This is a genomic window from Mesorhizobium sp. AR07 (genome assembly GCF_024746815.1).
Lineage (GTDB): Bacteria > Pseudomonadota > Alphaproteobacteria > Rhizobiales > Rhizobiaceae > Mesorhizobium.
The window spans coordinates 3,156,168-3,213,094 of the sequence record NZ_CP080525.1; the positions used below are offsets into that span (position 1 = coordinate 3,156,168).

Here is a 56,927-nt window from a genome sequence, read left to right on the forward strand (position 1 = left end):
GATCTGGCAAAAGGCATTGCCGGCAAAAGACTGGGAGCGCGCCGACGCCATCTTCACCGGCGACACCGACGAGGAGGGCATCGGTCGCTGGCGCTTTCCGAAGACGCCGCTCGGCGAGACCTGGCCGATGAAACATGACGGCATCGACTATCTCGGCCGTTTCACCTCGTTTCGCCATGTCGGCGTCTTTCCCGAACAAACCTCGCACTGGGACCACATGGCGGGGCTGATCGCGGCGGCCAAACGGCCGGTCAAGGTGCTGAATCTGTTCGGCTACACTGGCCTCGCTTCGCTGGTGGCGGCCCGCGCCGGCGCCGAGGTCACCCATGTCGATGCGTCGAAGAAAGCCATCGGCTGGGCTCGCGAAAACCAGGAAATGGCCGGGCTTGGCGGCAAACCGATCCGCTGGATCGTCGACGACGCGGTGAAATTTGCTGAGCGCGAGGAGCGTCGCGGCAGCCGCTACGACATCGTCCTGTTCGACCCGCCGGCCTATGGCCGCGGCCCCAAGGGTGAAGTATGGCAATTGTTCGAGGACCTCCCGGCGCTGACCGATCTCTGCCGCTCGATCCTGACGCCGAAACCGCTCGCCGTGGTGCTGACCGCCTATTCGATCCGCGCCTCGTTCTTCGCCATCCATGCCCTGATGCGCGACACCTTTGCCGGCATGGGCGGCAAGGTCGAATCCGGTGAGCTCATCATTCGTGAGAAGTCCGCCGGCCGGGCGCTTTCGACCTCCTTGTTTTCGCGTTGGGTGGCCTGAATGAACGAGCGGCACGCAGGCGCACCTGGGCAGGTGAAGGAAGTCACCAGCCTTGCCAATCCGCTGGTCAAGGACATCAAGGCGCTCGCCCAGAAGAAATTCCGCGACCAGCAGAATGCCTTCATGGCCGAGGGGTTGAAACTGGTCATCGATGCGCTCGACCTCGGCTGGCAGATCAAGACATTGGTTTTCGCCAAGGCCGGGCGCGGCAACGCGGCGGTGGAGAAGGTCGCGGCGCGCACGGTTGCCGCCGGCGGCACCGTGCTCGAAGTGTCGGAAAAGGTGCTTGTCGCCATCACCCGCCGCGACAATCCGCAAATGGTGGTCGGCGTCTTTTCGCAGAAATTCCTGGCCCTGAGGGATCTCCGCGCTGACAATGGCGATGTCTGGGTGGCGCTCGACCGGGTGCGCGATCCCGGCAATCTCGGCACCGTCATCCGCACCGTCGATGCCGTCGGCGCCAAGGGCGTGATCCTGGTCGGCGACACCACCGATCCTTTTTCCGTGGAAACGGTGCGCGCCACCATGGGCTCGATCTTTGCCGTGCCGGTGGCGAGGGCGACGACCGAGGCCTTCCTTGCCTGGCGCGGCGGGTTTTCGGGCCTCGTCGCCGGCACCCACCTGAAGGGCGCCGTCGACTACCGCTCGGTCGATTTTTCCCGCGGCCCGGTGCTGCTGATGATGGGCAACGAGCAGCAGGGACTGCCCGAAAGCCTGGCGGCGAGTTGCGACAGGCTGCTCAGAATTCCGCAAGCCGGCCGTGCCGATTCGCTCAATCTTGCCGTTGCCACCGGCATCATGCTGTTCGAGATCCGGCGCGCCGCGCTGAAGCTCGAACCAATCGTGGATCAGCAATGAAGGTTGCCCGCCCGTGAGATCATGGTCCCCCTACGCGCTGCTCGTCGTTGCGGCCATAGCACTCGACCAGTGGATAAAACATCTGGTCGAGACCGGTCTCGCCTTTCAGGAAAAGCTCGATCTCGTGCCTTTCCTGGCGCTGTTTCGCACCTACAACACCGGTATCGCCTTCTCGATGTTCTCGTCCTTCGGCGACACCGGGCTGATCGTCATCTCGCTGGCGGTCGTCGCCTTCGTCCTGTTCCTGGCGACGCGGATCGCACCATCGCAAATCCTTGCTCGCACCGGCTTTGCGCTGATCGTCGGCGGCGCGCTCGGCAATCTCATCGACCGCGCCGTCTACGGCCACGTCATCGATTATATCCTGTTCCACACGCCGGTCTGGTCTTTCGCCGTCTTCAACCTTGCCGACGCCTTCATCTCGGTGGGCGCGGCACTGGTCGTCTTCGACGAGCTGTTCGGCTGGCGGCGCGAGCCCAAGTCTTCAAACGCCAAACCCTCAAACGCCAAGCCTTCAAAAGATTGACCGCGTGCGGCCATCGCCGCACAGTCCATGTCGCCAAACAAGCTCGCGGAGAAAGAGATGTCCGAAACCTTCAAAGCCATCCTCGTTTCGCGTGACGCCGAGAAAAAGCAGTCGGTAACCGTCACCGACCTGACCGAAGCCGACCTGATGGAAGGCGACGTCACCGTCGCCGTCGAGGCCACGACGGTGAACTACAAGGATGGCCTTGCGATATCAGGCAAGGCGCCGGTGATCCGCCGCTGGCCGCTGGTGCCGGGCATTGACTTCGCCGGCACCGTCATCTCGTCTTCCCATCCCGACTGGCGCAACGGTGACAAGGTCATCTTGAACGGCTGGGGTGTCGGCGAAACCCATTTCGGCGCGTTTGCCGGGCGTGCCCGCGTCAAGGGCGACTGGCTGGTGCCGCTGCCGCAAGGCATCAGCCCGCATGACGCGATGGCGGTCGGCACCGCCGGCTACACGGCCATGCTCTGCGTCATGGCGTTGGAGCGGCACGGCATTCTGCCCGATCGCGGCCCGGTGGTGGTGACGGGGGCTGCCGGCGGTGTCGGCTCGGTCGCGGTCTCGATCCTGTCCAGCCTCGGCTACCATGTCATCGCTTCCACCGGCCGCAATGCAGAAAGCCCCTATTTGATCAATCTTGGCGCCGCCGAGGTGATATCGCGCGACGAGCTTGCCCAGCCGGCCAAGCCGCTGGCCAAGGAGCGTTGGGCCGGCGGCGTCGACGCGGTCGGCAGCCACACGCTGGCCAATGTCCTGTCGATGACCTCCTATGGCGGCGCGGTTGCCGCCTGTGGCCTTGCCGGCGGCATGGACCTGCCGACCAGCGTTGCCCCCTTCATCCTGCGCGGCGTATCGCTGCTCGGCATCGATTCGGTGATGGCGCCGAAGGCGGTTCGCCTCGAGGCGTGGCGGCGCATCGGCACCGACCTCGATCTGCAGAAGCTCGCCAGCCTGTCGACGACCATCCGTTTCGACGGCATCATCGATGCCGCCCGCGACATCGTCGAAGGCAAGATTCGCGGCCGCGTCGTCGTCGATATGTGAACTCGTACGGCGACGAAGCGGGCGGATGGAAATGCCAAGCCCGCCGGCAAATCCGCCGCCACCGGGCGGAAAACGCTCATCCGCTAAAATTCGAACGATCCGCCGCAATCTTCCATAATCTCTGTCTGGCAAGGGTTTCGCATGATCGCGGAATCCGGCAGCCAACAGGCGGACACTGGCGACGACGTCGATGCGGCGACCCCGCCGGCGTCGACGCGGCGCTTTGTCGCCGCGCCGCCGCTGGTGCCCGAGCCGCGGTTCTCCAGGCGCGAAGGCCTGCTCTCCGTGACGTTTGTCGCCATCGTCGTGCTGGCCGGCCTGGCGCATCTGACCGGGGCGCCGATCTTCATCAGTGTGGGATTGCTGGTAATCGGCCTCGCCGGCCTCGTCATGCACGTGCGCACCAGCCGGACCGACCACCGTACCGCGGCACTTCTCGACGAAACCACTGCCCGCAGCCGCGCCGAGATCGAGACGCTGGCCGATCGCATGTGGGAAATGCAGGAGAGCGAGGAACGCTTTCGCGGCCTGATCGACGCGCTTGGCGATCTGGTCATCCATCGCGACCGCGACGGCTACATCGTTTATGCCAACAAGATCTTCGCGGACCTCGTCGAAAGCGATCAACGCGACCTTGCCGGCAAGACCCTGGCGGAACTCGGCATCGATGTCGGCATCGTTCCCGATGCGGCCTTTTCCGACCATGAGTGCCTGAGTTCCACCGATGTCGCCATCCGCACCCCGAATGGTCCGCGCTGGTTCTCATGGATCGAACTGTCGGTGCGCGACAAGGACAGCGGCGCCGTTTCGCATCGTGCCATCGCCCGCGACATCACCGCCCGCAAACGGGCCGAATCCTCGCTGATCACCGCTCGCGAGCGGGCCGAATACGCCAGCCAGGCAAAATCGCGCTTCTTGGCCACCGTCAGCCATGAAATTCGCACCCCGATGAACGGCATCATGGGCATGGCCAGGTTGCTGGCCGACACCAGCCTGTCGCCGGAACAGCAGACCTATGTCGGCGCCGTCTCGACCTCGGCCAGCGCATTGCTTGCCCTGATCGAGGATCTGCTCGATTACTCCAAGATCGAGGCCGGGCGCTTCGATCCGGAGCCGCAGCCGATGTCGGTGCGCGAGATCGCCGACAACATCATCGAATTGCTCGCCGCGCGCGCCTTCGCCAAGGACATCGGGCTGGGCTGCCATGTCGAACCAGACGTGCCGCAACTGATCACCGCCGATCCGGGCAAGGTCAGGCAGGTGCTGCTCAACCTCATCGGCAACGCCATCAAGTTCACCGACAGCGGCGGCGTGCTGGTGAGCATTGCGCGCGCGCGCACCGAAACCACCGACCGCATATGTTTCACCATAGCCGATACCGGTCCGGGTCTGCATGATGAGGACCTGGAGCGCATTTTCGAGGAGTTCGAGCAGGCTGACGGCACGTCGACGCGCGCGCATGGCGGAGCCGGCCTCGGCCTTGCCATCTCCAAGCGCCTGGTGGCCGCCATGGGCGGCACGATTTCAGTATCCAGCCGGCTCGGCCAAGGATCCGAATTCGTCTTCGAAATCCCGTCAATATCGGCCACCGAAGCGCCGCAGGCCCGGCAGAGCGCGCTCTTGGGCAGGCGCGCGGTGATCCTCTCGAAAAACGCCGTCGAGGCCGATGCCATCGCCCGCACCATCCGCGCCAATGGCGGCGCGGTCGATGTCGCCACCACCGTCGCCCAGGCCGCGCCCTTCGCCGCCGGCTGCGATGTGCTCCTGGTCGATGCCGCCATGGAAGAGAGCGACGGCAGGCTGCTCAAGCGCTTGCGCCAGAGCGGCTTCGCCGACTGCGAGGCCGTCACGCTGATCGCGCCGACCGACCGCGGCATGCTTGGCGAGTTCCGCGCCAGTGGCTACGCGACGTTCCTCGCCAGGCCGGTGCGTGGCGGAACACTTCTGCGTGTGCTGTTGAGCAGCCAACCTCCCGCTCTCGCCGAGCCGCAGCCGGAAAAGCGCCGCGCGCCCTCACTTCGTGCCGTCGGCAGCCGCCAGCAGGGCCTGTCCGTGCTGATCGCCGAAGACAATGACATCAACGCCATGCTTGCCCGCGCCACGCTGCTGAAGGCCGGACACCGCGTCAAGGTGGTCGGCAACGGCAAGGCCGCCGTCGAGGCTGTCATCGGCGCCGGGCACAAGCAGCGCTTCGACGTGGTGCTGATGGATCTGCACATGCCGGTCATGGACGGGCTGGACGCGATCGCCGCCATCCGCCGCCATGAAGAGGAAACCGCCGTAGCGCCGGTGCCGATCATGGTGCTGTCGGCCGACAGCCAGGAAAAGACCCGCCATGCGGTGCTGGCCCATGGCGCCAGCGGCTTCGTCACCAAACCGCTCGACCCCGAGGCGCTGGTCAATGCCGTCGAGGGACAGGTCGCGGCTTGAGCTTAGACCCCAATCGACTCCGCCCGCTCACGTAACGTAGCCGGTTGACCGTATTCGCCAGCCGACGAAGTATTGCCCATGACGTCGTATCACGGTACTGTCACAATCCTGTTGCACCTACACCGTATCCCCGTGCCAAGAGGGATGGCTCGAAGGAGAATCACTCGTGCATACAGTTATGCCGGAATGTGACACTCGGCCGAACGCCAGCAGCGCCTTGCTTGCCGGACGTAACGTCGATTCCGTCATAAAGGGGGCAGCACTCGGCCGAATCGGCAACCTCGAAGTGCGGCTCGCCCGCAACGAGGCCGAGATCGCGGCCGCGCAGGAAGTCCGCTACCGGGTGTTTTACGACGAGCTTGGCGCCAGGAAGGATCTGTTCCAGGCACAGGATCGCCGTGACGCCGACCGGTTCGATCCGCTCTGCGACCATCTGCTCGTCTTCGATACGTCGCTATCCGGCCCCGAACATCGCCGCATCGTCGGCACCTATCGCCTGCTGCGGCAAGAAATCGCGGCCGCGGCCGGAGGGTTCTATTCCGAAGGCGAATTCGAGCTGACCAAGCTCATCGCCCGCCACCCCGGCCAGCGTTTTCTGGAACTCGGACGCTCCTGCGTTTTGCCGGAATACCGCTCGAAGCGCACCATCGAGGCGCTGTGGCAAGGCATCTGGGCCTACATCAACCACTACGAAATCGGTGTGATGACCGGCTGCGCGTCCTTCCACGGCACCGTGCCGGCGGCGCATGCCGAGGCACTCACCTATCTCGCCCACCACTGCCGGACGAATTCGGCCTGGGACGTGCGCGCTGTGTCCGGGCGCTACTGTTCGATGGATCTGATGCCGATCGAAGCGGTCAACGCCAAGGCGGCGATCGCGGCGATGCCGCCGCTGGTCAAGGGCTATCTGCGCGTCGGCGCCCGCATCGGCGATGGCTGCGTCATCGACCGCGAATTCTCGACGGTCGACGTGTTCGTCGTCATGCCGGTCAAGGAAATCGGCGCCCGCTACGTCAATTATTATGGCGGGGAAGCCCAGCGCTTCGCTGCGTGAAACGGTGAGCGACGAGCTTTCCAAGGCTTTCGAAGCACTGCGGCGTGCAGCAGGCGGATTGCCGGACATCATCGAAACGACATCTTATGGGACGCCGGCGCTGAAGGTTGGCAAGAAATTGCTCGCCCGCGTCAAGGACGCCGACACGGTCGTCCTGATGTGCCCGCTCGACGAGAAAGAGATGCTGCTGGAAGCGGCGCCCGCAATCTATTTCGAGACGGATCACTACAAGGGCTGGCCGGCGATCCTTGTCAGGTTGAGTCAAATTCCGCCCGACGAATTGCGCCATCGGCTCGAACAGACATGGATCCGGCAAGCGCCCAAAAAGCTGATGAACGCTTGGCAGGCAGCGAAGGCCTGATTCACGGAATATCTTCCGGTCGCCGGCCGGGCCGGCTCTTGTAGGACGGAAACGCCCAGCCGAAGCGGAGCGCGCCGCCACGCACGGCGAACGCCGCGGCGAAGCCGGCCAATCCTGAAACAATCTGCGGCAATCCGGCGACATCGCCTGCTGTAAAGATGGCGGCGCCGACGAGCGCGGCCGTGACATAGATTTCCGGCTTCAGCAGCACCGAAGGCTCCCCTGCCAGAAGATCACGCAGGATACCGCCGAATGTGGCCGTCAGCATGCCGGTGATCACCGAGACCGCCGGCGAGCCGGTGACGGCAAGACCCTTGGCAGCGCCCATCACGGAAAACGCGGCAAGGCCGATGGCGTCGAGCCAAAGCAGCAGCTTGTAGCGGGATTCGACACGGTGCGCGGTGAAGAACACCACCACCGCCACCACCGCGCAGATCAGCACATAGTCGCGGTTTTCCACCCAGAACACCGGCACACTGAGGATGAGATCGCGAAACGTGCCGCCGCCGATGCCGGTAACGCTGGCCAGGAACAGGAAGCCGATAATGTCGAGCTGCTTGCGCGAAGCAGCAAGCGCGCCGGTCGCGGCAAAGACCGCGACACCGGCATAGTCGAGAAGCGCGATGGGATGCATGAGTGAGCGAATAGCAAGTAGTGAGTAGCGAAAATAGCACGAAGCCAGTTGGCCGCTATCAACTATTTCGCTACTCGCTACTCTCTATTCGCTACTCACTATCCCTTACGCATCCTTCTCAGCCTGCTCATTGACAGGCCCCGGCTCGACCGGCGCTTCGCCTGCGGCATGCTTGGGGCCGCCCTTGGCGACGCCGACCATGGCCGGGCGCAGCACCCGCTCGCCGATCGAATAGCCAGGCTGCACGACCTGAACTACAGTGTTGGCCGGGACATCCGGATTGGGCACCTCGAACATCGCCTGGTGGAAATTGGGATCGAACTTCTCGCCTTCCGGTGCGAGCTTCTTGACCCCGTGCCGTTCCAGCGCCGACAGCATGGCACGCTCGGTGAGGTCGACGCCTTCGATCAGCGCCTTGAATCCGGCATCGCCGGCCGCTTTGGCCTCGGCAGGGATGGCGTCGAGCGCGCGGCGCAGATTGTCCGACACCGACAGCATGTCGCGGGCGAAATTCGCCACCGCGTAAGTGCGCGCGTCGTGCACGTCGCGCGCGGTGCGGCGGCGCAGGTTTTCCATCTCGGCCGCCACGCGTAGCGCGCGGTCCTTCAATTCTTCATTTTCCTTCAGCAGCCGCACAAGCGCTTCATAGTCGCCGTCGATGCTGCCTTCCGCGCGTTCGGCATTGGCCTCGGTCGCCTCGACTTCATCGGGCGCGCGTTCGTCTTTTGCCTGGTCGCTCATCGCCGTTTCCCGTCATCTCGAATGGTGTGGATTTTGTGCCCGATATCGAGGTTTGGCAGCCAAAAATCAAGGGGTAAGCAACAGTGGGCCTATTGACCGAGGGCTGGACGAGAAACGCGATCATTTCAATTTTAATTCAATTTTTACCGTAACTGTCGGCTTCGCTTGCCTGGATGGCGTCGTAAGGGAACCATTCCCTTGCTGGAGGAGTTTCGAAACCGACAAAGGATTTTGAGATGACGACCAACAACAACGCCAAAAAGGGAGAACGGCTCGCCACAGAGGTCAGGCGCCAGTTCGGTGCCGAGGCGATGACGCGCTTTCTGCGCACCTTGCCGGCCTTCCGCACCGAAGCCGACATTCCCGATCGCTTCAGGGAGCTGCTCGACCGCCTCGACGGGGCCGAGGATGGTGACATCGGCTTGCGCCGGCAGTAACGCAACGACATTCTTGGTTGCAAATCTCTATCGGCAATAGCCTGCGAGTGCCGAACCATTTAACGATAGAAGCGATTTGATTCACATGGAGGGCATAATGCGCAAGGTTTCAATCACCTCATTTTTGTCGGCGCTTGTCGGCCTCGGCGCCGTTACATTGGTGGCCTTTCCGGCACAGGCAGACGATCTGCAACTGGAATTGGGCAAACACGGCCCGCGGCTGAAGCTCATGCAAGATTGCGATCCCAACGACGACAATTGCGACGGCGCCCGACGCGACGACCGGCGCGACCGTCGTCAATCACGAGGCTGCACGGAGGACCGGGCTCTCGACAAGGCGGACCGCATGGGCATCCGTCGGGCACGGATAGAGTCCGTTGGCCGCAGGGAGATCACGGTCCTCGGCAGACAGGATGGCGACCGCGTGCGCGTGACTTTCGGAACCGAGCGCGGCTGTCCCGTCCTCGATCGCGAGTAGAATATCGGTCCCCAGAACGTGGAAAACCCGATGCTCAAACAAAGGAGAGAGCATCGGGTCCTGAACGGTTTGGGCTTGAAAGCCGCCGCTCCAGGAGTGGACCATCCAGCCAGTCAAGCGCCGATTGACTGGCTCGGCGGCCATGCCACGCGACAATTACGCACAGTAATTTTGCGTGATCCTCGTCTTGCGGTGGCCGAACGCCCCGACTATGCTTCCTGATGAACATGATTTCCCCTGAAGCGGCCGCCAACAGCAAGCGCGCCTGGCTGAAGATTCTGGCGCGTTACAAAAAGCCTGACAGGCGGCGCAGCACGCTCGAACTCGCCATCACTCTCATTCCGTTCGTCACGCTCTGGGCGCTGTCTTCGGCTGCCTATTCCTACGGTCATTGGTGGGGTTTGGTCCTCATTCTTCCCGCCGCCGGGTTTCTGGTGCGGATCTTCATGATCCAGCACGATTGCGGCCACGGTTCCTTCTTCGCCAATCGCTATGCGGACGACTGGATCGGCCGCGCGCTCGGCGTCCTGACGTTGACGCCCTACGATTGCTGGCGGCGCGCCCACGCGACGCATCATGCCAGCGCCGGCAATCTTGACGAACGCGGCATGGGCGACATCAGGACGCTGACCGTTGCCGAATACCGGCAGATGTCATGGCGAGGCCGCCTTGCCTATCGTCTCTATCGCCACCCGCTGGTGATGTTCGGGCTCGGGCCGATCTGGCTGTTCATCTTCGAGCAAAGGTTACCCATCGGCATGATGCGGGGCGGCCTGACGCCCTGGGTGTCGTCAATGACCACCAATCTCGCCATCGCGGTTGCGGCAGCCGTCCTCATCTGGTTCGTCGGCCCTGGTGCGTTCCTGATCGTCCATCTGCCGATCGTCATCCTCGCCGGTTCGGCCGGCATCTGGCTGTTCTACGTCCAGCACCAGTTCGAAGAAACGGAATGGGCAAAGGATGCCGACTGGGAATTCCAGCATGCCGCCTTGCACGGCTCGTCCTACTACGACCTGCCGCCGGTGCTGAACTGGTTCACCGGCAACATCGGCGTCCATCACGTCCACCACCTCTCCGCCAAGGTGCCGGGCTACCGGTTGCAGGAAGTGCTGCGGGATTATCCGGAACTGCGCGGCATCGGTCGCATCACGCTGCTCGACAGCCTGCGCTGCGTCAAACTGGCGTTGTGGGACGAAAACCGCCGCAAGCTGGTGTCGTTCCGCGAGGCGAGGTCAGCCGCATAACGAACCGCCGCACCATATGGCGCGGCGGCATTGGCAACTCCCTAGAACGTTTCACGGAAACGCAGAACCGCTCAGGCCGCCTGGCGCTCGTCGCGCATCAGGATCTCGCCATGGCGGATTTCGGTGCCCAGCACCTTCAGGCATTCGCGGATGAAGTTGGACAGGCCTGGCCAGCCCTTGGCTGACACGAGATTGCCGTCGACATGGGCGCCGGTCGGCGCGACATCGATATAGATGCCGCCGGCGAGCGTCACTTCCGGCTCGCAATAATGCAGTGCGGCGACTTCCCGGCCCCGCACCACACCGTCGACCGCGATCAGGATCTGCACGCCATGGCAGATGGTGAAGATCGGCTTGCCGGCTTCGTGGAAATGCCGCACCAGCGCCTGCACCCGTTTGTCGATGCGGATGTATTCCGGCCCGCGCCCGCCCGCCGCATAGACGGCATCATAGTCGTCTGGCTTCACCTCGGCGAAGGTCTTGTTGAGGATGTAGTCGTGGCCTGGCTTTTCCGTATAGGTCTGGTGGCCTTCGAAATCGTGCAGCGACGTCTTCAGGATGTCGCCGGCCTTCTTGTCGGGGCAGACGACATGAACCGTATGGCCGACGGCATGCATGGCCTGTTCAAAGACGAAAATCTCGTACTCCTCGCTGAACTCGCCAACGAGCATCAGTATTTTCTTGCCAGCCATTTCCGGTTCCTCCCTTGTGGTCCTATTTATTTCGGATTGCGAAATAATGGACCTATCCTAAGGGCAGGATGGCGGGAGGGAAAGCGTAAATCGCACAATTGGTAAGACCAATTGTGGGTCGATTACGCCTGGAATCGCTGCCAGTCGTTTCACGACGGACGAAAATGGCGCTGCTGGTTCGACCAGAATTTCGGTCAGGCAACCGCCTTGATCATATCAGCCGCTTTTTCGGCGATCATGATGGTCGGCGCATTGGTGTTGCCGCCGATCAGCGTCGGCATCACCGAGGCGTCGACGACCCGCAAACCTTGCATGCCGCGCACGCGGAGTTCGGGATCGACCACCGCCAGATCATCGATGCCCATCTTGCAGGTACCCGCCGGGTGATAGATCGTATCGGCGCGGGCTCGGATATGGGTCATCAGCTCCGCATCGCTCGAAACGCCGGCGGTATAGATTTCCTTGGCGCGGTATTTGGCCAGCGCCGGCGCCTCCAGTATGCCGCGCATCATTCTGACCCCCTTGAGCAACAGCTCGGCGTCGCGTTCGTCGGACAGAAAACGCGGATCGATGCGCGGTGGCGCCAGTGGGTTCGGCGTCGACAGCCCGACCTCGCCGCGCGAATACGGCCGTAGCACGCAGACGTGGCAGGAAAAGCCATAACCCATATGCAACTTGCGGCCATGATCGTCGACGATGGCGATGCAGAAGTGCAGTTGCAGGTCGGGCCGGTCGATCGCCGGGTCGGATTTGAGGAAGGCGCCGCCTTCCGCATAAGGCGTGGCGATCATACCGCCGCCATCCCTGCGCCAGCGCTGCATATGCCGCAGCAGGCCAGGCAGACCGCGCAGGCCGATGCCCATCATGTCGGCATCCTTAGATGTCCAACCCATGATGAAATCGACATGATCCTGCAGGTTCTTGCCGACGCCGGGCAGTTCATGGACGACCGGAATTCCGTGCGCTGCAAGCTCGACAGCCGGGCCGATCCCGGACAGCAACAAGAGCTGCGGCGAGCCGAAGGCACCACCGCAGACGATGACCTCGCGCCTGGCTTTGGCAACGGCTTCGCCCTTGCCCGCGCGGTAGCGCACCCCGGTGGCCCGCTTGCCGTCAAGGACGATACCCGTGGCCTGCGCTCCGGTGATAACGGTAAGGTTTGGCCGGCTCAACGCCGGATGCAGATAGGCGGCAGCGGCCGAGCATCGCTCGCCATTGCGGCGTTCGCCCCAGAATTGCGTGACCTGATAAAGTCCGGCTCCTTCCTGTTCAGCCCCGTTGAAATCATCATTGCGCCGGATCTGGTTTTCGCCACAGGCCTCGATAAAGGCCTTGGAGAGCGCACGCGGCTCCTGCTGCTCGGCGACCCGAAGCGGTCCGTCACCGCCGTGCAAGGCATCACCGCCACGCTGATTGCCTTCCGCGCGCCGGAAATAAGGCAGCACCTCGTCCCATGACCACCCGTCGCAGCCGAGATCGGCCCATTCGTCATAATCGCCGCGGTGCCCGCGTGTGTAGAGCATGGCATTGATGGCGCTCGAGCCCCCTAGCGCCTTGCCGCGCGGCTGGTACCCCTTGCGGCCGCCAAGGCCATCCTGCGGCACCGTCTCGAAGGCCCAGTTGCTGATCTTCGGCCGGCCCGGCAACAGCGCGATGATGCCGGCCGGCGCACGGATGAGCAGGTTTCTGCCTTCGCCGCCGGCTTCGATCAGGCAAACCGTTTTCGATGGATCTTCGGAGAGCCGCGCGGCAAGCGTGCAGCCGGCGGACCCGCCACCGGCAATGACATAGTCGAAATCCATCATCTCCTCCCGGCACGCGCCCGGCGGATGTTTCCGTCCGGACGACCAAGAGAAGGCCTATCAGAGGCGTTGTAAAGACGCGCGGAATTACCGCTGCGTCAACGCGGCACCAGTCTAGCAGATGAATCGCTGGTGGCCCTCTTGGGTTGGGCTAGAACTCGACCACAACCTTTTATCCCAACCGCACCCAATCCATGGCTTCGAGCACATAGGGAGCAAACAAGAAATCTCGGATCTCGATGATCCGGCTTTCCGACCAGTCGATCAGGACAAAATGCGCAGGTCTGTCCATCGAGCCGGTGCTGTCGAAGACCAGCATGGCCGGCTGTCCTTCAACCGCGCCGAGGGCGAACCGCCATTTCGTCTCTTCCGCATAGCGCGTGAAATAGAGGCCAATCTTGTCGCGCCCTTCCAGTTGGAGCCGGTTCACCAGATCGAGCTTCACGTCATCGGCGAGCATGGCGCGGATTGCGTCGAAATCGCCGCTCCGGAACAGATGGACATAAGCGGCGATCTTGCGCCGGTCCGAATCGGACATCAGCGGCAGCCTTGTGTCTTCGGGCGCCTGCGCGAGAAGCCGCAGTGCAGCGCGCCCGCGCTGAAGCGCCGATTTGGCGGCTGCCGGAGAGCACTCGGCGATGCTTGCGATCTCGTCGACCGAATGACCCAGAACATCCTTGAGGATCACCGCGCAGCGCTGAAGTTCAGGCAGCCGCAGAAACGTCTGAAAGCTGATCGCGACGATGTCCGCCTCGGGTATGGGCGCCGCTTCGACGTCTTCGGTGAGCGCAACGACCGTGTTCCGGAACCTGTCGCGCAGGAAATCGAGGCTCGCATTGTGGGCGATGCGAAACAGCCAGCCCTCAAGATTGTCCACCGCGGCGCCCTGGGCGCGCGCGTCAAGGGCCTTGACGAGGGTATCCTGCAATACATCCTCGCCATTGACCGCCGATCCCGTCATGCGCGCGCAGTAGCGATGAAGGCGTGGCCGCAGCGCCTTCAGACGATCCTCGAATTCGTCAGTGTTCATGTATCGAGACCTACAGTGCTTCCGCTCTCTGTTCCGCCAAGGATTGGGCAGCAATGCCAATGAGAATCCTCGACAGGTTGGCCGAATGGTTGTCAAACGTCCCTGTCGTCGAAAAGGAACATTTGAACGCCCGAGTCATCAGGCGCGAAAAGTCGGCGATCCGCCCCAGCCGCTTGTCCCTCCGCGCTTGCAAACGCCTTTTCGATCGCCGCGAGGTCGTCGAAATGCAGCGTTCCGATCCGATGAACATTGGAGGTTCCTATCGGCGTTGCGATGGGACCGTCGCTGACCTCGTATTTCCTGAGACCCGGAATCTTCTTGGCGAGAGGCACGTGGATTTCGAAGTAATGTCGGTCAAATGCCTCGACGTTCTTCGGTGTCTGGTAAATCACGACCATCCGAGCCATTGCGGTTCTCCCTTGTTACCTGCGTGTTCACCCTCACCGGATTTCGCTCAATACCGCCGAGCCCATGATCGAGTCCAAGCTCGCCAGTTCAATGATCTTCGGGAAATAGGCTTTCATGCGCGGATCGCTGCGCATCGCCTCGACGGCCGCGGGGGTCTCCCACTCGGAGTAGATGACGACGCCGGCGCCGTCCTTTGCCGCGATCAGCCGGGTCGTCTTCCAGCCGGGGAGCGTGCGGACCACCATGTCGGTGTTCTGCTTCAAGAGCGCGATCAGCGCATCCTGCTTGCCGGGTTTGACCTTCAGCAGATTGACCAAAATAACGGACTCGTCGGACATGGCATGTCTCCTTCTGTTGCGGACACACCAAGGACGACCAGAAGGGTGGAAACGGATCGCGACCTGGAAGATTCTTTGGAAAATATCTCGAGGAGTGTGCGTTGCCGAGTTTTGCAACGCCAGTTGCAATGACCTGACGCAGCGAGCTAGTTGGCGCGAACGCGCCGCCAAGAATAGCCAGGCCCCTTGGGCTCAGGCACGGCGGCCGGCTGATAGTAGAGCCCCAACCCGCCGACGCGTCCCTCGTCCAGCCGCTTCAACAGCACCGGGTTCGAAATCTCGAACTCGTCGAAACCGAGCCGCAGCATATGCGGCAGCTGATCGACCAGCACCTGGCCTGTGGCGCGGACCGCACCCTCGAAATGATAACGGCTGCGCAGCAGTTCGCCCTTCGAGAAAGAGCGGCCGTCGTTGAAGGCCGGGAAGACCAGCGCCACCAGCGACAGCTGATCGAGCAGGTCGGCGATCTTTTCGAGCTGGTCGCCGGGCTGAAGCGCGACACCGAGCCGCTCCTTGGCAGACCGCCGCACCTCGGGACCGAGGTCGAGGAACGCCTGCAGCGGCAGGATGAAGCGGCCATTGCCGGACAGTGCGTCCGCGCTTTCGGCATGAGTCCACTCGTCCTCGCGAAAACCCGTCGGGGTCCAGAGGCGGGTCTCCGGTGTCGTCGGTTCGGTCATCAAAAATTCCTAAGTCCAAATCCTGGGGTGTGTTGAGATTCAGGTCAGGTCGCGTCGAAAACGATGCGTTCCGAGAACCGGAGCGGAGCGTACTTAAGTACGTGAGCACCGGAAGCGCAGGAACCCAGCGTTTGCAGGCCGGCATCACCTGAATATCAGCATACCCTATAGTGATGCGTCGGTCAGCGACTTCTCCAACCCCGACAGATGAATGCCGCACTCGGTCTTGGCATGGCCGGCCCAGCGGCCACTGCGCGCGTCCTCGCCCGGCTGCACCGGCTGCGTGCAGGGGAAGCAGCCGATCGACAGATAGCCATAGGCGACCAGCGGATTTTCGCGCAGCGCATGCGCGCGCATGTAGTCCGCCTGGTCCGACGTCGTCCAGTGCGCCAGCGGATTGATGCGGATGCGCGGGCCGACCGCCTCGAACACCGGCAGTGCCGCCCGCGTCGAGGCCTGGAAGCGCTTGCGGCCGGTGAACCAGGCGCGGAAGGGTGCAACACCACGCGCCAGCGGCTCGACCTTGCGCACGTCGCAGCAGGCATCGGTATTGCTCTGGTGCAGATTGCCCGTCGGATCGATCCGTTCGAGTGCTGCTTCTTCAGGTTTGATCACCCGGATGTTGGTCAGCCCGAAATCGGCGGCAAGCGCGTCGCGATAGCCGAGCGTCTCCTCGAAATGCTTGCCGGTATCGAGGAAGATGACCGGCAGCGTGCGGTCGATCTCGGAGATCATGTGCAGCAGCACAGCCGAATCCGCGCCGAAGGACGACACCGCCGCGATCTCGTCGGGGAACAATTCGCGGGCCGAGCGTTCGATGATCTCGAGCGGCTTCAGATGCCCATAGAGCGCATCGAGCCCCGCCGCTTTGGCGGCGATGCCGTCATCGACGTCGACGATACGGTCAAGCGGCCTTGGCTTCGCCAGCATAGAGCGCCTCCTTGAACGGCGCGGGACCGACACGGCGGTAGGCGTCGATGAATTTTTCTTGGGCATTGAACCGAAGGCCGAGATAGGTCTCGACGATCTGCTCGATGGCGTCGGTGATCTCTTCCGAGCTGAAGCCGCGGCCGATGATCTCGCCGACCGACGTGTTCTCGTCGGCCGAGCCGCCGAGCGTCACCTGATAGAGCTCGGAGCCCTTCTTCTCGACGCCGAGGATGCCGATATGGCCGACATGGTGGTGGCCGCAGGCGTTGATGCAGCCGGAGATCTTCAACTTCAGTTCACCGATCTCGCGCTGCCGCTCCAGCGAGGCGAAGCGGCGCGAGATTTCCTGGGCGATCGGGATCGAGCGCGCCGTGGCCAGCGCGCAATAGTCGAGGCCCGGGCAAGCGATGATGTCCGATATCAGGTTGGAATTGGCCGTCGCCAGCCCGATGTCGACCAGTGCGTCATAGACCGCCTTGAGGTCGGCGCGCGCCACATGCGGCAGGATCAGGTTCTGCTCATGGCTGACGCGAAGCTCATCGAAGGCGTACTTCTCGGCGATGTCGGCGACCGCTTCCATCTGGCTGTCGGAGGCGTCGCCCGGCACCTCGCCGATGCCCTTGAGCGAGATCGTCACCGCCGCGTAGTCGGGATGGCGGTGCGTCACCACGTTCTGGTCGAGCCAATCGGAAAAACTCTTCGAATCGAGGCGCGAAAGCTTCACCGCTGCATCGCCTTCGGGCCGCTCAGTGAGCGCCGGCGGCGCGAAATAGGCCTCGATGGCGCGGATATCGGCGTCCGGCAGCTTCAGCTCGGCGTCCTTCAGCTCCTGCCATTCGGCCTCGACCTGACGGGTGATTTCCTCGACGCCGGTCTCGTGGACGAGGATCTTGATGCGCGCCTTGTATTTGTTGTCGCGACGTCCGTAGAGGTTGTAAACGCGCAGGATCGCCGTGCAGTAGGACAAAAGGTCCGCTTCCGGCAGGAAGTCGCGGATTTTTTTGGCCACCATTGGCGTGCGGCCCTGGCCGCCGCCGATATAGACGGCGAAGCCGAGTTCGCCGGCGGCGTTCTTCTTCAGGTGCAGGCCGATGTCGTGCGTCTGGATGGCGGCGCGGTCGCGCTCGGCACCCGTCACCGCGATCTTGAACTTGCGCGGCAGGAACGAGAATTCCGGATGCACCGACGACCATTGGCGCAGGATTTCCGCATAGGGGCGCGGATCGGCGGCCTCGTCGGCGGCAGCACCCGCAAAATGGTCGGCGGTGACATTGCGGATGCAATTGCCGCTGGTCTGGATGGCGTGCATCTCGACGCTTGCCAGATCCGCCAGGATCGCCGGAATGTCCGACAGCGCCGGCCAGTTGAACTGGATGTTCTGGCGCGTGGTGAAATGGCCGTAGCCCTTGTCGTATTTGCGGGCGATGTGGCCGAGCATGCGCAACTGCTTGCCGCTCAGCGTGCCATAGGGCACCGCGATGCGCAGCATGTAGGCGTGCAGCTGAAGATAGACGCCGTTCATCAGCCGCAGCGGCCTGAACTGGTCCTCGGTGATCTCGCCGGCGAGCCGGCGCTGGACCTGGTCGCTGAACTCGGCGACGCGGGCCTGGACAAAATCGTGATCGAACTCATCGTAACGGTACATGCTTCGTCTTTCAGGGCGCGTCCGCCCATGCCTGGTGTCTTGTTAAGCTGCCCAAGTCGCCTGCTTGGCAGCCTGCTTGCCGAGATCGTTGCGGATGGTCGGGCCGGCGGCGCGGATCTTCTCGCGCAGCCGCACCGGCTCGACGACGCCGTTGACGACATCGGCATCGATCAAATTGACGTCGACCACTTCATTGGCGGCATAGGCCTTGGCGCCGATCGCCTCCAGCCGATCCTCGGCCGCCTTGTCATGCGCAAGGTCGGCATGGTCCACCGTCTCGGCCCAGCCGCCATCTGCGTACCAGACGGCAATGCCGTCGGTGAGACGGTTGGCGGTCAGTATCTTCATGGCTGAACTCCTACGGCGACCACTGTGGACGCGTCTTCATATCTGTGTGCCGCGAGCGGCTCGGAGCGTTCAAAATTGGCGCCGGCGACCGCATCGCCGATGATGGTCATGACCGGGCCGGAAAGATCGGCGCGCGCTTCCAGCGACGGCAGGTCGGCAAGCGTGCCGTGGAAGCGGCGGCGGTTGGCAAGGCTGGCATTCTCAACCACGGCCACCGCCGTGTCGGGCGACAGGCCGGCCTCGATCAACCGGCCGGCAACCTCGGCCGCCACCGAGCGGCCCATATAGACCGCGACCGTGGCGCCGGAAATGGCAAGCCTGGCCCAGTCGGGCAGCGAGTTGCCCTTGAGGTCGTGGCCGGTGGTGAACACCATTGACGACGACACGCCGCGCAAGGTCAGCGGCAGCTCGAAATCGGCGGCGGCGGCGAAGGCAGCGGTGACGCCTGGAACAACCTCGTAGGAGATGCCGGCATCGCGCAGTGCCGCCATCTCTTCGCCGGCCCGGCCGAACACCAGCGGATCGCCCGACTTCAGCCGAACGACACGCTTGCCTTCGCGGCCGAGTTCGACCAGCAGCGCATTGATTTCGGCCTGACTCTTGGTATGGCAGCCCTTGCGTTTTCCCACCGGCAGGCGCTCGGCATCGCGGCGGCCCATGGCAACCACCGCCTCCGGCACCAGTGCATCATGGACAATGACATCGGCTTCCATCAGCAGGCGGTGGGCGCGCAGGGTCAAAAGATCCTCGGCGCCAGGACCGGCACCGACGAGCGCGATATGGCCCGAGACCGGTGTGTTCGAAAGCAACAGATCGACAGCGGCGTCGTGGGCCTGCGACAGGTCGCCGGCTTCAGCCGCGCGGGCGGGAGCACCAGCGAAGAAATCGCTCCAGAAGCGACGACGGGCATTGCCCTTGGGCAGCAGCTTCTCGGCGGCGCCACGCAGCGAACCGGCGAGCGTTGCCAGCGATCCCAGCGACGGCGGCAACATCTGGTCGATGCGGCTGCGCAGCATCTGGGCAAGCACCGGGCCTGCCCCTTCGGTGCCGATGGCAATCGCGACCGGCGCGCGGTTGACCAGCGCCGGGGTGAAGAAATCGCAGAGTTCCGGCCGGTCGACGGCATTGACCGGAATGCCCAGCCGGCGCGCATCCGTGGCCACGCGGCGGTCGAGCGTCTCGTCACCGCTGGCGGCAAACACCATGACCGCGCCATCGAGTTGCGTCGCGTCGTAGGCGGCGGCAACATGGCTGGCATCGGTCTGCGTGATGAAGGCCAGCAGGTCCGGCTCGGCGTGTTCCGCGATAATGCGTAGGGCAGCGCTCGATTGCCCGATCAGCCGCGCCTTGGCCAGCGCCTCATCGCCGCCGCCGACGATGGCCACGGTCTGCCCCTCGACCCGCATGAAGACGGGGAAGGCATTGAGCTTGGGAGTTGTGTGCGACATGGACGCGAGCGGAATCCTGAACAGGGTGCCTGTTCTACGCGCGGGCGCAGAAAACCAGAAGGAACGCACTCGCGCTAGGCATGACAGGATGCAATCGCTTTTCCGAAAGCGCCAGAGCCGAGAGAAAAATATTCCCCATTCGCCCGCAGGCCGGATTCAAGCCGCTGTTATGGGCCTTGAATTGCCGCGGTTTTAACGGCAAACGGGAAACGCCGCAAAACAGTTTTTTCTAAATTCTACCAATTTAGTAGATTAAAGCCGCCTGCACCAAACCCAAGCAGGACAGCGAAATCACCGCCCTTTTCGGTCAGGCGGTGACATGATCTGCGTGAATTCTGGCAGCCATTCGTTTTTTCGCCTGTCGCCGTCGATTTCGCGCCCTTGCGGGTTGCATCGCCGACACCCCGTCCACCATATTGCAAACAGGCGGCGGCTTCGGGCGGCGCACATCCGATATCACCGGTTTGAAAGGCGCTCCATAGACAATGCCGCATGACACGCCCCTTATCGCCACCATCGTCGCCGGTCTGGGGCTGGCTTTCGTCTTCGGCGCTCTCGCCAACCGCTTCCGCATTCCGCCACTGGTCGGCTATCTCGTAGCCGGCGTGCTGGTCGGCCCGAACACGCCCGGCTTCGTCGCCGATGCCGGGCTTGCCAATGAACTGGCCGAGATCGGCGTCATCCTCTTGATGTTCGGCGTCGGCCTGCACTTCTCGCTGAAGGATCTTCTGTCGGTGCGCGCCATCGCCGTGCCCGGCGCCATCGTCCAGATCGGCTTTGCCACGGCACTCGGCGCCGGGCTGTCCTGGATGCTCGGCTGGTCGATGGGCGCTGGGCTGGTCTTTGGCCTGGCGCTCTCGGTCGCCTCGACAGTGGTGCTGCTGCGCGCCTTGCAGGAACGCCGCATGATCGAGACGGAACGCGGCCGCATCGCCGTCGGCTGGCTGATCGTCGAAGACCTGGCCATGGTGCTGGCGCTGGTGCTGCTGCCGGCCCTTGCCGGTGTGCTCGGCGGCCAAGAGCAGGCCGGCGCCCACGCCAGCGGCTTGCTGTCGCTGCCGGCCAGCTATGGCATCTGGGGTGTTGTCGGCATCACGCTGGCCAAGGTCGCTGCCTTCGTCGTCGTCATGCTGGTGGTCGGCCGCCGGGTCATTCCCTGGATCCTGCACTATGTCGCCCACACCGGCTCGCGCGAATTGTTCCGGCTCGCCGTGCTGGCGATAGCACTCGGCGTCGCCTTCGGGGCGGCCAAGCTATTCGGCGTCTCGCTGGCGCTGGGCGCCTTCTTCGCAGGCATGATCATGAGCGAGTCCGAGCTCAGCCATCGCGCTGCGGAAGAATCGCTGCCGCTGCGCGATGCCTTCTCCGTGCTGTTCTTCGTCTCGGTCGGCATGCTGTTCGACCCGTTCAGCCTGATCAGCAATGGCTGGCCGATCCTCGCCACACTCGCCATCATCATCATCGGCAAGTCGCTGGCGGCGTTCGTCATCGTCATTGCCTTTGGTTATCCGCTGGCCACGGCGCTGATGATTTCGGCAAGCCTGGCCCAGATCGGCGAGTTCTCCTTCATCCTGGCCGAACTCGGCGTCGGGCTGAAACTTCTGCCGGAACAGGGTCGCGACCTGATCCTGGCCGGCGCCATCCTGTCGATCGTCCTCAACCCGCTGATGTTCCTGGCCATCGACTGGATGAAACCGTGGCTGGAGCGGCGCGCCGCCAGGACGGCAGCGCCGGTCGAGGCAAAGCCGGTCGGTCCGGCGACGGAACCGGGCCAGGTGGCCTCGGTCGCGGTATCGGCCAAAGGGGAAGACGGGCCGCCGAGGACAAGCCTCACCAACCACGCCATCCTGATCGGCTATGGCCGTGTCGGCAGCCTCGTCGGCGCGGCGCTGAAAGAGGCCGCCCTGCCCTTCCTCGTCATCGAGGATGCCGACAAGACACTGGCCAGGCTGAAGGCCGACGGCATCGAGACCGTATCCGGCAATGCGGCCAACGCCGAAGTGTTCGCCGCCGCCAACCCCGAGGGCGCCAAGCGGCTGATCCTGGCCATTCCCAACGCCTTCGAAGCGGGGCAAATCGTGCTGCGGGCGCGGGCCGCCAATCCCGGCATCAACGTCATTGCGCGTGCCCATTCCGACGCCGAGGTCGAGCATCTCAAGGGGCTCGGCGCCGACACGGTGATCATGGGCGAGCGCGAGATCGCTCGCGGTATCGTCGAAGAGGTGATGGGCCACAAGCCAGCGTTGCGGCCGGAGGCCGCCGAGCCGTCCGTAGCCTAAGTCCTGGCCTGCAGGCTCACAGATGCTGGTAATGAGATCGTCTGGAAGCGGGTTGATCAAGCGACGAATGCTGAACCACCGTTTTGCGCGAGATTGCTGAGATACTTTGCCGGCGGCTTGCCAAGCGCCTTCTTGAACATGGTGATGAAGGCGGTGACGGATTCATAACCGAGATCGCCTGAAACTTGCTGCACGCTCGCGCCGGCGGCCAACTCCCGTATCGCAACGATCAACTGCAGTTGCTGACGCCAGCGCCCGAAGGTCAGTCCCGTCTCCTTCACCGCGAGACGTGCGAGACTACTCTCGCTGAGCGCGACGCGATTGGCCCATTCTGCCAGGGTGCTGCGGTCCGCAGGATCTTCCGCCAACGCTTCGGCGATCCGCCTCAAGCGCGGCTCGGATGAAATCGGCAGATGCAGTTGCTGGATAGGCATGCGAGGCAGTTCGGCGAGCAGGACCCTGGTCAAGAGTTCGTCCCGTGCGTCGTCCTGCACGCTATCGGACAGCTCGAGGATCAGTTCGCACAGCAGCGGCGAGATCGAGAACGTGCAGCACCGGTCCGGCAAATCGGCGGCTCCCGGCTCGATATATACGAAAAAAATCCGGGCATTGGCGGTCGCGGCATTGCTGTGCACGATGTCACTGGGAATCCACACTCCGCAATGAGGCGGCACCATCCACAGGCCATTGGGAACGCGACATATGACGCCGCCTCCCAGCGCGAAGACGAGTTGCCCTTTGCGATGCCGATGGTCGGGCACCTCCGCCTTGGTCTCGGCAACGTCAACGCGCACGGCGATTACCGGCGCGAGGACGCCATCGACGTCGAAATTGACCCATGGGTAGCGAAGAGGCTGTCTCATGATTGACGGTTTTTAGCGATCAGTTGCCATGATATCTAAATTATTCGGCCGGGACAGTCGATAGGCTCCGGTTTGCATATAGCGGATACCAAGCTGATCGCATCGACGCTCCGCCCTCGCCGCTATCAGTCCACAAGCAAGAAGGTACGACCCCATGCTCGCCTTGGTCATATCTCCCGACAGCGCCACCAGGCTGAGGCTCGCCGAGTTGGAGGAGCCGCGGCCCTTGGCGAATGAGGCGCTTGTCTCGGTCCGCGCAACCTCGTTGAACCGCGGTGAACTGCGCCTGCTCGCCCTGCGTCCGAACGGCTGGATACCCGGCCAGGACATCGTTGGGGTTGTCGAACGCGCAGCAGCCGATGGCTCCGGGCCTGCTGTAGGCACCCGGGTTGTGGCTTTGGTCGACCAGGCCGGCTGGGCCGAACGTGTCGCCGTTTCAACTGACCGTCTCGCCGTCCTGCCGGATGACGTCGGCTTCATCTCCGCCGCCACAGTTCCGGTCGCGGGCACGACCGCCCTGCGGACCCTGCGCCTCGGCGGTGACCTGGCCGGCCAGCGGGTCCTGATCACCGGCGCAAGCGGTGCGGTCGGCCAGTTCCAGGTCCAGATCGCCCGCCAGCAAGGCGCGTCGGTGACCGCGATCGCCGCCGCCCAGCATGCCGAGGATCTCCGCGGCCTGGGAGCCGAGCAGGTTGTCGAGTCGATCGAACTGGCTGAGGGGCCGTTCTCGCTGATCACCGAGTCGGTCGGAGGCGAAAGCCTCGCACACGCGATCGAACGGGTCGCGCCTGGAGGCACTATTGTCATGTTCGGCTCGAGCAGCGGCGAACTCACGCCCATCGGATTCCGCCAGTTCGTTCCGGGTCACGAGGGGGCAAAGCTTCAGACTTTCGCATACTACACTTCCGGTTCAGGCATTGGCGCCGACATCGCCTCGCTGCTCGCTCTGGTCGCGGCTGGCAGGCTCGAAACGCGCGTGGCTCTGACCATGCCGTGGACGGACATCGCCCAAGCCCTGGACGCACTGCGACAGCGCAGCTTCAGCGGCAAGGCCGTTCTCACCATCGCCGGATGAGCAGTTTCCAGCCTGAAGTCAGCCGCTCACACGTGCTGGCCGCCATTGATGTGGATTTCCGAGCCGGTCACATAGGACGCCTGCTGCGAGCACAGGAAGAAGATGATGTCGGCGACTTCCGCCGTGGTGCCGAGGCGCCGCAGCGGGATCGTCTCGACGATCTTGTCCGTGCCTGGCGACAGGATCGCGGTGTCGATCTCGCCCGGCGCAATGGCGTTGACACGGATGCCATGCGGGCCGAAATCATGCGCCATCTCGCGCGTCAGCGAGCCGAGTGCGGCCTTCGATGTCGCATAGGCGGTGCCGGCGAAGGGATGCACCCGGGTGCCTGCGATCGAGGTGACGTTGACGATCGAGCCCTTGGCCGCCGCCAATTCCTTGAACAGGCCGCGCGCCAGCATGATCGGCGCGAAGAAATTGACCTGGAACACGTCGCGCCAGACATGCATCGGCGTGTCGATCGAGTCCATCCGGCTGTTGCCGTCCTTGAGCTTCGGCGAGATGCCGGCATTGTTGACCAGCGCGTGCAACTGGCCGCCATGCGCTTCCAGCCGGTGGCGGATTTCCGAAACGGCGATGCCGACATCTTCCTGGTCGGCGAGATCGACCTTGATGTGGTCTTCCGGGCCGGCCGGCCACGGGCAGTCCTCGGCAAAGGCCTGGCGCGAACAGGTGATGACACGCCAGCCCTCACGCGAAAAACGCTTGACCGTGGCGTGGCCTATGCCCCGGCTGGCGCCGGTCAGCACGATGGTCTTTCTGGTGTCGAGTTCAGCCATTTTGGGAGGTGTAGCCGAACCGCGTCGCGGAGGCGAGAGGCGAGTTGCCGCTCACCCCCCGCCAAGGATATCGAGGATCGAGGTCTGCTTCTTCTTCAGGGGACCGCCAACATTGCCCGGCGGCACCGGATGCTTGATCGACGCGGTGGCAGCGTCGTCCTCCGGCATTGCAAGGCCGTCGGCATCGACCGTCTGGGCTGGACGCGCCGCACGGACCGGCGCAGGCGCCTGGGCGACTGGCGGAGCCGCCTGCGCGGCCGGCGCCTGCTGGCCAACGGACATGGACGGAACCGGCGGCGTGTTGTTTGCCGAAGGTATCTCGTCAGGCACGATTGTGTCGGCCGGTGTCGATTTCCAGGTGCCGGGCAGCGGCCGCACCGGCACGCCCTCATGCGCGGCGACCATGAATTCGTGCCAGGCCTGCGCCGGCAGCGCGCCGCCGGTGACCTTCTTCATCGGGCTGCCGTCGTCATTACCGAACCAGACACCGGTGGTGAGATTGGCGGTGTAGCCGACGAACCAGGCATCGCGCGAATTCTGGCTGGTGCCGGTCTTGCCAGCCGCAGGCCAGGCGAAAGCTGCTTTCCTGGCGGTGCCGGTCTCGACCGTACCGGTCATCATCGAGTTCATCATGCCGACGATCTCAGGCTTCACGACACGCGGCGCACTGCCGCCGCCGCTGTCGTAAAGCACTTTGCCGTCGACGGTGGTCACGCGGCGGATGAAATGGATGTCCGGCTTGTAGCCGCCATTGGCGAAGGGAACATAGGCCGAGGTCAGCTCCAGCGGCGTCACTTCCGAGGTGCCGAGCGCGATCGACGTGTTGGACTGCAGCTCGGACTGGATGCCCATGCGGTGTGCCGCTTCGACGACCGCGTTCGGCCCGACCTCCATGGTCAGCTGGGCCGCGACCGAATTCAGCGACTTCGCCAGTGCGGTGGCCAGCGTCACCTTGCCGAAATATTTGCCGCCGTAATTGTCGGGGGTCCAGTTGCCGATCTTGATCGGCGCATCGTTGCGCGTGCTGTCGGGCGTGCGGCCGGCTTCCAGCGCGGCCATATAGACGAACGGCTTGAACGCCGAGCCTGGCTGGCGGCGTGCTTCCGAAGCACGGTCGAACTGGCTGGTCGCATAGTCATAGCCGCCGACCATGGCGCGCACCGCACCGGAATCGTCGATCGACACCAGGGCGCCCTGGGTGACGTTGAGTTTCTTGCCGCTGTCGTCGATCAGCCGGCGGATCGATTGCTCGGCGAGCTTCTGCAGCGTCAGGTCGACAGTGCTGTCGACGATGATGTCGCCGCGCATGTCGCCGATCAGGTCAGGCAGTTCTTCCATGATGGTGTCGGCGACGTAGTTCTCCGAGCCGGTCCAGTAGGATGGCGCGCGCGTTGCCGGCGCGCTCATTGCGGTCTTCAGTTCCTTCTCGCTGATCTTGCCTTCGTCGCGCATGGCGGCAAGCACCAGCTGCGAACGTTCCTCGGCGGCCTTCGGATCGCGCGCCGGCGACAGCCGCGACGGCGCCTTCAACAGGCCGGCAAGCAGTGCGGCTTCCGACAGGGTGACGTCGCGCGCGCTTTTGCCGAAATAGCGGCGCGAAGCCGCTTCGACACCATAGGCGCCGGAGCCAAAATAGACCCGGTTGAGGTACATTTCGAGGATCTGGTCCTTGGTGTGCTTGTGCTCAAGCCACAGCGCCAGCAGCACCTCCTGCACCTTGCGTTCCAGCGTGCGGTCGGGCGTCAGGAACAGGTTCTTCGCCAATTGCTGGGTCAGCGTCGAACCGCCTTGCGAGAAATGCCCGCCAAGCAGATTGGTCACCATCGCGCGCGACAGGCCGATCGGGTCGACGCCGAAATGCGAGTAGAAGCGGCGGTCCTCGATGGCGATGACGGCCTCGGGGATATAGGGCGACATTTCGTGCAGGCCGACGGCTTCGCCGCCGCTCATGCCGCGATTGGCGAGCAACTGGCCATCGGCGGAGACGATCTTGATGTTGGGGGCGCGGTCGGGGATCGACCAGGTCGTCGCCGCCGGCATCTTGGCGCCGTAATAGACGACGATGCCGGCCACCGCGATGCCGCCCCAGATGGCGAGCACGAAGCACCAGTAGAACAGCCGGCCGAGCACGCCGAACAGGCCGCGCCGGCTTCTGCCGCGGCCGCCGCGCGACGATTTAGCCTTGGCTGGCTTGCGTTTGGCGGAGGCTTTGCGGTTGCTCGGCACGACGCGATCCTCTTCGTTCGCCGAAAGACCCGCCGAGGATCTCGCCTGCGGCGGCCCCTCGAAACTGGGTTCGATGCGGCTGTCTCTGCGGTTCGCCATGCGCTGTGCTTGATATCCCCGATGCCTATGGCGTTCGGGTTGAAGAGTAGATGCGGCGGTTTAAAGGCGGGTTAAGTCGGGAAAAATCAAAGCAATGTGGATTCAATTGCTCGCGGAACGGCCCGAACGGCGCATCTGCGCCGCCACGTGCCACGACAAGGCGACGAGGGTCGGCAGCTGTCAGATGCCGTCAGTTCTGCTGGATCGAGATGCCCTTGTCGTCGATCTTGAGCTCGACGCCCTGTGGTTTGGTCTGTTCGCGATAGACGTAGACACCGAGCGCGATGACCACGACGACGAGCGCGCCAATCAGGAGATAGAGTGTGTTCTGCTTCATGGCGCGCTCTTTCGGTTGTCGAGCGTCAAGCTCGCTTCAGGACCTTGACCAGCACCAAAAGGATGATGGCGCCGATCGTGGCGTGGATGATTGCGGCGAGAATGCCGCCGCCGATGGAGAAACCGATCCGCGGGAACAACCAGCCGGCGATGAACGCACCGACGATGCCCACGATGATGTTGCCGACCAGGCCGAAGCCGAAGCCGGACACGATGAGACCGGCGAGCCAGCCGGCGATGGCACCAATGATGATGAAGACGAGCAGGCTTTCGACACCCATAGCGATTTCCTCCGAGCAAGAGGGCGACGGCGGAGCGGAAAGCTCCGAATCGGCCTCGATATCAACGGCTTCAGGCTATTCGAAAGCAGCTGGCGTCGCCAGCGGCGCCCTCATTGGTCATCGTCGTCGCTTGCGGCGGGCCGCCAGCTGGTCGGCTCGACTTTCTTTTGCGTGTGGCTGTCGGTGTAGACCCACCAGCCGCCGTCGCGATATTGCGCGATGGATTCGTTGATGACGCCGTCGCTGTCCTTCCAGGTAACCGAGACCTTGGAACCGTCGGTCGGCGCGGTCGCTATCGGCTTTCTGTCCGCCATGTCATCCCCCTTTGAGCCGACAGAACGCTGCGGCCCGCATCTGGTTCCAAACTGGCCGACAGCAGATCGTCGCCGGGGCCGTCAGCTGTGGGCGAAGATATCCTCTTCGTCCCAGCCCATCAGGTCGAGTTTGGCACGCGTCGGCAGGAAGCGGAAGCAGGCATCGGCCTCCTTCATCCGCCCATCTCGCGCCAGCCGCCCAGTCAGCACATCGCGCAACCGGTGCAGATAGAGCACGTCGGAAGCGGCGTATTCGAGCTGTTCGGGCGACAACGTCTCGGCCGCCCAGTCCGACGATTGCTGGACCTTGGACAGGCCGACGCCGAGAAGCTCGAAGCAGATGTCCTTCAGCCCGTGCCGGTCGGTGTAGGTGCGGGTCAGCCGCGAGGCGATCTTGGTGCAGAACACCGGCTCGGGCATCACTCCGAATGCGTTGTAAAGCACGGCAAGGTCGAAGCGACCGTAGTGGAACAGCTTGGTCACGCCGCGATTCCTCAGCAGGCTGACGAGGTTCGGCGCCTTCTTCTGGCCGGGCGCGATCTGGATGACGTCGGCCGTCCCGTCGCCAGGCGAAATCTGCACCACGCACAGCCGGTCGCGATGCGGGTTCAGTCCCAGCGTTTCGGTGTCGATGGCCACCGCCCCGACATCGTAGTGCGAAAGGTCGGGCAGGTCATTTCTGTGGAAACGGATGTCGGCCATTGTCTTCTCCGGTCGAACCTTGGGCGCCCCTTGACTGGCAAGGGGCGCCGCCGCGCTTTGATTTCGTGGCCCGTCCTCGCCGTGATCCGCTGAAAAATCAACAGGAAAACGAGGGTCCCGCCGCTTCAGCGCGTCAGCGCCTCCAGAATCCGTGCCCACGAGCGCTGGCCCTTGTGGAAGGAAGAGAGCTCGTATTTCTCGTTGGGCGAGTGGATGCGGTCATCGTCGAGGCCGAAGCCGACCAGCAGCGATTCCATGCCGAGATAGGTCTGGAAGTCGCCAACCACCGGTATCGAGCCGCCGCTTCCCGTCGTCACCGCCGGCTTCGGCCATTCGTCGGACAGCGCATTCTTGGCCTTGGCCAGGAACGGCGAGTCGTAGGAAAGCTGGATTGCCGGCGAGCCGCCATGCGGGTGGAATTCGACCGAACAGTCGGCCGGAATGCGCTCCTTGACGAATTTCTGGAAGGCGGCGCGGATTTTTTTCGGGTCCTGCTTGTGGACCAGGCGGAAAGACACTTTCGCCGAGGCTTCCGCCGCGATCACCGTCTTGAAGCCCTTCCCGGTATAGCCGCCGATGATGCCGTTGAACTCGGCCGTCGGCCGCGCCCAGGTCAATTCAAGCACCGAGCGGCCCTTTTCGCCGGACGGGATCGACAGGCCGACTGGCTCGAGGAACGTCTCGGCCGTCTCGCCGAGCGTCTCCCACGATTTCAGGATCTGCGACGGCGTTTCCTCGACGCCGTCATAGAAGCCGGGGATGGTGATATGGCCGTCCTTGTCGTGGATGTCGGCCAGGACCTTGGCCAGGATGCGGATCGGGTTGGCGGCGGCACCGCCATAAAGGCCGGAATGCAGGTCGCGGTCGGCGGCCTTCACCGTGATCTCCTCACCGACCAGGCCGCGCAATCCGACGCAGATCGAAGGCGTGTCGCGGTCCCACATGCCGGTATCGCAGACCAGCGCGAAATCGGCCTTGAGTTCGTCCGCATTGGCCTCGAGGAACGGCTTCAGCGACGGCGAGCCGGATTCCTCCTCGCCCTCGAACAGGATGGTGATGCGGCACGGCAGATTGCCGTGCACCTGCTTCCAGGCGCGGCACGCCTCGACGAAGGTCATCAACTGGCCCTTGTCGTCGGCCGAGCCGCGCCCGGTGATCACCTTGTGGCCGGGCTCGACCTCCTTGAGCGCGGGCGCGAACGGGTCGCTTTCCCACAATTCGATCGGATCGACCGGCTGCACGTCGTAATGGCCGTAAAACAGCACATGCGGCGAGCCTGCCGGCCCGTCATGATGCGCAACCACCATCGGGTGTCCGGGCGTGTCACGCACGCTGGCATCGAAGCCGATCAGCTTGAGCTCGGCCACCAGCCATTCCGCCGCCTTGCGGCAGTCGGCGGCATAGGCCGGATCGGTGGAGATCGACTTGATCCTGAGCAGGCCGAACAGGCGTTCGAGGCTCTGGTCGAGATTCTTGTCGAGACGGTCGAGGACGGGGGAAACTGCGGACATTGTTGCAAGCCTTTCGATTCAGAACCGGAACCGTAAAGGCAGGACAGGAAAACAAAAAGCCAGAGACGATTGGACCACGGGCTGCGAATGCCTATCCGAGGCAAAAAAAGACCGCCGTGGTGGAGGGGGAACCACGGCGGCCTTCTACTCGAAACGATGCGGCAGCCCGGAGAGGGGGGATAGGCTGCCGCAGGTGTCCGGGATAGGCGGGGGACGGGCCTTGCTCCGGACTCGGCGAAAACTGCCGATGGCCTTTATCTGTGTCTTTGAACGTGGCGATTCAAGGGCACGAAAATTACACTTTTGTAACATGGGCGTGAGCAGGCCGGCCTGTCCCCAGTCTGTCAGGGTGTTGCCGGAACCAGTGGTCAACACCGCCTTTGGGCAGCCTTTGGCATGGACCAAGCCGTCGCGCCGCGCTATCCCTGCCGACATGAAAAAAGGCGATCATCTCTTCCTTGTCGACGGCTCCGGCTACATCTTCCGTGCCTATCACGCGCTGCCACCGCTGACCCGCAAGTCCGACGGCCTGCCGGTCGGCGCCGTTTCCGGCTTCTGCAACATGCTGTGGAAGCTGATGCTGGATGCCCGCAATACCGATGTAGGCATTGTGCCGACGCATTTCGCCGTCATTTTTGACTATTCGTCGAAAACCTTCCGCAACGATCTCTATCCCGAATACAAGGCCAACCGCTCGGCGCCGCCGGAAGACCTGATCCCGCAATTCGGCCTGATCCGCCAAGCGACCAGGGCGTTCAACCTGCCTTGCGTCGAGATCGAGGGTTATGAGGCCGACGATCTCATCGCCACCTATGCGAGGCTCGCCCGCGAAGCGGGTGGCGACACCACGGTCATCTCCTCCGACAAGGACCTGATGCAGTTGGTCGGCGCCACGGTCGGCATGTACGACCCGATGAAGGACCGCCAGATCGGCATCCCCGAGGTCATCGAGAAATGGGGCGTGCCGCCGGAAAAGATGGTCGACTTGCAGGCGCTGACCGGCGATTCCGTCGACAACGTGCCCGGCGTGCCCGGCATCGGGCCGAAGACGGCGGCGCAGCTGCTCGAACAGTTCGGCGACCTCGACACGCTGCTGGCCCGCGCCGGAGAGATCAAGCAGGACAAAAGACGTGAATCGATTATCGCCAACGCCGACAAGGCACGCATTTCGCGCCAGTTGGTGACGCTGAAGGACGACGTGCCGGTGGCCGAAGGACTGGACGACTTCGTCCTGCACGCGCCGGACGGGCCGAAGCTGATCGGCTTCCTCAAGACCATGGAGTTCACCTCGCTGACCCGGCGCGTCGCGGAAGCGACGGGAACCGAGGCCGGTGACGTCCAGGCTGTGGCGGTGACGGTCGAGCGCGCCGATCATGCGCATGGGCCTGATGTCGGCGCCGGCGCTGCTGTCGAGGCGCGATCCGCAAGGGCCGGCGAAAACGGCGCGGCAAGCCAGGCACCGGCCGCGGAGAAGCCCAGCAGCGGCGATACGCCGTCCCTGCTCGCGGCGTTGCGGCTGGAGAGCGCGGCCACCCGCAAGATCGATACGTCAACCTATCACTGCATCCGCGATGTCGCGACTTTGAAAGCCTGGGTCGCGGAGGCAAAGGAGACCGGCCTTGTCGCTTTCGACGTCAGGGCGACGTCGGCCGATCCGATGCAGGCCGAATTGATCGGCATGTCCATCGCTACGGCGCCCGGACGCGCCGCCTACATTCCTTTTGCCCACAAGAGCGGCAACGGTGATCTGCTCGGCGGCGGCATGCTCGAAAACCAGATCGAGCTTCGCGAGGCGCTGGCGATGCTCAAACCGCTGCTTGAGGACAAGTCGGTTCTCAAGATCGCGCAGAACCTGAAATACGATCTCGTCATCATGAGCCGTTACGGCATCGATGTCGCGCCGTTCGACGACACCATGCTGATCTCCTATGTGCTCGATGCTGGCACCCCCCATGGTCACGGCATGGACGCGCTCGCCGAAAAATGGCTTGGCCACACCCCACTCCAGCTCAAGGACGTGACCGGTTCCGGCAAAAGCTCTGTCGGTTTCGATCAGGTCGACATCGACAAGGCGACCGCTCACGCCGCCGAAGACGCCGATGTGGCACTGCGGCTGTGGCTGGTGCTGAAGCCGAGACTTGCCGCCAAGGGCCTGGTTTCGGTCTATGAACGGCTAGAGCGGCCGCTGGTGCCAGTGCTGGCGCGCATGGAACAGCGCGGCATCTCGGTCGACCGGCAGATCCTGTCGCGGCTCTCGGGCGAACTGGCGCAGGGCGCCGCGCGCCTGGAAGAGGAAATCTACCTGCTCATCGGCGAGCGCATCAACATCGGCTCGCCCAAGCAGCTTGGCGACATATTGTTTGGCCGCATGGGGCTGCCCGGAGGATCGAAGACCAAGACCGGCCAGTGGTCGACCTCGGCCCAGCTTCTCGAGGATCTCGCCGCCGAAGGCCATGAACTGCCGCGCAAGATCGTCGACTGGCGCCAGCTGACCAAGCTGAAATCGACCTATACCGATGCGCTGCCCGGCTTCATCCATCTCGATACCAGGCGCGTCCACACCTCCTACGCGCTGGCGGCGACAACCACGGGCCGGCTATCGTCCTCCGATCCGAACCTGCAGAACATTCCGGTGCGCACCGCCGAAGGCCGCAAGATCAGGACCGCCTTCATCGCCGACAAGGGCAACCGGCTGGTGTCGGCCGACTACAGCCAGATCGAGTTGCGGGTGCTCGCCCATGTCGCCGAAATCCCGCAACTGCGGCAGGCCTTTGCCGACGGCGCCGACATCCATGCCATCACCGCCTCGGAAATGTTCAACGTGCCCGTGGAAGGCATGCCTTCGGAAGTCCGCCGCCGCGCCAAGGCGATCAATTTCGGCATCATCTACGGCATTTCCGCCTTCGGCCTCGCCAACCAGCTGTCGATCCCGCGCGAGGAAGCGAGCAATTACATCAAGAAATACTTCGAGCGCTTCCCCGGCATCCGCGACTATATCGAAGAGACCAAGGCCTATGCCCGCGAGCACGGCTTCGTCGAAACGATCTTCGGCCGCCGCATCCACTATCCGGATATCCGCTCGTCGAACCCGTCGCTCCGCGCCTTCAACGAGCGCGCCTCGATCAATGCCCGCCTGCAAGGCACCGCCGCCGACATCATCCGCCGCGCCATGGTGCGCATGGACGAGGCGCTGGAAAAGGCGAAGCTTTCGGCCCGCATGCTGCTGCAGGTACACGATGAACTGGTCTTCGAGACGGTGGAAGCTGAAGTGGACGCGACGATCCCGGTCGTGCGCCATGTCATGGAAAACGCGGCGATGCCGGCTGTATCGATGTCGGTGCCGCTGCATGTCGACGTCCGCGCCGCCAACAACTGGGACGAGGCGCACTAGCCTTGGTTCGTCATCCTCGGGCTTGACCCTAGGATGACGACGGGAGGCCTTCAGGCGGCCTGCGCCAGGCACTTCGCACACGTCCCGCGAAACTCGATCACCGCTTTCTTGGCGGCGAAGCCTGTCGAGCGCACCCATTCGTCCAGCCGGTGGTCGACATCGTGATCGGACATTTCGGTCACTTGCCCGCATGTGTCGCAGATGGCGAAAGCGGTCATCGAATGGCTGTGGTCGTGCGGCTCGGCGCAGGCGACGAAGGAATTGATGCTTTCCAGCCGGTGCACGAAGCCGGATTTCACCAGCGTGTCGAGCGCGCGATAGACCTGTAACGGCGCGCGAAAACCTCGCTCGCGCAGTTGGTCGAGCAAGGTGTAGGCGCTGAGCGGCCCGCTGGCGGTCTCGAGTTTCTCGAGCACGCACAGCTGGTTCTTCGTCAGCACATCCCTTGCCGCCATGGTCCTGATCCAACTCATCTTGCGTCGATTGCGCATCGTTTCCGAGCGCAAACGATCCCTGTCCCATCCAGATAGCGACGAACAGGGATTTTTGCTACTGTTTCCAACATCTCTGCCCGCAAGGCTGGCGAGGACCGCCTATCGTCGGACCGGAGCGGGCAACAGGCGGGTTGCTCGCCAATGCAACATTCAAAATACGGACAAAATCTTCGGCAAGAGTTGCCGTGCTTGGAAATTCGATCGGGCTTGGGGAAGCGATCATGATCAAATTGACACGGCGGACGTTGCTTGTCGGCACGTCCGCGCTGACGATGGCCGGCATGGTGTCGTTCCGGACCATGGCCGCCTCGCGCACCTACCATGCGCTGCTGGTCGCCTGCACCGAATATCCGAACCTGCCGCAGAGAAACTGGCTGGTCGGACCGAAGAACGATGCCGGCCTTGTGCGCGACTATCTTCTGAAAAACGTACCCGAACCGGTGAAATTCACACCCGAAAACGTCAGGCTTCTCGCAGACGGGATAGAGGGCGCGGCGGGGTCACCAACCCTTGGGGCGATCAAGGCTGCACTCGCCGATCTCGCCGCCAAGGTGCAGCGCGACGATTTCGTCTATTTGCATTTCTCCGGCCATGGAGCGCAGCAACCGGAGAGCGTACTTGGCCACAAGCTGGACGGTCTCGACGAGATCTTCTTGCCCAACGACATCAACAAATGGATCGATCGCGACAAGGGTGTGCCGAACGCATTGGTCGACTACGACATCGGCGCCGCACTCGACGCGATCCGCGACAAGGGAGCTTTCGTCTGGGCGGTCTTCGACTGCTGCCACTCCGCAACGATAACACGCGCCGTCGAGGTTAACGACGAAATGGAACGCAAGGTCGATGCGGCTGACCTTGGCATTCCGGAAGCCGAGATGGTGGCGGCCGAAGCCGGCTCGCGTAGCATCGACGAGGATGGCCGGCGCATTCCTCCGTTCAAACTGACCGGGTCGACGGCCGCCGAGCCGATCAGCAAGGGCAAGCTGGTCGCCTTCTATGCGGCACAGACCATCGAAACGACCCCGGAGATGCCACTTCCGAAGGGCAACCCCGATGCCGTCCGTTTCGGACTGTTCACCTTCACCATCTTTTCCAAGCTCGCCGAGAACCCCAACGCCACCTACCGCCAGCTTGGCCAGGCCGTGTTGCAGCAATATTCGGCGGACGGGCGCACGCGGCCGACGCCGCTGTTCGAGGGCGAACTTGACGCGCGAGTGTTCGGCACGGACAAAACCGACACGGCCATGGCGTGGCCGATCATTGTCAAGGACAACGACGCCACAATCGGCGCCGGGATGCTGCACCGCCTTTCGCCTGGAACCAAGCTTGCCGTGCTGCCATCGCCACTGTCGGAGCTGTCTGCGGCCCTGGGCTATGTCGAAGTGCAGTCGGCCGGGAATCTGGAGAGTCGGGTGCGGCCCGTCGAGTATGGCGGCAAGCCGGCGCTGAAGATTGCTGACATTCCGGCCAATGCCTATGCGCGGATTGCCGAACTTGCCGTCGACTTCAAGCTCGCGGTGGCACGCCCCGCCGCAACCGGCGGGCTAGATGCGGAAGTGGCGCTGGCCAACTCGGTACTCGACGAATTGATCGCCAGCAAGGACAGGCGGTTCAACATTGGTCTTGTGGAGCCTGGGCAGAGCGCTGACATGCGCCTCGCCGTGCTGCGCGAGAACGCGATTGCCGGCGCTGCCGCCGACGCCAGCGATCAGCCGGCGCTGTGGTTCCTACCGGCTTCGGGTGATGTTTCGCTCAAGGATGGCAGCCGGCCGCCGCTGGTCATCATCCACCTGGACAATCGCGCCAAGCTTGCGGATGCGACGGCGAACAATCTGACGACGATCTTCCGCGCAACCAGCCTTTCCAGGCTTGCCGCCGCTTCGGACTACCAGCCGCCAGGGGTGAGTGTCGAGTTCACGATCAAACGCAAGAACAATGATGCCATGGAACCGTTGCAGGCGTCAGCGGTACCGCGCGTGCTCCCAGGCGACGAAGTGCATGTGCTGGCCAAGAACCAGTCGACCGAGATCGTCGACATCAACGTGCTCTACGTCGGCAGCGACTATTCGATCACGCCGATCGTCGCCGAGCGGATGGTTCCCGGCGCGAAGCTGGAGGAAGGCCTGCTCGCCTTCACTGATACCAGCTTCGGCATGGAACGGATGATCGCGGTGCTCACCGAGGCACCGCCGCAAAGCGAGATGGAGGATTTGAGCTTCCTTGGCCAAGGCGGCGTGCCGCAGCGCACGCGCAACGCCGGCGACGGCCAGCCTGGCTTCTCCGACATGCTGCGTGACGTCGGGCTCGCCCCGTCGACCCGCTCAGCCATGAAGCTCGGCGACAAGGGCGGATCGAGAGGCGCGGTCATGATCTTCCCCATGGAGACCGTGCCGCGCAGTTGAGCATTCGTTGTCGGCCCTTGCGCGATCGGCGCGATATGAGAACATTTCCGGCCGCAGCCATGGCGTATGACGGCCGGATGAGCAGATAGGATCGATCTTGAAGAACACAGTTTTTTCCTGGCGCGGAACGGTTGTCGGCCTTGCTGGCGGCCTGTTGCTGATCGCCAATGCTTCGGCGGACGAGGCCTGCGGCCTGTGTGTCAGGCAGATCGTCACCAACTCGGAACTGGCGACCTGTTTTCTCGATCAGTACGACCAGATCGCCAAAAGCGGCAGCGGCGCGGTCGTCGTCGACCTCAGCAACTGCGCCTCGCGCGGCGTGGTCGAAGCGTTGCCGTCACCGAACAAGGGGGCGGCGGAGCCCGACGTGCAGTTCATGATTTCGCGCTTGCAGCTGGAATGCCTGAAAAGGAAGCTGGAGGTGCCAGGCATCGTGCTTGATCCCTCCGCCACCATCGAACTGGACAGCTGCGGATGAAGAAGCCGGCGGGCAACACCAGGCAAACAGCAGCTGTCGCGCCCGCCAAGGCGCCAGCCGCGAAACCGGCGCTGCCGGAAACCACCGAAGGCTTTCCGTGGCCGAGCAGCCACGAGATCAAGAAGGAATCGAACCCCTTCACCGACCGTGACTGGCGCATGCTGGTCTATGCCTGGTCAGGCATGGCGGTACGTTTCGCCATCATCTTCACCTTGATGTTCTCGGTCTACCAGTTCCTGGCCAACCAGGAGCAGAAGCGTGTCGAGCAGACGATGTCGCTGGTCGAACTCTGGCAAAACAAGGACTACCAGCAGGCGCAGCGCGCGCTGAAGGATCGCCTGACGGCGCTCAACGCCAAATACGACAATCTGCTCAGTGCCAACCCGTCGCCGACCGAGGAACAAGTCTTCCGGCAACGCATCGGCATCGAGGCGATGACCGCCACTGGCGGCGACATGCCACTCGCCGATTTCAGCGAGAACTTCGACCGCATCGTCTATTTCCTCAACCGCCTGTCCTTCTGCGTCGAGGGCGATCTGTGTTCGCGCAAAGTTACGGATGCCTATTTCCGCGATTATGCCGTCTCGTTCTGGAGTTATTTTTCCGGCTATGTCGACAAGCAGCGCAAGGCGGGTTCACCCACTTTCGCCTCGGCGATCGAGACCTATGTGCGCCAGGCCGAAGCCAAATAGCGATGGGAAAATTCGCCATGAGCATCCGCCTCATGCGCGCCTGCCGCTGGCTGGCAATGGCCGGTGTGCTTGTCGTCTCATCGGCTGCTCGCGCCGAACAGGCGCCTGACTTCCATCTCGATCTCGACACCGGCGGCCACAGTGCGCAGGTCACCGACCTCGCCTTCACGCCCGATGGCGAGGACCTCGTCTCGGCATCTGATGACAAGACCATCCGCATCTGGGACTGGCAGAGCGGGGTGACGCTGCGCACCATTCGCGGCTATCTCGGCAATGGCAGCGACGGCAAGATCTTCGCGGTCGCGGTCTCGCCGGATGGCAAGACGATCGCCGCCGGCGGCTATTTCGGCGCCAGTCTCGGCGACAAGCCACCCTATGGCGATATCAGGCTGTTCGACTTCGCCACCGGCAAGATGAAGGCGGTGCTCAAGGCCGCCGACTACGCGACCTACGACCTCGCCTTCTCTCCCGATGGAAAAACCCTGGCTGCCGGCGGCGCTGACGGCGTCGTCTATCTCTGGCGGCTGGACGACAAATCCGCGACCGGCTGGACGCTGGACAAGAAGCTCGACGCCGATTCCTGGCACATCGAAAAGCTCGCCTTCGCTGCCGCCGGAACCCGCCTGGCCGCGACCACCACCGACAACGGCATCCGGCTCTGGGATGTCGTGAAGGGCGAGGAGATCGCATTGCCGGCCGAAGCGGAGCCGCTGAAGGACATCAGCGTCATGGCGCTGGCCGTGTCGCAAGATGGCAGCCTGTTTGCCACAGGCAGCAAGGACGGGCTGGTGCAGCTCTGGCACGCGGCCGACGGCACGCTGGCGCGCGCCATGCCAAAGCAGGATTTTCTCATCGGCTCACTGACCTTCGCCAAAGGTACACGGCTGGTCGCCTCCTGTGGCTATCGCTGCGCCGACAAGCATCGTTCCCTTGTCTGGAACACCGACAGCGGCGAAAAGACGCTCGACTATACCGGCCATGACGGCACGGTCTATGCCAGCACCACCAATGCAAACGGCTCGCTGGTGGCGACGGCCGGCGGCACCCGCAACGCCATCCAGGTATGGGACCCCGTGACCGGCGAGCGCAAGGCGCTGCTGCAGGGTGTGGGAGAACCGGTGACCGCCGTCGGCATCGATGTGGCGAACGGCGTCATCGCCTGGGGCAACGCCAACCCATGTCCCGAGCGCGTCTCCTGTCCCGAACAACAGGGCGCGCTGACCAACAGGCTGGTGCTGCCAACCGCCGATCGCTTCTTCGACGACCCACAGCCGCTTGCGGAACCCGGCTCATTTGCCCGCGCCGCCCTGGTCGACGGCCAGTGGACGCTGCACGCCGCGGCCGGCGGCAAGGATGCGCTGGAAAACGCCGTGCTGGAGATCGCCAATAGCGGCAAAATAGTGCGCAGCATCGATAACGATGCCACCAACGGCTTTGTCCACTCCGCCTACACGCTGATCGACAATGGCCTTGGCCTGATCACCGGCGGCAACGACGGCACGCTGATCGAATACCGGACGGCGACCGCGAAAGTGTCGGGCGAGTTCACCGGCCACACCGGCGAGATCAACGCCATGGTTGCCTCGGAGAAGGCCGGTCTTCTGGTCACCGGCAGCGCCGACCAGACGCTCAGATTGTGGAACCTGAAAACGCACGAGCTGATCGTGTCGATGTTCTTTGCCGGCTCGCAATGGATCGCCTGGATGCCGCAGGGCTACTACTACTCCTCCGATGAGGGCGACAAGCTGATCGGCTGGCAGGTCAACCAAGGCCGCGACCATGAGGGCCGCTTCATCCGCGCCGGCCAGTTGAAGAAATATCTCTGGAGTCCGGAAATGGTGCGCCGGGCGATCATCCTGCGCAGCGCCAAACAGGCGGTCAAGGAAATGCGGCCGGGCGTCGACAACGAACTGCAGAAGCTGCTGCAGCGCAAGCCTCCGGAATTCGACATCCGCCTGGCCGCCGACCAGAGCAAGGTCCGCGACGGCTATGTCGCGGTCGAGATATCAGGCGCCAAGGAAGCCGGGACCGATGTCGCCGGCTTCTCGATCCTGTCGAACAGCCGCAATGTCGGCGACATCACCGCCCGCTCGGTGGACGGCAACAACACCGTCGTCGAGATACCGGTGGAAAATGGTGAAAACACCATCCGCATCACCGGCACCAACGAATTCGGCTATCTGACCGAACGCAGCGTAACGGCGCTGGCTAGAAAGATCGAGAAGGCCGAGGCCAAGGGCAAGCTCTATGTCGCGGTCATCGGCGTCGACAAATATCCGTTCTTGACCGACGCCTGTTCTGGCCATGCCTGCGACCTGCGCTACCCCGTCGACGACGCCACCGAGTTCCTCAAGGTGATTGCGCAGAAATCGGCGCCGCTGTTCTCGTCGATGGAGACGCTGGTTCTGGTCAACCGCGAAGCGCTCGACGAGAGCCCCGACAAAGCCCAGCAAACCTACACGGTCGCCAGCGCCGACACCATCAAGGAGCCTGACTCGCATACGATCGACGACCAGCTCGCCGATTTCCTCGACAAACCCGGTGAGCACGACACCACGATCATCTTCGTCGCCGGCCACGGCATCAACATCGACGAGGAGTATTATTTCATCCCGACCGACGGCCGCAAACAGGATGCGGAGCGCTGGAAGCGCTCCTCGCTTGTCGACTGGTCGGACATCCAGAAGTCGGTCGAGAGAGCCAAGGGCATGCGCTTCATGCTGCTCGACACGTGCCATGCCGCCAACGCCTTCAACCCGCGCCTGGAGAAGGACGCGCAGGATGCGCGCATCGTCGTCTTTTCTGCCACCGCCGCCAACAACACCGCCGCCGAACTGCCCGAACTCGGCCACGGCGTCTTCACCTATTCGATCCTCGAAGGCCTGCGCGGCAAGGCCAGGACATCCGATGGCGGCGTCACGCTGTTCGGCCTTGCCGACTACATTTCGCACGAAGTGGTGCGGCTGACGTCGTCGAAGCAAAAGCCGTTCTATTATGTCGGCGGCGTGGAGAACATCGTGCTCGCCGAGCCATGAGGAGGCGAGGTTTGCGCCAAGACACCCCCCTCTGTCCTGCCGGACATCTCCCCCTCAACGGGGGAGATTGGCTGTCATTGGTGGTTTCGCCATTCTGCAACGCTGCAAAAGTGGCCCCAGGGCCGACGCTGCCAATCTCCCCCCTTGAGGGGGAGATGTCCGGCAGGACAGAGGTGGGTGTCTTGGCGCAGACCAGCATTCTGCTGATCCTGACAGTCTTTCTCCTCACCCTCCTCCTTCCCCTTCACGCCATCGCCGCGCCCATCACTTGCCCGCCAGGCACCGAGAACTTTCCGCCCTTCTACGACGATGCCGCGCTGTTCAAGGATGCCATCGCCAGCGTCGCCAATGTCGAGCCTTCCAACCAGCGGCTGACCGGCATCACGGTGCCGCATCACCTTCTGGCCGCCGACCTGGTGGCGCTCGGTTTGCGGGCGGCTTCCGGCTTCCGCTACAAACGCATCGTCATCCTGTCGCCGGACCATTTCCACAGGGCGCACAAACTGTACGCCAGCACGCTGCGCGGCTTCGATACCGTGCTTGGCCCGGTCGCCGCCGACGCGCAAGCGGTGCGCCAGCTCGAAACGAACAGCGACATGGTCGAGGAGTCCTGCCTGTTCGACAAGGAGCATGGCGTACGCGCCATGCTGCCGTTCCTGCACCATTATTTCCCCGAGGCGAAAATCGTGCCCGTGGCAATGTCGGTCAAGGCGCGCCGTGGCGACTGGGACAGGCTGGCCGAGGCGCTCAAGCCGATCGTCGACCAGGACACGCTGATTGTCGAATCCACCGACTTCTCGCACTATCTGCCGCAGCATGACGCGCGGCGTTTCGACCAGCAGACGCTCAACATGCTGGCCGCCGGGTCGCTCGACGGCATAGCAGCACTTCGCCAGCCCGACCATGCCGATTCCATTGGCGCGCTCTACATACAGACCAGGCTGCAGCGCGAATTGTTCGGTGCCCAGCCGCTGGTCGTCGCCAACGAGAACTCGCAGGAACACACATCGGACTATGTCGAGCGAACCACCAGCTATGTGGTGGCGCTCTTCGGCGCTTTCGGCCCCGGCTTCAACAACCCGGCACGGCCAAAGGACAGGATCTATTACCTCGCCGGCGACGTAAATTTCGGCCGCGCGATGAAGAAGATCCTGGTCCGTGACGGTGTAGCCGACCGGATCGTCGACAGCATCCTTTCGCTGACCGGATCCCGACCGCTGATCGTCAATCTCGAAGGCGTCATCCTGCCCAACGTACCGGAAGCGATCGACGACATGACGCTGGCGATGCCGCAAGGCCTGGCTGTCGACATGCTGAAAAGGCTGCATGTCGCCGGCGTCGGCCTCGCCAACAACCACGCCTATGATCTCGGCCCGTCCGGCTATGCCGAGACGCTGCGCGCCCTGGACGAAGCCGGCATTGCCCATTTCGGCCAGGTCGAGACGCTGGCGCTTGCCGATCTCGACCTTGTCGGCCTGACCGACATCGACACCAACGGCTCGAAGAACACCGATCTGCTCACCCCTGCCCTCCTCGACCGGTTGCTGCACGAGAATGCAAGACGGCCGGTGGTCGCCTTCGTCCACTGGGGCCGCGAATACAGGACCGAACCATCGGCACGCGAGGACGCTCTTGCCGACCAGATGCGGCTGCGCGGCGTGTCGGCCATCGTCGGTGGCCATCCGCATGTATCGAGCGAAGCGATTGTCCCGCTTGCCGGAGGCGATGTGGCGGAGGTCTATTCGCTTGGCAATTTCCTCTTCGACCAGAGCGCCGAGCGGTCGTCGGGATCGATGCTGGAATTGCGCGTCTTCGCCCAAGGGACGATCTTCACCAGGCTTTTGCCGCTGCCCAACTATTTCGAGATGGGCCGGAAATAGGCCTGCCGGACCGGGGTGTGTTGAGATTCAGGTCAGGCCGAGTCGGAGTCGAAGACGGGCGCGAAGCGACCAAACAAGGTGGGTTCCGAGAACCGGAGCGGAGCGTACTTTTGGGTACTTGAGCACCGGAAGCACAGGAAGCTGCCGTTTGCAGGCCGGCATCACCTGAATATCAGCATACCCTAGCCGCAGCCCACCATATTGCGTGGCAAATAGCAGGCCGCGGGCTCGGTCTTGGTCTCGAACAGCGACTGCTTCGGCCGGAAATAGAAGAAGGTCACCGGCTTGCTCTCTCGCACGCTGCCATCGGCAAAATGCGCGGCGATGCTGAAACTGTGGATCGATGACATCGACGACCACATCTTCAGCCGCGCCGTGTAGGCGCTAAGGTTCTTGTTGCCGCGCACCGGCATGGCGATGGTGTAGTCATGCTTGCCGATCGGGAACTCGATGTTCTGGTAGCGCATCGCTTCCGGCGTGCCGCCGCCGCCATCGCCGCATTCGGCCATGGATTCCGGGGTCTCGAAAACCGCCATGGTGATCGAGGTGCGGAATGGCTCGCTCTGCTGGTAGACATGACCTGCGTCATCCGCCCAGGAATAGTCGAACTTGCCGATCGCATGCAGCGTCATCGCCTGTTGCATAATGCCGAGATAGTCGGCGACCTCGCCGAACTTGATCTTGTTGGTCAGCTGGCTGCGGCAGACATTGAGACTATCCACGGAGGGACAGGGAAACCGCCCCGTCTCCAGGCTCGCCGTGTCGACGCCGGCTTCGGTGAGCACGCTCTTGATCGACACGTCGACGCCCTCGCCGAAACTGCCAATGTCCTTGCTGTACATGCGGCTGGGCTCGCCGGTCGGATTGCCGTCATCGTCCACGGTTGTGAACTGGATCGACATCTTCATGTCCTTGGCATCGCCCCAGCCATTGTTGATGATCGAGAAATCCGGCCGGAAGCCGACACAGCCGAAATGCTCCGATATCGACAGCATCGGCTTGCGGTAGGCATCGCTCGACGCGACCTTCATCTCCAGGCTGTCGAGCTTGACCCTCGACTGGTCGGTGGTCTTGAGATCGACCTCGGCGAAGGCCGGGGTGTCCTCCCAGTCCTTGCTGCCATAGACATTGTTGGTGGTGATCTGCCCGGTGCCGTTCCAGGCATTATTGTCCTCATCCGCCTGCGGATAGATCGCAATATCCGCGTCGCGCACCAGATGCTGGTACTGCATGTCGGATTGCTGGGTCATGCGCTGGTCGACGACGACGCCGATCTCGACTTTGTCGGCATCGCCGCCGCCGGTCTGTGCCTTGAGCAGCCCGCCGACCCTGGCATCGGCCAGCACATCGGGGCGCGCGCCGCCGACCTCCTTGCCCATGACCCATTGCGAGTCGTAGTCGGTGCCCCCGGCCAGCCGGGTACGGCCCTTGCCGTTCTTCAACCCATCGACAAATGAGCCGGCAAAAATCTCCCCGGTCTTCGACAGCAATCGGCCTTCGCCATTCGGCACGCCGGCGACGAACTGCCCCTCATAGCGATTGCCGTCGGCATCGACATGGATGCCCTTTCCGTCGAATTCCCCGGCGAGCCAATGCCCGTCGAAAACCTCACCCGAGCGCAGCTCAAGCCGGCCTTGCCCGTCAGGCCGGCCATTCCTGACGTCACCGAAATAACTGGAATAGATGGTTTTCGGATCGTAGCTCGCCGAACCGCGCACCCGCCAGACCAGTCTGCCCTTGCCGTTGATGGTGCCGTCTTCGCCAATCGTCCGGTCGGGCGATTGGCCTGCCGCCGGTTCCCAGACGAAGTCGAGATTCCTTTCTGGATGAAAGTCCCACACACGGACCGTCCTGCGCAGCACCGAGCGCGTCTCCGCCCGGTAGAGGATCTGCACCCGCTCCGCCCAGGCGCCGGTGGGCGCGGCAGTCGGATCGGCGAAGGCCGGCGAAAACATCAAAGCGGCCAGCATCGATGCGGCCGCCATCCCTAGCACTGCCCTTGCCCGCGCCATCCCTGGAGCCCCTTTGGATGCCAACCCATGGCCCATTGAGCGTAATCGGCGAGCCGGCTTCGTGCAAGAGAAGCGACATGGGAGGCATCGGCATGAAAAAAGACGGCGGGATTGCCCGCCGTCCTTTGTCATCACGGGATTGCGCAGCGACTATTTGTACAGGCTGTTGATCCACTGGATGTTGGCGGCGTTCAGGCGCACGGCGGTGTTCGCGGTGGGGCTTTCCGCCACGTTGACGCCGGTGATGATGCGCTGCTTGGAGTTGTTGTCGTAGGCGTAGACCGCGCTGCCGCTCGACCCAGGGAACGTAGCGCAGTCATACTGGAAATATTCCGGGGCGATGTTTTCGGCATGCACTTCGCAGCTCGCCTTCCACATCGTGCCCATCGGCTTGTCGCCGGGATAGCCGACGAGGTTGGCGGTGAAATCGCCGAGATCGTCATAATTGGCGTAGCCCAGCCAGCCGAGGTTGGTGCCGACATCCTGCTTCAGCGTGATGATGCCGAGATCCCACGGGATGACCGAACCATAATAGCCCTGATAGTTGTCGATGAAGCCTTGCAGCACATAGGCGCTTTCATAGGTGAAGGCACCGAACGGCGCGTCATCGGCGGTGCTGCCGTTGAGGCCAGGCACGAACAGATACTCGGAGAGCCAGTCCTTGTCCTCATGGCTGTAGAGGCAGTGCGCGGCGGTGAGCACCGTGCGCGGGCCGATCAGCGTTGCCGAGCAACTGCCATAGCCGCCCGTCTTCGTCGATTTGGCCTCGAGATAGCCGATTGCCGAGAACGGATAGGTCTTGGTGTTCTTGATCTGCTCACGATCGTCGGTGCCGAAAATCTGGCGGCCGGCTTCGCCTTCGCCAAGCCCGGGATCCTCGGTCTTCCGCGGCGCCGCGTCTTTTCCATTGGCCGGCGCATTGAGTTCCTTGATGATAAGGTCCCGCAGCGCTTCGCTTGGCTCGATCTTGATCTCCTTGCCATCGGCGGAACGTCCGACGATGCCATAGGATTTGACAGCCGTTGCCTCGTCGGCAAGCGGCGCGGCGCGGCTGTCTTCGTCGGTCAGCTTCGGCGGCGCGATTGGTTTTGCCCGCCCGGGCTTGTAGTCGCCTGAAGTCACGTCCCGCATGCTCTCGCCATTGCCGGCACTGGCGGAACCAGGATCGGCGGCGAAAACAGGGACCGTCCACATTGCAGTGGAAAGCAATGCAGACGAAATGATAGCGTTTGTCAGTTTTGTCATGGTGAGACTCTCCCAAAAGTCAGCAAGGACTGGATCAAAATACAGAAATATTGTCGAGATCGTGGTGACGCCGAAAAATGGTTTTGGTTTCCGGCACCCGAACCTGACCTTCGCTCCATACGATCTGTCGAAGGCCCCCGCCAAAGACACCCGCGCCGATATACTGCCTAAATTTATACAACATTGGAATGACAAATCGCTTCCACGTAGCCCGTGGGGGGCTATAGGGTTTTGAACGGGTTCCGCACGGGGAACACGATCCGCGAAGCAACGCCTGACTTGCTGGCGACTGTTTCGTCGATCATGCGCCGGGGCTGGCTCGTTCGGGAACGTGTCTCAGGAGGATTTCAGGTGCACATCATCCATTGGCTCAGGCCGATCGCCACCGCGTCGATGCTTGCCATCGCCTCGGCTGTCATGGCCGTCAACACCAGCCTAGCCGATGAAATCGCCAGGCCAGAAGCGGCGGTCTCGCCGATGAAACGCGTTGCCGATGCCAGGGCGAAGGCGGCGGCGGAAAATCCCGACGGCGCCGACCGCGTCTATGGCGGCAACCAGGCCGAAAAGGGCGCTTATCCTTTCCAGGTCGCGCTGCTCACCACCAACAGGCTGGACGAGAACCCGGCTTCGCAGGCCAATGCACAGTTTTGCGGCGGCAGCCTGATCGCGCCGCAATGGGTTTTAACGGCGGCGCACTGCCTCAACGACAAGGGCCGGCCGATCTCGCCGGATGCGGTCACCGTGCTGACCGGCGCCACCGATCTCAGCGAAGGCAAGCGCCACAAGGTGGTGGAGGTCATCGTCAACGAGGGCTACAGCGAGCAGACGCTCGACAACGACCTCGGCCTGCTCCGGCTCGCCGAGCCGGCCGACGCACCGACCATCAAGCTTGCCCATGGCACCACCCCCGATAGCGGCAAGACCACCGTTACCGGCTGGGGCAAGATGCAGGATGGCACCTTCCCGACCACGCTGATGGTTGCCGACCTCGACCTGCAGCCGAACCAGGCCTGCAACAGCGGCATCAAGGCCATCTACGCGCATGATTTGAAGGCAGCGTTGGGCGATCTGTCCCACCGCATGCGCTATTCGGAAAAGGGCATCGATGCGGCCGCCAATGCGATTGCCGCCGACATGACCGACCCGCTGACCAAAAACATGATCTGCGCCGGCACCACCAGCGGCGTGCGCGATGCCTGCAATGGCGACAGTGGCGGCCCGCTGTTCATGACCGGCGGCGACGGCCCGGTTCAGGTCGGCGTCGTCAGCTGGGGCGAAGGCCCGGCCGACGGCAGTGCCGCCTGCGGCCACAAGGACGCCTATGGCATCTACACGCGGCTGGCCAACTACACCGGCTGGATCGAGACGAAGATGAAGACCCAGGCGCCCGCACCGGAAAAACCCAAGGCTGGACTGGGTACCGCACAGAAGCCGAAGACGCCCTGAACCGCGGCCATTTTGCTTTCGCAACAAAAGCGGCGGGAGAGCTTCCCGCCGCTTTTGTTTGCCGGCTTGTCGAGCGTGGCTTTACTTCCTCGGCGGACCCTTGCGTTCGGCAGAAGCCGCCCACAGATTGATGTCGGACTCGCGCGCGTAAGTGTCGATCTCGGCGAGTTCGGCGTCACTGAATTCAAGCACCTTGAGCGCGCCAACGCAGTCCTCGACCTGCTCCGGCCGGCTGGCGCCGATCAGCGCCGATGTCACCTTGCCCCTGCGCAGCACCCAAGCCAGCGCCATCTGCGCCAGCGTCTGGCCCCGGCGTCCGGCGATCGCGTTCAACGCCTGGATATTGGCGATGGTCTTGTCGTTGATGAACGCCGTCCTCAGCGACTTGCCCTGGGAAGCGCGGCTGCCTTCGGGAATGCCGCCGAGATATTTGTCGGTCAACATGCCTTGCGCCAATGGCGAGAACACGATGGAGCCGACGCCGAGCCCTTCAAGCGTATCGAGCAGGCCGTCTTCTTCCACCCAGCGGTTGAACATCGAATAGCTCGGCTGGTGGATGATGCAAGGTGTGCCGAGCTGCTTCAATATATCGGCGGCCTCGCGTGTGCGCTGCGAATTGTAGGACGAGATGCCGGCATAGAGCGCCTTGCCCGAGCGCACGGCGTGGTCGAGCGCACCCATGGTTTCCTCCAGCGGCGTATCGGGATCGAAGCGGTGCGAATAGAAGATGTCGACATAGTCGAGGCCCATCCGCTTCAGACTCTGGTCGAGGCTGGCCAGCATGTATTTGCGCCCGCCCCATTCGCCGTAGGGTCCGGCCCACATTTCGTAGCCGGCCTTGGTCGAGATGATCAGTTCGTCGCGATAGCCGGCGAAATCGGTGCGCAGTATCTCGCCGAAAGCGGTCTCCGCCGAGCCGGGCGGCGGACCGTAATTGTTGGCGAGGTCGAAATGCGTGATGCCGAGGTCGAAGGCCTTGCGCGCGATCGCCTGCTTGGTCTTGTGCGGCGTGTCATCGCCGAAATTGTGCCACAACCCCAGCGAGATCGCCGGCAGCTTCAGGCCGGAGCGACCGCAGCGGTTGTAGATCATGGTCTCGTAACGGTTTTCGGCGGGGATGTAGGGCATCGGAAAATCCTCAAATCGAAGTGAGCCGGTCGGCTGCCATCACGACAACACGGCGAGTCGGCCCTGCCCCTCACCCTTACCCTCTCCCTGTCGAAACGGGGAGAGGGTCGAGGCGCGGCGCCTACTTCTTCTTCGCCAGCAGTTCCTTGGCTTCCTCGACGCCAAGTGCGGCCGGCCGTTCGCAACTGGTCTGCATGGCGACGAACTTGCCGGTTTCACCGGAGCGCAGCAGGCCGGTCATGACGTCGACGGCGTGCAGCGCCAGTTCCATCGAGCAGCGGTGCGGCCGGCCTTCCGCGATCGCCACCGCCATGTCAGCGAGGCCGGCGGTGCGGTAGTTGGCCATCATGCCTTGTCCATGCATTTCATTGGGAACGCCGAACGGGTGCTTCCATTTCGGCAGCTTCTTGACCGGCTTGCCCTCTTCGGTGAAGCGCACGTCGCCCCCGAAGAAATTCGGATCCGGCACGAACACCGTGCCCGCCTCGCCATAGAGTTCCATCGGCGCGTGACCATGGGCCCAGACGTCCCAGCTGGTGTTGAGCGTCACCACGGCCCCGTTCTCGAACTCCAGCAGGCCGTGGATGGTCGTCGGTGTGTTGACCGGAATCTTTTCGCCCGCGCGCGGCTTTGAACTGATGGTGCGTTCCTTGGCAGGCGTCGACGCGAAAGCCGCGACCTGTTTCACCGGCCCGATCAGCTGGATCAGATTGGTGATGTAGTAGGGTCCGATGTCGAGCACCGGACCGGCGCCCGGCTGGAAGAAGAAGTCGGGATTGGGGTGCCAGTGTTCCATGCCGTGGCTCATCACATGGCAGGTGCCGCTGGTGATCTTGCCGAGCTTGCCTGTGTCAATGAGATCGCGGACCAGCTGATGCGCGCCGCCGAGGAAGGTGTCGGGCGCCGAGCCGATGCGCAGCCCCTTTTTTTCCGCCCGCGCTTTCAGGTCGAGTCCTTCCTTCACCGACAGCACGAAAGGCTTTTCCGAATAGACGTGCTTGCCGGCATCGAGGATCTGCTTCGACACCTCGTAATGCACCGCCGGTATGGTCAGGTTGACGATGATATCGATGTCGTCGGCCTTGAGCAGCCCGTCGACCGTTTCAGCGCGCAGCTTGAACTCCTTCGCCCGTGCCTTCGCCGCATCCATGTTGATGTCGGCGCAGGCGCGCATCTCGATGCCGCGAAACAGCGGCGCCAGCGAGAAATACGCCTTCGAGATGTTGCCGCAGCCGATGACGCCGATGCCAAGTTTCTTTGCCATGCTGATTGCTCCTAGTAGGTCTTGACGGCTGCGATCGAGCGGCGGGCGAAGCGCTCTATGTCGTTCGGGTTATCCTGTTCCATGACGAAGTATTGGGCCGCGCTCTTGGCCCTCAACACCTTGATCAGCCCGGCCCAGTCGATCGTGCCATGGCCGACATCCGACCAGCCGTCCTCGTCCAGTCCCTCGCCCGGCTTGGCCATGTCCTTGACATGGACGGCGCTGATGCGCTTGCCGTGCTTCTCGATCCACGTCAGCGGATCGTCGCCGCCGCGCACCACCCAGGCGACGTCCATTTCCCAGCCGATGTCAGGCGCGGAGGACAGGATGTGGTCCTGCGGCACGGAGCCGTCGGCGAGCTTCTTGAATTCAAAATCATGGTTGTGCCAGGCAAAGCCGTAGCCGGCCTTTTTCGCGGCATCGCCGACTTTTGCCAGGCGTTCGCCAAAGCCACGCCAGCCGGCGGTGCCGGATGGCCTTTGCTCCGCCACCAGATAGGGGCAGATCAACAGCTTGATGCCAAGCGCATCGGCAGTCTTGCGCACGCCGTCGAAATCATTTTCGAGCGCGTCGATCGAGAAATGCCCAGTCGGCATGGCGAGCCCATTCTTGTCGAGTTCGGCGCGGAAAGCCTTGGGATCATCATAGACGCCGCCGAAGCCTTCGACCTGGGTGTAGCCGAGCTTGCCGAGCGAGGCGAGCACGCCTTCCCAGGGCTGGAAATTGCGGGCGCTGTAAAGTTGGAATGACCAGTTCATCGTCTCTGTCCGTTCTGCTTTGGGATGGATGATTTCGAGGGTTACTTGCGGCTGCCAGTTGCGGTGTCGAACAGCGAGGCGCGGGCAGGATCAAAGCCGATCCGGATCGGCTCGCCATTGCGCAGCGTCTTTTCCGCCTCGACGCGGAAGGAAAAATTGTGGCCGCCGAGCTTCGTCCACACCAGCGTGTCGGAGCCCATCGGCTCGACGATCTCGACGGCGGCATCGGTGGCAAAGGGCATGGCATTTGCCGCCTCGCCAAAGGCGACGTGCTCGGGCCGGATACCGAAAACGCAAGGCCCGCTGCTGTTGCCGGCTGCCTCGAATGCATAGCGGTCGAGCGGAATGGACACATTTCCCGCCTTGAAAGCAGCGCCGGCCGCCAGTTGCCCGTCAAGGAAGTTCATCGCGGGCGAGCCGAGGAAGCCGGCGACGAAGCGGTTGACCGGGCGATTGTAGATGGTCTGCGGCGCATCGAGCTGCTGGATGACGCCGCCTTTCATCACCGCGATACGATCGGCCAGCGTCATCGCTTCGATCTGGTCGTGCGTGACGTAGATCATCGTGTTCTGCAGCCTGCGATGCAGCAGCTTGATCTCGACGCGCAGCTCGGCACGCAGCTTGGCATCGAGATTGGAGAGCGGCTCGTCGAACAGGAACACGTCGACATCGCGCACCAGCGCCCGTCCGATCGCCACGCGCTGGCGCTGGCCGCCCGAGAGCGCCGCCGGTTTGCGCTGCAGCAGCGGCTCGATCTGCAGGATCTCGGCGGCCCGCGCGATCCGCTTGGCGATCTCGTCCTTGGCTATGCCGGCGACCCGCAGCCCGAAGGACAGGTTCTTCTCCACCGTCATCTGCGGATAGAGCGCATAGGACTGGAACACCATGCCGATGCCGCGGTCCTTGGGCTCTTCCCAGGTGACGTTCTTGCCCTTGATGAAGATGCGGCCTTCCGAGATGTCGAGCAGGCCGGCTACACAGTTGAGCAACGTCGACTTGCCGCAGCCGGAGGGTCCGAGCAGCACGATGAACTCGCCTTCGGCGACATCGAGATTGAGCGTCTGCAACACCGATACCGCACCGAAGTTCAGCGACAGGTCCTGGATCGATACGCTGGGGTTTGCGATTTCTGTCATCATCACCCTTTCACCGCGCCGGCCGCTATGCCACGCACGAAAAGCTTGCCGGAAATGAAGTAGATGATGAGCGGGACCAGCCCGGTCAGGATGGTGGCCGCCATATTGACGTTGTATTCCTTCACGCCCTGCACCGAATTGACGATGTTGTTGAGCTGCACCGTCATCGGATAGGTATCGGGGCGGGTGTAGACGACGCCGAACAGGAAGTCGTTCCAGATGCCCGTCACCTGCAGGATGACGGCGACGACGAAGATCGGCAGCGACATCGGCAGCATGATGCGCAGATAGATGCCCCAGAAACCGGCGCCGTCGACACGTGCCGCCCGGAACAGTTCCTCCGGCATGGACGAGAAATAGTTACGGAACAGCAGCGTCAGGATCGGCATGCCGAAAATGGAATGGACGATCACCAGGCCGGTGAGGCTGCCATAGAGGCCGATCTCGCGCAGGATGATGACGATCGGATAGATCATCACCTGATAGGGAATGAAGGCGCCGACGATCAGGATGACGAAGAAAGTATCGGCGCCCTTGAAGCGCCAGTTGGCCAGTGCGTAGCCGTTCACCGACGCAATGGCGATCGACAGGATCACCGAGGGGACGGTGATGCGAACGGAATTCCAGAAGCCGCGCGAAAGCCCGTCGCAATTAAGGCCGGTGCAGGCCGTCGACCAGGCCTTCACCCAGGGCTCGAAGGTGATTTCGAGCGGTGGCGAGAAGATGTTGCCGAGCCGGATTTCCGGCATGCCCTTGAGCGAAGTGACGACCATCACGTAGAGCGGCAAGAGATAGTAGGCTGCCACGACAAAGAGTGTGCCATAGAGGAAGATGTTGCGGCGCGAAAACATGCGGCGCGGTTTCGGGCCGTGAGGCCCGGCGATGTCGTGGCTGGAAACAGCGCTTGTTGGAGCAGAGGTGTTTGCCATGCTCATTTGCGCCGCCCGAATTCGAGATAGGCCCACGGCACGATGACGATCACCACCGAGAGCAGCATCATGGTCGAAGCGGCAAAACCCTGGCCGAGGTTCTGGGCGAAGAACATGTAATCGTAGACGTACTTGGCCGGCACCTCGGAGGCGATACCCGGGCCGCCGCTGGTCTGGGCGACGACGAGGTCGTAGACCTTGACGATGCCGGAGGCGATGATGACGAGCGTGGTGATGAAGACCGGCCGCATCATCGGTATGATGATGAACAGATAGGTCTTCCACATCGGTATCCCGTCCACCCGCGCGGCCTTCCAGATGTCCTCGTCGATGCCGCGCAGGCCGGCCAGCATCAGGCACATGATGAGCCCGGTGCCTTGCCACAGTGCCGCGATCGATATGCCGTAGATGACGATGCTGGAATTGTAGAGCGGGTCGAAGCTGAAGCTCTCCCAGCCCAACCCCCGCACCACATGCTGGATGCCGAAATCCGGGTTGAGCAGCCACTGCCAGACAAGGCCGGTGACGATGAAAGAGAGCGCAAAGGGATAGAGGAAGATGGTCCGGAACGTGTCCTCGAAGCGTATCTTCTGGTCGAGCAGCGCGGCGAGGAGGAAGCCGATGACCAGTGAGAACACCAGCGAGATCGCGCCGTAGATCAGAAGGTTCTCGATCGAGATCAGCCAGCGCGGCGTCGCCCACAACCGGTAATACTGATCGAGCCCGACGAAATTCAGCCGCGGCAAGAGCTTTGAATTGGTGAAGGAATAGAGCACCGTCCAAAGGGTGCCGCCGACGAAAACCACCCCTGCGGTGAGGATCATCGGGATCGAGGCGACCTTCGCATTGAGGTTGCGGAACAGCGAGTTGGGACGTTCGCTCTTGCTCATCTCGTCAGCCGGCTGGGTAAGGGCGGTGCGGTCCCGGCCCTGCGTTCGCAAGGCCGGGAGCGAAGTGGGTTGCCTCCAACGTCAGTCTGCCGAAGCGATGAGGGCGGCAAAGCGCTTCTGCGCCTCTTCCACGGTCAAGTCCGGCTTGGCGAAGAATTCGGCGAAAAGGTCCTCCTTCTGCTTCTGGGTGTCCTGCGAAAGCAGCTGGTCCGTCCACGGTATGACGGCGCCCTTGGCGAGGATGGCGAGGCCCTTCTTCATGCAGTCGTTCGCCGCATTGAGGTCGACATCGCCGCGCACCGGCAGCGATCCCTTCTTCAGATTGAAAGCGACCTGTGTCTTGGGATCGAGCAGCGTTTGTGCCAACACCTCCTGCGCCTTGGCCTTGTCGGCATCCTTGAGCAGCGGGAAGTAGAAAGCATCGCCACCGGTGGCGATGACTTCGTTCAGCCCCAAGCCCGGCAGGCAGGTATAATCCTTGCCGGCGGTCTTGCCGGCCACCTGGAACTCACCCTGCGCCCAGTCTCCCATGATCTGGCCGCCGGCCTTGCCGGTGATGACCATGTTGGTGGCCTGGTTCCAGTCCTGCACATTGGTGTTCTTTGCCATCTTGCGCGCATCGTCGGCCGCCTTGAACACCTTGGCGACTTCGGGACCGGCGGCGAATTTGGCATCCTTGTCCTTGTAGACCTTGAGGAACGTATCCGTGCCGCCCACCGCGGCAAGCAGCACGTCGAAGGCGCCGGAGGACTGCCAGGCTTGCCCGCCCACGGCGAGCGGGACGATGCCTGCCTTCTCCAATGCCGGGCCGGCGGCCACATATTCATTCCAGTCCTTCGGTACCGGCACGCCGGCCTTCGCGAAGGCTTCGTTAGACAGCCACAGCCACTGCCAGGAATGGATGTTGACGGGCACGCAATAGATCTTGCCGCCGATAGTGCAGCTGTCGAGCAGGCTCTTCGGCCGCACGACTTCCGTCCACTTGCCCTTGGTGGCGACATCGGTGAGGTCGCGCATCAGGCCGGCCTGCACCAGCTCTTCCGCTTGTCGGCCGTGATTGAACTGGGTGGCGCCCATCGGATCGCCGCCGGTGATGCGGCTGATCATGATCGGCCGCGCCGTGCCGCCGGAGCCGGCAATGGCGCCGTCCACCCAGTGATTGCCGGTTGCGTCGAAAGCCTTGGCGAGTTCCGCGACCGCCGCCGCCTCGCCACCCGAAGTCCACCAATGGGTGACTTCCAGGTCCGTCGCGGTGGCCGGACTGGCAAAGTGCAGCGCGGCCGACGCTGCCAGCGCAGCGGTGATGAATTGGTATCGCATTTCGGTTCCTCCCAGAATCTGAAACGTTACAGATTTTCGATACGGGAATTGCTTGGACTGCGCAACCCCATGAGTAACGAGGGCTCGACATTTTTTCGAGCCGCGAACAAATTCGCACGAGCGCCGATGTTTGTGTGCACCGCAATATAGGTCGCTGCAGTGCAAAACGCTTAAATGGAGCATGAAAGCCGGCAAAGGGCAGCGGCAAGGGCGATTTCCTCTGGAATCCCAATGAGTTTCGCAAATCAGCCATTCGCCTCGCCGCAAGCCGCAGGCATCTCGGCGTTGGCAATCTGTAACGTTTCAGTATATTGAAGCCTGGCCGGGACCGGGACGCATATCGTCTCGCAATGGCGGCGATTGCCGACCCGGCCCGCGACTGCTATGCGCCTGACGGGCGGGACGAATGGACAGACGGCGTACGGAAAAGAACGAGGAGGCGTTGGCACAGAGGCGGCCGACGTTGAAGACGCTTGCCTTCATGACCGGGCTCGGCGTCACCACCGTATCGCGCGCCTTGAAGGACGCGCCGGAAATCGGCGCCGAAACCAGGCGCCGTGTCCAGCTCGTCGCCAAGCAGATCGGCTACCGGCCGAACCGCGCCGGCGTTCGCCTGCGCACCGGCAGGACCAATGTCATCAGCCTCGTGCTCAACACCGATCGCGAGATCATGAGCTTCGTCTCGGACATCATCTACGGCGTTTCGGAAGTGCTCGCAGAAACGCCCTATCACCTGATCGTCACGCCCTACTCCCGCTCGCAGGATCCGATGGAGCCAATCCGCTATCTCGTCGAGACAGGCTCAGCCGACGGCGTCATCATCTCGCGCACCCAGCCGAACGATCCGCGCGCCCGCTATATGCTGGAGCATGGCATGCCTTTTGCCACGCATGGCCGCACCGATATGGGCCTCGTCCACCCCTACCATGACTTCGACAATCATGCTTTCGCGGTTGCAGCCGTGCGCCGGTTGGCGAGCATGGGCCGGCGCAAGCTGGCGCTTCTGTCGCCGCCGCCCGGGCTGACCTATTATGGCCACACGCTGAATGGCTTTGCCGATGCGCTGAGCGAGGTTGGCGCCAGCGAAATCCCGTTCAACACCGTTTCCATCGACCATACGATCGAGCAGATCAGGAGCAGGACCGCACAGGTGATGCGCCGCGAAAACCGGCCTGACGGCTTCGTCAGCAGCGCTGCCGCCGCGACACTCGCCATCGTCGCCGGCATCGAGGATGCAGGTCTCAAGCTTGGCCGCGACGTCGACGTGGTGTCCAAGCAGTCGTCGGACCTGCTGCACCTGTTTCGGCCAGAGCTGTTGGTCGTCAACGAGAACTTCCGGCTGGCCGGCTCCGAGCTTGCCCGTTCCGTGCTGGGCTGGATCGGCGGCGCCGCACCCGGCTCGTTGCAGAGCCTGAGCGCAGCCAGTGACGTTCTGTCGCTCAGCCAGGCGGTGCCCGCTTAGGCCGTGAACCCATAAAGACCGGGATTGGGGTGGATAGCGGCCTGTCCGTTTCTTGCGATCGGAAGGGATGCCGTCGGAGGGCGCTATTTCAGCGGCAAAAACAGTTCCGCGACCGCCTCATGCTCCGGCACTTCCGCGAAGAAGCCCAGTCGCTGGCAATAGATCGGGAAGTCGCGTGCTTCCTCGCCGCTGGCCGGAAGCCAGTCGCGATAAAGGTAGAGCGCGGCGGGCTCCAGATTGTCGGTGTTGCCGACGACGCGCAGCACCGCGCAGCGTCCGCCAGGGATCTCGCCGGCTTTGATCCGCTCGCCATTCGCCTCGACCGGTTGGTCGGTCCCGACACAAAGGTCCATCCTATAACCGACAGGCGACGCAGGACGCCGCTCGGAACGCCAGACATTGAAGGTCGGACTTGTCTTGGGGTGTAGGCCGGCGGCCGTGCGCCACGCGACAAACCGCTTGATGGTGGCGCCGAGCGTCACCGGGTCGCCCCGATGCTCCATGATCGCCACCGGCGTGGGGGATACATCGCGAACCATCACGTCGTCAGTGGTAAAAGTCTTCTGCATGAACTTGCACCTCGCGTTGTCGAGAGGCCCGAAG

At 63.1% G+C, this 56,927-nt stretch carries 51 protein-coding genes (2 of these 51 cut by a window edge); 20 read left to right on the top strand and 31 right to left on the bottom strand.

Annotated features, from left to right (window positions below; genetic code table 11):
• The 7 genes from BPNPMPFG_RS16050 to BPNPMPFG_RS16080 form a co-directional block, all read left to right on the top strand.
• A protein-coding gene (locus BPNPMPFG_RS16050; RefSeq protein ID WP_258596461.1) for an RsmD family RNA methyltransferase crosses the window boundary here: on the top strand, positions 1-763 show its 3' portion. The gene continues 323 nt to the left of window position 1, outside the view; the window shows 763 of its 1,086 coding nt (coding positions 324-1,086); its start codon lies off the left edge, out of view; its stop codon occupies positions 761-763.
• Positions 764-1,621 carry a TrmH family RNA methyltransferase gene (locus tag BPNPMPFG_RS16055; RefSeq protein WP_258596462.1) on the top strand — a complete coding sequence of 286 codons (858 nt, stop codon included), beginning with the start codon at positions 764-766 and terminating at the stop codon, positions 1,619-1,621. It begins immediately after the preceding gene.
• A gap of 13 nt (positions 1,622-1,634) precedes the next feature.
• Positions 1,635-2,147: a signal peptidase II gene (lspA, locus tag BPNPMPFG_RS16060; protein ID WP_258596463.1), complete on the top strand. Its 513-nt coding sequence runs from the start codon at positions 1,635-1,637 to the stop codon at positions 2,145-2,147.
• Positions 2,148-2,204: 57 nt separating this feature from the next.
• Positions 2,205-3,194: an acrylyl-CoA reductase (NADPH) gene (gene acuI, locus BPNPMPFG_RS16065; protein WP_258596464.1), complete on the top strand. Its 990-nt coding sequence runs from the start codon at positions 2,205-2,207 to the stop codon at positions 3,192-3,194.
• 141 nt (positions 3,195-3,335) lie between these two features.
• Positions 3,336-5,624: a hybrid sensor histidine kinase/response regulator gene (locus tag BPNPMPFG_RS16070; protein ID WP_258596465.1), complete on the top strand. Its 2,289-nt coding sequence runs from the start codon at positions 3,336-3,338 to the stop codon at positions 5,622-5,624.
• A 178-nt stretch (positions 5,625-5,802) separates the two neighbouring features.
• Positions 5,803-6,678: a l-ornithine N(alpha)-acyltransferase gene (gene olsB / locus BPNPMPFG_RS16075; RefSeq protein ID WP_258596778.1), complete on the top strand. Its 876-nt coding sequence runs from the start codon at positions 5,803-5,805 to the stop codon at positions 6,676-6,678.
• Between the two features lie 4 nt (positions 6,679-6,682).
• On the top strand, positions 6,683-7,039 hold the full coding sequence (locus BPNPMPFG_RS16080; RefSeq protein ID WP_258596466.1) for an MmcQ/YjbR family DNA-binding protein: 357 nt from the start codon (positions 6,683-6,685) through the stop codon (positions 7,037-7,039).
• A 1-nt stretch (position 7,040) separates the two neighbouring features.
• Here the strand turns inward: BPNPMPFG_RS16080 and BPNPMPFG_RS16085 are convergent, their stop codons facing one another.
• Entirely contained in the window at positions 7,041-7,673 is a 633-nt protein-coding gene (locus tag BPNPMPFG_RS16085) for a trimeric intracellular cation channel family protein (RefSeq protein WP_258596467.1), read from the bottom strand.
• A gap of 105 nt (positions 7,674-7,778) precedes the next feature.
• Complete coding sequence (gene grpE, locus BPNPMPFG_RS16090) at positions 7,779-8,414, bottom strand: nucleotide exchange factor GrpE (protein ID WP_258596468.1); 636 nt, start codon at positions 8,412-8,414, stop codon at positions 7,779-7,781.
• A gap of 236 nt (positions 8,415-8,650) precedes the next feature.
• On the opposite strand from grpE, the gene BPNPMPFG_RS16095 reads away from it, so the two are divergent.
• From BPNPMPFG_RS16095 to BPNPMPFG_RS16105, 3 genes are all read left to right on the top strand, one after another.
• The gene (locus BPNPMPFG_RS16095) at positions 8,651-8,851 is read left to right on the top strand and encodes a hypothetical protein (RefSeq protein ID WP_258596469.1); all 201 of its coding nucleotides are present in this window, start codon (positions 8,651-8,653) and stop codon (positions 8,849-8,851) included.
• Between the two features lie 97 nt (positions 8,852-8,948).
• A complete protein-coding gene (locus BPNPMPFG_RS16100) occupies positions 8,949-9,329 on the top strand; it encodes a hypothetical protein (protein ID WP_258596470.1) in 381 nt (126 codons plus the stop codon).
• 221 nt (positions 9,330-9,550) lie between these two features.
• On the top strand, positions 9,551-10,573 hold the full coding sequence (locus tag BPNPMPFG_RS16105) for a fatty acid desaturase (RefSeq protein WP_258596471.1): 1,023 nt from the start codon (positions 9,551-9,553) through the stop codon (positions 10,571-10,573).
• A gap of 71 nt (positions 10,574-10,644) precedes the next feature.
• Here the strand turns inward: BPNPMPFG_RS16105 and BPNPMPFG_RS16110 are convergent, their stop codons facing one another.
• The 10 genes from BPNPMPFG_RS16110 to cysG form a co-directional block, all read right to left on the bottom strand.
• Positions 10,645-11,265 (bottom strand): DJ-1/PfpI family protein, encoded by a 621-nt coding sequence (locus tag BPNPMPFG_RS16110; RefSeq protein WP_258596473.1) that lies wholly within the window; start codon positions 11,263-11,265, stop codon positions 10,645-10,647.
• 194 nt (positions 11,266-11,459) lie between these two features.
• Entirely contained in the window at positions 11,460-13,067 is a 1,608-nt protein-coding gene (locus tag BPNPMPFG_RS16115) for a GMC family oxidoreductase (RefSeq protein WP_258596779.1), read from the bottom strand.
• Between the two features lie 172 nt (positions 13,068-13,239).
• Entirely contained in the window at positions 13,240-14,097 is an 858-nt protein-coding gene (locus BPNPMPFG_RS16120; protein WP_258596474.1) for a sigma-70 family RNA polymerase sigma factor, read from the bottom strand.
• A 92-nt stretch (positions 14,098-14,189) separates the two neighbouring features.
• Positions 14,190-14,504: an EthD family reductase gene (locus BPNPMPFG_RS16125; protein ID WP_258596476.1), complete on the bottom strand. Its 315-nt coding sequence runs from the start codon at positions 14,502-14,504 to the stop codon at positions 14,190-14,192.
• Positions 14,505-14,537: 33 nt separating this feature from the next.
• Complete coding sequence (locus tag BPNPMPFG_RS16130) at positions 14,538-14,843, bottom strand: putative quinol monooxygenase (RefSeq protein WP_258596479.1); 306 nt, start codon at positions 14,841-14,843, stop codon at positions 14,538-14,540.
• Positions 14,844-14,989: 146 nt separating this feature from the next.
• Positions 14,990-15,523 (bottom strand): DUF934 domain-containing protein, encoded by a 534-nt coding sequence (locus tag BPNPMPFG_RS16135; protein WP_258596482.1) that lies wholly within the window; start codon positions 15,521-15,523, stop codon positions 14,990-14,992.
• 165 nt (positions 15,524-15,688) lie between these two features.
• A complete protein-coding gene (locus tag BPNPMPFG_RS16140) occupies positions 15,689-16,453 on the bottom strand; it encodes a phosphoadenylyl-sulfate reductase (protein WP_258596484.1) in 765 nt (254 codons plus the stop codon).
• Positions 16,428-18,098 carry a nitrite/sulfite reductase gene (locus BPNPMPFG_RS16145; RefSeq protein WP_258596485.1) on the bottom strand — a complete coding sequence of 557 codons (1,671 nt, stop codon included), beginning with the start codon at positions 18,096-18,098 and terminating at the stop codon, positions 16,428-16,430. Before BPNPMPFG_RS16145 ends, BPNPMPFG_RS16140 begins: the two co-directional genes overlap by 26 nt.
• 42 nt (positions 18,099-18,140) lie before the next feature.
• Positions 18,141-18,446, bottom strand: coding sequence for a DUF2849 domain-containing protein (locus tag BPNPMPFG_RS16150; RefSeq protein WP_258596487.1), 306 nt, complete (start codon positions 18,444-18,446; stop codon positions 18,141-18,143).
• On the bottom strand, positions 18,443-19,894 hold the full coding sequence (gene cysG / locus BPNPMPFG_RS16155; RefSeq protein ID WP_258596488.1) for a siroheme synthase CysG: 1,452 nt from the start codon (positions 19,892-19,894) through the stop codon (positions 18,443-18,445). The genes BPNPMPFG_RS16150 and cysG overlap by 4 nt, the downstream gene beginning before the upstream one ends.
• Before the next feature lie 485 nt (positions 19,895-20,379).
• Between cysG and ybaL the strand changes: the two genes are divergently transcribed.
• On the top strand, positions 20,380-22,173 hold the full coding sequence (gene ybaL, locus BPNPMPFG_RS16160) for a YbaL family putative K(+) efflux transporter (protein WP_258596489.1): 1,794 nt from the start codon (positions 20,380-20,382) through the stop codon (positions 22,171-22,173).
• 56 nt (positions 22,174-22,229) lie between these two features.
• On the opposite strand, the gene BPNPMPFG_RS16165 is transcribed toward ybaL, so the two are convergent.
• Positions 22,230-23,036 carry an AraC family transcriptional regulator gene (locus tag BPNPMPFG_RS16165; protein ID WP_258596491.1) on the bottom strand — a complete coding sequence of 269 codons (807 nt, stop codon included), beginning with the start codon at positions 23,034-23,036 and terminating at the stop codon, positions 22,230-22,232.
• Positions 23,037-23,190: 154 nt separating this feature from the next.
• Between BPNPMPFG_RS16165 and BPNPMPFG_RS16170 the strand changes: the two genes are divergently transcribed.
• A complete protein-coding gene (locus BPNPMPFG_RS16170) occupies positions 23,191-24,111 on the top strand; it encodes a zinc-binding dehydrogenase (RefSeq protein ID WP_258596493.1) in 921 nt (306 codons plus the stop codon).
• A gap of 26 nt (positions 24,112-24,137) precedes the next feature.
• Here BPNPMPFG_RS16170 and BPNPMPFG_RS16175 read toward each other — a convergent pair whose 3' ends face one another.
• The 7 genes from BPNPMPFG_RS16175 to BPNPMPFG_RS16205 all read right to left on the bottom strand — a co-directional run bounded on the left by BPNPMPFG_RS16175 (position 24,138) and on the right by BPNPMPFG_RS16205 (position 30,359).
• On the bottom strand, positions 24,138-24,890 hold the full coding sequence (locus tag BPNPMPFG_RS16175; RefSeq protein ID WP_095199543.1) for an SDR family NAD(P)-dependent oxidoreductase: 753 nt from the start codon (positions 24,888-24,890) through the stop codon (positions 24,138-24,140).
• Positions 24,891-24,941: 51 nt separating this feature from the next.
• Positions 24,942-27,215 (bottom strand): transglycosylase domain-containing protein, encoded by a 2,274-nt coding sequence (locus BPNPMPFG_RS16180; RefSeq protein ID WP_258596495.1) that lies wholly within the window; start codon positions 27,213-27,215, stop codon positions 24,942-24,944.
• A gap of 190 nt (positions 27,216-27,405) precedes the next feature.
• Entirely contained in the window at positions 27,406-27,552 is a 147-nt protein-coding gene (locus BPNPMPFG_RS16185) for a hypothetical protein (RefSeq protein WP_258596497.1), read from the bottom strand.
• A gap of 25 nt (positions 27,553-27,577) precedes the next feature.
• Positions 27,578-27,832, bottom strand: a complete 255-nt coding sequence (locus BPNPMPFG_RS16190; protein ID WP_258596498.1) for a GlsB/YeaQ/YmgE family stress response membrane protein — start codon at positions 27,830-27,832, stop codon at positions 27,578-27,580.
• 110 nt (positions 27,833-27,942) lie between these two features.
• Entirely contained in the window at positions 27,943-28,146 is a 204-nt protein-coding gene (locus BPNPMPFG_RS16195) for a hypothetical protein (protein ID WP_258596500.1), read from the bottom strand.
• 81 nt (positions 28,147-28,227) lie between these two features.
• On the bottom strand, positions 28,228-28,848 hold the full coding sequence (locus tag BPNPMPFG_RS16200) for a ribonuclease D (protein WP_258596502.1): 621 nt from the start codon (positions 28,846-28,848) through the stop codon (positions 28,228-28,230).
• Between the two features lie 125 nt (positions 28,849-28,973).
• Complete coding sequence (locus BPNPMPFG_RS16205; protein ID WP_258596504.1) at positions 28,974-30,359, bottom strand: M20/M25/M40 family metallo-hydrolase; 1,386 nt, start codon at positions 30,357-30,359, stop codon at positions 28,974-28,976.
• Between the two features lie 433 nt (positions 30,360-30,792).
• On the opposite strand from BPNPMPFG_RS16205, the gene polA reads away from it, so the two are divergent.
• Positions 30,793-33,750 (top strand): DNA polymerase I, encoded by a 2,958-nt coding sequence (gene polA, locus BPNPMPFG_RS16210; protein ID WP_258596781.1) that lies wholly within the window; start codon positions 30,793-30,795, stop codon positions 33,748-33,750.
• Positions 33,751-33,800: 50 nt separating this feature from the next.
• Here the strand turns inward: polA and BPNPMPFG_RS16215 are convergent, their stop codons facing one another.
• A complete protein-coding gene (locus BPNPMPFG_RS16215) occupies positions 33,801-34,205 on the bottom strand; it encodes a Fur family transcriptional regulator (RefSeq protein ID WP_258596505.1) in 405 nt (134 codons plus the stop codon).
• 260 nt (positions 34,206-34,465) lie between these two features.
• Between BPNPMPFG_RS16215 and BPNPMPFG_RS16220 the strand changes: the two genes are divergently transcribed.
• The 5 genes from BPNPMPFG_RS16220 to amrB all read left to right on the top strand — a co-directional run bounded on the left by BPNPMPFG_RS16220 (position 34,466) and on the right by amrB (position 42,734).
• Entirely contained in the window at positions 34,466-36,649 is a 2,184-nt protein-coding gene (locus BPNPMPFG_RS16220; protein WP_258596506.1) for a caspase family protein, read from the top strand.
• A 97-nt stretch (positions 36,650-36,746) separates the two neighbouring features.
• A complete protein-coding gene (locus BPNPMPFG_RS16225) occupies positions 36,747-37,127 on the top strand; it encodes a hypothetical protein (RefSeq protein WP_258596507.1) in 381 nt (126 codons plus the stop codon).
• A complete protein-coding gene (locus BPNPMPFG_RS16230; RefSeq protein WP_258596508.1) occupies positions 37,124-37,819 on the top strand; it encodes a DUF4760 domain-containing protein in 696 nt (231 codons plus the stop codon). The genes BPNPMPFG_RS16225 and BPNPMPFG_RS16230 overlap by 4 nt, the downstream gene beginning before the upstream one ends.
• Positions 37,820-37,836: 17 nt before the next feature.
• Positions 37,837-40,854 (top strand): caspase family protein, encoded by a 3,018-nt coding sequence (locus BPNPMPFG_RS16235; protein ID WP_258596509.1) that lies wholly within the window; start codon positions 37,837-37,839, stop codon positions 40,852-40,854.
• Positions 40,855-41,009: 155 nt separating this feature from the next.
• Entirely contained in the window at positions 41,010-42,734 is a 1,725-nt protein-coding gene (amrB, locus tag BPNPMPFG_RS16240) for an AmmeMemoRadiSam system protein B (protein ID WP_258596510.1), read from the top strand.
• Between the two features lie 182 nt (positions 42,735-42,916).
• On the opposite strand, the gene BPNPMPFG_RS16245 is transcribed toward amrB, so the two are convergent.
• Together BPNPMPFG_RS16245 and BPNPMPFG_RS16250 are read right to left on the bottom strand one after the other, a co-directional pair.
• On the bottom strand, positions 42,917-44,719 hold the full coding sequence (locus tag BPNPMPFG_RS16245; RefSeq protein WP_258596511.1) for an MORN repeat-containing protein: 1,803 nt from the start codon (positions 44,717-44,719) through the stop codon (positions 42,917-42,919).
• A gap of 177 nt (positions 44,720-44,896) precedes the next feature.
• Entirely contained in the window at positions 44,897-45,991 is a 1,095-nt protein-coding gene (locus BPNPMPFG_RS16250) for a trypsin-like serine peptidase (protein ID WP_258596512.1), read from the bottom strand.
• Between the two features lie 351 nt (positions 45,992-46,342).
• On the opposite strand from BPNPMPFG_RS16250, the gene BPNPMPFG_RS16255 reads away from it, so the two are divergent.
• Complete coding sequence (locus BPNPMPFG_RS16255; protein ID WP_258596513.1) at positions 46,343-47,437, top strand: S1 family serine peptidase; 1,095 nt, start codon at positions 46,343-46,345, stop codon at positions 47,435-47,437.
• Between the two features lie 81 nt (positions 47,438-47,518).
• On the opposite strand, the gene mgrA is transcribed toward BPNPMPFG_RS16255, so the two are convergent.
• The 7 genes from mgrA to BPNPMPFG_RS16290 all read right to left on the bottom strand — a co-directional run bounded on the left by mgrA (position 47,519) and on the right by BPNPMPFG_RS16290 (position 54,862).
• A complete protein-coding gene (gene mgrA / locus BPNPMPFG_RS16260; RefSeq protein ID WP_258596514.1) occupies positions 47,519-48,565 on the bottom strand; it encodes an L-glyceraldehyde 3-phosphate reductase in 1,047 nt (348 codons plus the stop codon).
• 121 nt (positions 48,566-48,686) lie between these two features.
• On the bottom strand, positions 48,687-49,829 hold the full coding sequence (locus BPNPMPFG_RS16265; RefSeq protein WP_258596515.1) for a Gfo/Idh/MocA family protein: 1,143 nt from the start codon (positions 49,827-49,829) through the stop codon (positions 48,687-48,689).
• A gap of 11 nt (positions 49,830-49,840) precedes the next feature.
• On the bottom strand, positions 49,841-50,587 hold the full coding sequence (locus tag BPNPMPFG_RS16270; protein WP_258596516.1) for a sugar phosphate isomerase/epimerase family protein: 747 nt from the start codon (positions 50,585-50,587) through the stop codon (positions 49,841-49,843).
• 41 nt (positions 50,588-50,628) lie between these two features.
• Positions 50,629-51,723, bottom strand: a complete 1,095-nt coding sequence (locus BPNPMPFG_RS16275; RefSeq protein WP_258596782.1) for an ABC transporter ATP-binding protein — start codon at positions 51,721-51,723, stop codon at positions 50,629-50,631.
• Between the two features lie 2 nt (positions 51,724-51,725).
• The gene (locus BPNPMPFG_RS16280) at positions 51,726-52,658 is read right to left on the bottom strand and encodes a carbohydrate ABC transporter permease (protein ID WP_258596517.1); all 933 of its coding nucleotides are present in this window, start codon (positions 52,656-52,658) and stop codon (positions 51,726-51,728) included.
• On the bottom strand, positions 52,655-53,542 hold the full coding sequence (locus tag BPNPMPFG_RS16285) for a carbohydrate ABC transporter permease (RefSeq protein WP_258596518.1): 888 nt from the start codon (positions 53,540-53,542) through the stop codon (positions 52,655-52,657). Before BPNPMPFG_RS16285 ends, BPNPMPFG_RS16280 begins: the two co-directional genes overlap by 4 nt.
• Positions 53,543-53,623: 81 nt before the next feature.
• On the bottom strand, positions 53,624-54,862 hold the full coding sequence (locus BPNPMPFG_RS16290; protein ID WP_258596519.1) for an ABC transporter substrate-binding protein: 1,239 nt from the start codon (positions 54,860-54,862) through the stop codon (positions 53,624-53,626).
• A gap of 406 nt (positions 54,863-55,268) precedes the next feature.
• Here BPNPMPFG_RS16290 and BPNPMPFG_RS16295 point away from each other — a divergent pair, with 406 nt between their 5' ends.
• Complete coding sequence (locus BPNPMPFG_RS16295) at positions 55,269-56,324, top strand: LacI family transcriptional regulator (RefSeq protein ID WP_258596520.1); 1,056 nt, start codon at positions 55,269-55,271, stop codon at positions 56,322-56,324.
• 83 nt (positions 56,325-56,407) lie between these two features.
• Here BPNPMPFG_RS16295 and BPNPMPFG_RS16300 read toward each other — a convergent pair whose 3' ends face one another.
• Positions 56,408-56,927, bottom strand: partial view of an AraC family transcriptional regulator gene (locus tag BPNPMPFG_RS16300; protein ID WP_258596522.1) — the 3' portion only. 362 nt of this gene lie beyond the right edge of the window; 520 of the gene's 882 nt are visible here — the last part of the coding sequence; the start codon falls outside the window, past its right edge; it ends in the stop codon at positions 56,408-56,410.

Excerpts from the sequence above, each read along its gene's own strand:
- BPNPMPFG_RS16175 (WP_095199543.1), bottom strand. The coding sequence starts at position 24,890 with ATGGCTGAACTCGACACCAGAAAGACCATCGTGCTGACCGGCGCCAGC.
- cysG (WP_258596488.1), bottom strand. The coding sequence starts at position 19,894 with ATGTCGCACACAACTCCCAAGCTCAATGCCTTCCCCGTCTTCATGCGG.
- BPNPMPFG_RS16250 (WP_258596512.1), bottom strand. The coding sequence starts at position 45,991 with ATGACAAAACTGACAAACGCTATCATTTCGTCTGCATTGCTTTCCACT.
- BPNPMPFG_RS16105 (WP_258596471.1), top strand. The coding sequence starts at position 9,551 with ATGAACATGATTTCCCCTGAAGCGGCCGCCAACAGCAAGCGCGCCTGG.
- amrB (WP_258596510.1), top strand. The coding sequence starts at position 41,010 with ATGTCCGGCAGGACAGAGGTGGGTGTCTTGGCGCAGACCAGCATTCTG.
- olsB (WP_258596778.1), top strand. The coding sequence starts at position 5,803 with ATGCCGGAATGTGACACTCGGCCGAACGCCAGCAGCGCCTTGCTTGCC.
- BPNPMPFG_RS16215 (WP_258596505.1), bottom strand. The coding sequence starts at position 34,205 with ATGGCGGCAAGGGATGTGCTGACGAAGAACCAGCTGTGCGTGCTCGAG.
- BPNPMPFG_RS16290 (WP_258596519.1), bottom strand. The coding sequence starts at position 54,862 with ATGCGATACCAATTCATCACCGCTGCGCTGGCAGCGTCGGCCGCGCTG.
- BPNPMPFG_RS16170 (WP_258596493.1), top strand. The coding sequence starts at position 23,191 with ATGCTCGCCTTGGTCATATCTCCCGACAGCGCCACCAGGCTGAGGCTC.
- BPNPMPFG_RS16165 (WP_258596491.1), bottom strand. The coding sequence starts at position 23,036 with ATGAGACAGCCTCTTCGCTACCCATGGGTCAATTTCGACGTCGATGGC.
- BPNPMPFG_RS16230 (WP_258596508.1), top strand. The coding sequence starts at position 37,124 with ATGAAGAAGCCGGCGGGCAACACCAGGCAAACAGCAGCTGTCGCGCCC.
- BPNPMPFG_RS16070 (WP_258596465.1), top strand. The coding sequence starts at position 3,336 with ATGATCGCGGAATCCGGCAGCCAACAGGCGGACACTGGCGACGACGTC.
- BPNPMPFG_RS16140 (WP_258596484.1), bottom strand. The coding sequence starts at position 16,453 with ATGCTGGCGAAGCCAAGGCCGCTTGACCGTATCGTCGACGTCGATGAC.
- BPNPMPFG_RS16185 (WP_258596497.1), bottom strand. The coding sequence starts at position 27,552 with ATGAAGCAGAACACACTCTATCTCCTGATTGGCGCGCTCGTCGTCGTG.
- acuI (WP_258596464.1), top strand. The coding sequence starts at position 2,205 with ATGTCCGAAACCTTCAAAGCCATCCTCGTTTCGCGTGACGCCGAGAAA.
- BPNPMPFG_RS16085 (WP_258596467.1), bottom strand. The coding sequence starts at position 7,673 with ATGCATCCCATCGCGCTTCTCGACTATGCCGGTGTCGCGGTCTTTGCC.
- BPNPMPFG_RS16195 (WP_258596500.1), bottom strand. The coding sequence starts at position 28,146 with ATGGCGGACAGAAAGCCGATAGCGACCGCGCCGACCGACGGTTCCAAG.
- grpE (WP_258596468.1), bottom strand. The coding sequence starts at position 8,414 with ATGAGCGACCAGGCAAAAGACGAACGCGCGCCCGATGAAGTCGAGGCG.
- ybaL (WP_258596489.1), top strand. The coding sequence starts at position 20,380 with ATGCCGCATGACACGCCCCTTATCGCCACCATCGTCGCCGGTCTGGGG.
- BPNPMPFG_RS16275 (WP_258596782.1), bottom strand. The coding sequence starts at position 51,723 with ATGACAGAAATCGCAAACCCCAGCGTATCGATCCAGGACCTGTCGCTG.
- BPNPMPFG_RS16235 (WP_258596509.1), top strand. The coding sequence starts at position 37,837 with ATGAGCATCCGCCTCATGCGCGCCTGCCGCTGGCTGGCAATGGCCGGT.
- BPNPMPFG_RS16265 (WP_258596515.1), bottom strand. The coding sequence starts at position 49,829 with ATGGCAAAGAAACTTGGCATCGGCGTCATCGGCTGCGGCAACATCTCG.
- BPNPMPFG_RS16180 (WP_258596495.1), bottom strand. The coding sequence starts at position 27,215 with ATGGCGAACCGCAGAGACAGCCGCATCGAACCCAGTTTCGAGGGGCCG.
- polA (WP_258596781.1), top strand. The coding sequence starts at position 30,793 with ATGAAAAAAGGCGATCATCTCTTCCTTGTCGACGGCTCCGGCTACATC.
- BPNPMPFG_RS16285 (WP_258596518.1), bottom strand. The coding sequence starts at position 53,542 with ATGAGCAAGAGCGAACGTCCCAACTCGCTGTTCCGCAACCTCAATGCG.
- BPNPMPFG_RS16110 (WP_258596473.1), bottom strand. The coding sequence starts at position 11,265 with ATGGCTGGCAAGAAAATACTGATGCTCGTTGGCGAGTTCAGCGAGGAG.
- BPNPMPFG_RS16095 (WP_258596469.1), top strand. The coding sequence starts at position 8,651 with ATGACGACCAACAACAACGCCAAAAAGGGAGAACGGCTCGCCACAGAG.
- BPNPMPFG_RS16145 (WP_258596485.1), bottom strand. The coding sequence starts at position 18,098 with ATGTACCGTTACGATGAGTTCGATCACGATTTTGTCCAGGCCCGCGTC.
- BPNPMPFG_RS16130 (WP_258596479.1), bottom strand. The coding sequence starts at position 14,843 with ATGTCCGACGAGTCCGTTATTTTGGTCAATCTGCTGAAGGTCAAACCC.
- BPNPMPFG_RS16115 (WP_258596779.1), bottom strand. The coding sequence starts at position 13,067 with ATGGATTTCGACTATGTCATTGCCGGTGGCGGGTCCGCCGGCTGCACG.
- BPNPMPFG_RS16295 (WP_258596520.1), top strand. The coding sequence starts at position 55,269 with ATGGACAGACGGCGTACGGAAAAGAACGAGGAGGCGTTGGCACAGAGG.
- BPNPMPFG_RS16125 (WP_258596476.1), bottom strand. The coding sequence starts at position 14,504 with ATGGCTCGGATGGTCGTGATTTACCAGACACCGAAGAACGTCGAGGCA.
- BPNPMPFG_RS16120 (WP_258596474.1), bottom strand. The coding sequence starts at position 14,097 with ATGAACACTGACGAATTCGAGGATCGTCTGAAGGCGCTGCGGCCACGC.
- BPNPMPFG_RS16135 (WP_258596482.1), bottom strand. The coding sequence starts at position 15,523 with ATGACCGAACCGACGACACCGGAGACCCGCCTCTGGACCCCGACGGGT.
- BPNPMPFG_RS16190 (WP_258596498.1), bottom strand. The coding sequence starts at position 27,832 with ATGGGTGTCGAAAGCCTGCTCGTCTTCATCATCATTGGTGCCATCGCC.
- mgrA (WP_258596514.1), bottom strand. The coding sequence starts at position 48,565 with ATGCCCTACATCCCCGCCGAAAACCGTTACGAGACCATGATCTACAAC.
- BPNPMPFG_RS16270 (WP_258596516.1), bottom strand. The coding sequence starts at position 50,587 with ATGAACTGGTCATTCCAACTTTACAGCGCCCGCAATTTCCAGCCCTGG.
- BPNPMPFG_RS16245 (WP_258596511.1), bottom strand. The coding sequence starts at position 44,719 with ATGGCGGCCGCATCGATGCTGGCCGCTTTGATGTTTTCGCCGGCCTTC.
- BPNPMPFG_RS16150 (WP_258596487.1), bottom strand. The coding sequence starts at position 18,446 with ATGAAGATACTGACCGCCAACCGTCTCACCGACGGCATTGCCGTCTGG.
- BPNPMPFG_RS16220 (WP_258596506.1), top strand. The coding sequence starts at position 34,466 with ATGATCAAATTGACACGGCGGACGTTGCTTGTCGGCACGTCCGCGCTG.
- BPNPMPFG_RS16205 (WP_258596504.1), bottom strand. The coding sequence starts at position 30,359 with ATGTCCGCAGTTTCCCCCGTCCTCGACCGTCTCGACAAGAATCTCGAC.
- BPNPMPFG_RS16100 (WP_258596470.1), top strand. The coding sequence starts at position 8,949 with ATGCGCAAGGTTTCAATCACCTCATTTTTGTCGGCGCTTGTCGGCCTC.
- BPNPMPFG_RS16200 (WP_258596502.1), bottom strand. The coding sequence starts at position 28,848 with ATGGCCGACATCCGTTTCCACAGAAATGACCTGCCCGACCTTTCGCAC.
- BPNPMPFG_RS16055 (WP_258596462.1), top strand. The coding sequence starts at position 764 with ATGAACGAGCGGCACGCAGGCGCACCTGGGCAGGTGAAGGAAGTCACC.
- BPNPMPFG_RS16280 (WP_258596517.1), bottom strand. The coding sequence starts at position 52,658 with ATGAGCATGGCAAACACCTCTGCTCCAACAAGCGCTGTTTCCAGCCAC.